Below are 55,203 nucleotides of genomic sequence, written 5' to 3'. Positions count from 1 at the left end.
TCATCGCGGCCGTCGTCGCCGTCGTGCTGCTCGTCGGCGTCGGCCTCTGGTACGCGAACTCCGGCGGTGACGAGGGACCGGGCAAGGACGCCAAGGGCACCACCGCGGGCGGCACCGCGTCCGGCGGCGGCTCCGGCGGCACGGGCGGCGGCGGCGCGGACGGGCCGGGCAAGGAGAAGGCCCCGGCGAACACCGCGGCCAAGCTGACCGTCCAGCTCCCGCAGCCGAAGGTCGAGGACGTCACCGACGTCGCCGGTTCCTGGATCACCGCCAAGGCGTACGTGAAGACCGGGGTGAACTCGGTCGTCGGCTACGACCTGGACAAGGGCACCGCGCTGTGGACGCTGCCGCTGACCGGCCAGGTCTGCGGCACCTCCCGGCACGTCACCGCGGACGGGAAGACGCCGATCCTCTTCGAGGCGGGCAAGCGGATGCCGCCGAAGAACTACCAGCCGTGCACCGAGGTCGGCCTGGTCGACCTGAACACGGGCAAGCTGGTCTGGTCGACCTCCGTCACCGGCGGCGCGGCGGGCGACGGCAAGGCCAAGTTCAACGAGGTCACGCTGTCCGGCGCGACCGTCGCCGCGGGCGGCACCGACGGCGGCGCGGCCTTCGACGTCGCCAACGGCAACCCGCGCTGGAAGCCGCAGGCCAACGCGCAGAACTGCTACGACATGGGGTACGGCGGCGGCGCCGGCCTGGTCGCGGCCCGCAAGTGCGGCCCGTACGGCAGCCAGTACGTGCTGATCCAGAACCTCAACCCGACGACGGGCGCCCCGCTCTCGCAGTACCGGATGCCCGCGGGGGTCGACTACGCCTCGGTCGTCTCGACCAGCCCGCTGGTGGTGGCCGCCGACGTCGGCGACACCGCGACCGACGGCTCCGGCATCTCGGACTTCTTCTCGATCGACGAGAAGACCGGCAAGCTGAAGGCGAAGATCTCGGCGGACTCCGACCGCTACGCGGCCCGTTGCCGCTCCACCGAGGTGGAGAACTGCAGCAAGGTCCTGGTCGGCAACGGGCGGCTCTACCTGCCGACCGAGAAGCACGAGGGCAGCACCGGGGAGTACGGCGACGAGACCAACGAGATCGTCGCCTTCGACCTGGCCAGCGGGCAGCCGGTGCCGGAGAAGGCGGACGCGGGCGACCGCTACACGATGGTGCCGCTGCGCATGGACGGCGGCAACCTCGTCGCGTACAAGCTGCCGCCCTACGACAAGGGCGGGCAGGTCGTCGCCATCGACGGCGCCACCATGAAGCAGACCACGCTGCTGGAGACCCCGGCGGTCAAGGGCCTCGACAACCCCGAGCGGACCTTCTCCTCGGACTACTCGGAGGCGCTCTACGCCGACGGCCGGTTCTTCCTGTCCGAGGTCATGATCTCCAAGCAGCGCACGTCCTCCTCCGCCAAGGAGTACCTGGCGGTGGGGTACAGCACGCACTGACACAGGCCCAGGGCGGGTTCGCGGCAGCCCGGCGCACCGATGCACATCGGCGCGCCGGGCTGTTTGCGCGGCGGCCGCCCGGCGAAGAATTCGACAGTCCGGGGGGATGGGGGAGAGATGGGGGCCAGATCGATGGGCGTTCGGCTCGTGGTGGTCGACGACCACCGCCTGCACGCGGAGGCGCTGGCCTCGGCGCTGAAGCTGCGCGGGCACCGGGTGCTGGCGTCGGCGGCGCCGGTGGCGGGCGCGGCGGAGCTGGTGGTGAGCCGGGCGCCGGAGGTCTGTCTGCTGGGCACCTCGGCGCCGGCCGAGCCGGGCGCCTTCGACCCGGTGGCGCGGATCAAGCGGGAGCGCCCGCAGGTGGCGGTGGTGGTGCTCGGGCCGGTGCCCTCGCCGCGCGGGATCGCGGCGGCGTTCGCGGCGGGCGCCTCCGGGTACGTGCGCCACGACGAGCGGATCGAGGGGGTGGAACGGGCGCTGGTGAAGGCCCGCGCGGGGGAGGCGGCGGTGGCGCCGCAGCTCCTCCAGAGCGCCTTCGCGGAGCTGCTGAACCCGGCGGCGCAGCCCGACGACGAGGGGCAGCGGCTGCTGCGGATGCTCACGCCGCGCGAGGTGGAGGTGCTGGTCAGGGTGGCGGAGGGCGAGGACACGCGGGTGATCGCGGCGGGGATGGCGATCGCGCCGAGCACCGCGCGGACCCATGTGCAGCGGGTGCTGATGAAGCTGGGCGTGGGCTCGCGCCTGGAGGCGGCGGCGCTGGCGGCGCGGACGGGGCTGCTGGACCGGGTGCCCGCGCAGCGGCTCGGCTGAACCCCGGCCCCTCGGCGCTTCGTTGACCCTTCCGAGTGGTCGGGTGTGGTGGAGTGTTGACCATCGATGTTCGATTATGGTTTTTTATGGGTGGTTCTGTTGGATGGAGGCTGTGGAGGCCGCCCGCCGTGAAGAAGACCGTCACCCTGCTCGCCGACGGGCGTCAGCTCATCTACTTCGACCTCGACGAGGACGCCGCCCGCGACGCGGCCGACCCGCGCCCCCTCGACCCCGTCGCCTCCGCCTCCGAGCTGCGCCACGACCCGCTGCTCGGCGAGGACGTCGCCATCGCCTCGCACCGGCAGGGCCGGATCTACCACCCGCCCGCCGACAGCTGCCCGCTGTGCCCCTCCACCGGGGAGCGGCACAGCGAGATCCCGGCCCCGGCGTACGAGGTGGCGGTCTTCGAGAACCGTTTCCCCTCCCTGTCGGGCGCCCACGGCCGCTGCGAGGTCGTCTGCTTCACCTCCGAGCACGCCGCCTCCTTCGCGGACCTGACCGAGGAGCGGGCCGCCCTGGTGCTGGCCGCCTGGACCGACCGCACCGCCGAGCTCTCCGCCCGGCCCGGCGTCCGGCAGGTCTACTGCTTCGAGAACCGGGGCGCCGAGATCGGCGTCACCCTCGCCCACCCGCACGGCCAGATCTACGCCTTCCCGTACACCGCCCCGCGCACCGCCACCATGCTCCGCAACGCCGTCGCGCACCGCGCCGCCACCGGGCGCAACCTCTTCGACGAGGTCCTGGAGCGGGAGCGGGCCGGGGAGCGGGTGGTGCTGGCCGGGGAGCACTGGACCGCCTTCGTGCCGTACGCGGCCCGCTGGCCGTACGAGGTGCACCTCTACCCGCACCGGCGGACCGGCGACCTCACCGGGCTCGACGCGGCGGCCCGCGCCGAGTTCCCCGGGATCTATCTGGAGCTGCTGCGCCGCTTCGACCGGATCTTCGGGGCGGGCGAGCCGCCGACCCCGTACATCGCCGCCTGGCACCAGGCCCCGACGGCGGGCGCCGGGCGCGAGGAGTTCGCGCTGCACCTGGAGCTTTTCACCGTCCGCCGGGCCTCTGGCAAGCTGAAGTACCTCGCGGGCACCGAGTCCGGCATGGGCGCGTTCATGAACGACGTGTCGCCGGAGTCCGCGGCCGACAGACTCCGAGAGGTGGCAAGCAGTTGAGCAAGGCAGCGTCGTCGAAGTACCTGGTGACCGGTGGGGCCGGCTACGTGGGCGGCACGGTCGCCGCCCACCTCCTTGAGGCGGGGCACGAGGTCACCGTCCTCGACGACCTCTCCACCGGCTTCCGGGAAGGCGTCCCGGCCGGCGCCGAGTTCATCGAGGGGCGCATCCAGGACGCCGCGAAGTGGCTCGACTCCAGCTATGACGGCGTGCTGCACTTCGCCGCGTACTCCCAGGTCGGCGAGTCCGTCGCCAAGCCCGAGAAGTACTGGGACAACAACGTCGGCGGCACCATGGCGCTGATCGCCGCCATGCGCGAGGCGGGCGTGCGCCGCCTGGTGTTCTCCTCGACCGCCGCCACCTACGGCGAGCCCGAGTCCGTGCCGATCACCGAGTCCGCGCCGACCGCGCCGACCAACCCGTACGGCGCGACCAAGCTGGCCGTCGACCACATGATCTCCGGCGAGTGCGCCGCGCACGGCCTGGCCGCCGTCTCGCTGCGGTACTTCAACGTGGCCGGCGCCTACAAGGAGTGCGGCGAGCGGCACGACCCCGAGTCGCACCTGATCCCGCTGGTCCTCCAGGTCGCCCTCGGGCAGCGCGCCGCGATCAACGTCTACGGCGACGACTACCCGACACCCGACGGCACCTGCGTGCGCGACTACATCCACGTCGCCGACCTCGCCGAGGCCCACCTGCTGGCCCTGGACGCGATGACCGCGGGCGAGCACCTGATCTGCAACCTCGGCAACGGCAACGGCTTCTCCGTGCGGGAGGTCGTCGAGACCGTCCGCGAGGTCACCGGCCACCCGGTGCCCGAGGTCATGGCCGAGCGCCGCGCCGGGGACCCGGCCGTGCTCGTCGCCGCGGCCGACGCGGCGCGCGAGCGCCTCGGCTGGACCCCGTCCCGCCCGGATCTGGCGGCCATCGTCGAGGACGCGTGGGCGTTCGCGCGGAAGAAGGAGCAGGGACAGGCATGAGCACGGTGGCGGCGGAGTTCGCGGCGTTGTACGGGGCGGCCCCCGAGGGGGTCTGGGAGGCCCCCGGGCGGGTCAACCTGATCGGCGAGTACACCGACTTCAACGAGGGCTTCGTCCTGCCGCTGGCCCTGCCGCACACCGCCGCGGCCGCCGTCTCCCGCCGGGACGACGGCGTGCTGCGGCTGCACTCCGCCGACATCGGCGGCGGGGTCGTCCGGCTCGACGTCGAGACCCTGGAGCCGCTGTCCGGGGCCTCGGGGTACGGCTGGGCCGCGTACCCCGCCGGGGTGGTGTGGGCGCTGCGGGCCGCCGGGCACCCGGTGACCGGCGCGGACGTCCACCTGACGTCGACGGTGCCGACCGGCGCGGGACTGTCCTCCTCCGCGGCCCTGGAGGTCGTCACCGCCCTCGCCCTGAACGACCTGTTCGGCCTCGGGCTGTCCCGCCCCGAACTGGCCGTGCTCGCCCAGCGCGCGGAGAACGACTTCGTGGGCGTGCCGTGCGGGGTGATGGACCAGATGGCCTCCGCCTGCGCCACCGAGGGCCACGCGCTGTACCTGGACACCCGTGACCTCTCGTACCGGCAGGTGCCCTTCGACCTCGCGGCCCGGGGGCTCGGCCTGCTGGTGGTGGACACCCGGGTGAAGCACGCGCTCGGGGACGGCGCGTACGCCGAGCGGCGCGCCGGGTGCGAAGCGGGTGCGCGGGCGCTCGGCGTGCGCGCGCTGCGCGACGTGCCCGCCGCGCAACTGTCCGATTCCCTCGCACGGTTGGACGACGAAACGGTCCGCCGCTATGTGCGGCACGTCGTCACCGACGACGACCGCGTCGAGCGGGTGATCGCCCTCCTCGACGCGGGCGACCCGGCCGCCGTGGGGCCCCTGCTCACCGAGGGCCACGCCTCGCTCCGCGACGACCTGCGGGTCTCCTGCCCCGAACTGGACCTCGCGGTCGGGGCGGCGAACGCGGCGGGCGCGCTGGGCGCCCGGATGACCGGCGGCGGCTTCGGCGGCTCGGCCGTCGTGCTGGTCGCGGCGGACCGGGCGGACGCGGTCGCCGCCGCCGTCGGGCGGGCCTTCGCCGAGGCGGGCCACGGCGCCCCCGGGATCTTCCCGGCGGTCCCGTCGGCGGGCGCCCGCCGGGTGCTCTGAATCCCCCAAGAACCCACAGGCGGCGCACAGTTCCGCGAATCGGCCTCCACCGGAGCCGCGCACCTCTACCCTGGTGCGCAGCGCCGGTGGGGGCCGGTGCTGTTTCAGGGGTATCGAGACCCGCCGGGTACGGCGCCCGGGGCGGGGTAACTGTCAGGGCACGGCGGCGGCCGTGCGACCGGCGGACCCGCCCCCGGCGCCGTGCCCGCGCCGGGCCGTTCCTCGACACTTGGGAGTGTCCGTGGCCCGTATCCGGGTTCTCGTGGTGGACGATCACCGCATCTTCGCCGAGTCGCTCGCCGCCGCCCTCGCGGCGGAGCCCGACGTGGACGTCACCGCCGCCGGCAGCGGCCCGGCGGCGCTGCGCTGCCTGGACCGGGCGGCGGGGGAGGGGCGCCGCTTCGACGTGATGCTGGTCGACTCCGACCTCGGCGGCGGCGACGGGGTCGCGCTGGTCGCGGGGGTGCGCGAGGGGCGGCCGGGGCTGCGCTGCGTGGTCCTCGCGGAGAAGGACGACGCCCCCCGGGCGGCCCTGGCGCTCCAGGCGGGCGCCTGGGGGTGGGTGGCCAAGGACTGCTCGCTGCAGCGGCTGCTGGCCGTGGTGCGCGGGGTGCTGCGGGACGAGACCCATCTGCCGCCCGCGCTGCTCACGGGGGTGCTGCGGGAGCTGACGGAGGCCCGCAAGCACCGGACGGAGAGCGAGCGGCTGGTGGAGTCGCTGACCCCGCGCGAGCGGGAGGTGCTGCGCTGCATGGTGGCCGGGCTGGGGCGCAAGGCGGTGGCGGAGCGCCTGTTCCTGTCGCCGCACACGGTCCGTACGCACATGCAGAACGTGCTGGGCAAGCTGGGCGTGCACTCGACGCTGGCGGCGGTGGCGCTGGCCCGGCGGGCCGGGGTGGGCCCGGCGGAGGAGCCGCCGGGGGCCGCGCTAGCCGGGGATGTTGTCGAACGGGGCGGTCAGCTGGCGTAGCAGCGCGGCCAGTTCGGCGCGCTCGGTGCGCGAGAGGCGGGCCAGGATGGCCCGCTCCTGGGCCAGCAGCCCGGCGAGGGCCTGGTCGGCGCGGTCGCGGCCCTCGGGGGTGAGGCGGACGAGGACGCCGCGCCGGTCGCTGGGGTCGGGCAGCCGCTCGACGAGGCCCTTCTTGGTGAGCCGGTCGATGCGGTTGGTCATGGTGCCCGAGGTGACCAGGGTCTGGGTGAGGAGCTGGCCGGGGGAGAGCTGGTAGGGCGCGCCGGCCCGGCGGAGCGAGGTGAGGACGTCGAACTCCCAGGGCTCCAGCTGGTGCTCGGAGAAGGCGAGCCGACGGGCGCGGTCGAGGTGCCGGGCCAGGCGTGAGACACGGCTGAGCACCTCGAGCGGTTCCACGTCGAGGTCCGGGCGCTCTCGGCGCCATGCAGCGACCAGCCGGTCGACCTCGTCCTCCATGACGATCAGTGTAGAGGGTCTGTTGACATAAAGTCTCTTGGTATTAAGTCTCTCGTTTTCGAGCATCTCGATAACAAGAATCTTGACGTCGAGATATAGTCTCCTGGACTATGGGGAAGGGACCGGGCCGGAACTCCGTTCCGCTTCGGCAACTCGTTCCAGCAAGGGGGCTTCGAACATGCATTCCGTGGAATCCGCCGCACCGACATGGGACCCACAGCAGTACCTCCGCCACGCGGGCCACCGCACCCGTCCCTTCCTCGACCTGCTCGCCCGAATACCTCAGCTCCCCGCCGCCGACGGCCGGCCCGCCCGGATCGCCGACCTCGGCTGCGGCCCCGGCAACGTCACCGCCCTCCTCGCCGACCGCTGGCCCGACGCCCACATCACCGGCCTCGACCTCTCGCCCGAGATGCTGGAACGCGCCGAGAAGGACTGGGCGGGCACCACGGCGGGCGGAGGCTGGCTCGACTTCCGCGCGGCCGACGCGGCCCACTGGACCCCCGACGAGCCCTACGACCTGATCGTCTCCAACGCGGCCCTGCAATGGGTGCCGAACCACCCCGAGTCCTTCGCCCCCTGGATCGCCGGACTGCGCCCCGGCGGCACCTTCGCCTTCCAGGTCCCCGGCAACTTCACCTCGCCCAGCCACGCCCTGCTCGGCGAACTCTGCGAGACCCCCGAGTGGCGCGGGCGCGTCGGCGACCAGGGACGGCGCTACGTCCACATCCTGGAACCCGCCGACTACCTCCAGCGGCTCGCCGACCTCGGCTGCGAGACGGACGTCTGGGAGACCACGTACATCCAGCTCCTCCCCGGCGAGGACCCCGTCCTCGACTGGGTCAAGGGCACCGCCCTGCGGCCCGTCCTCACCGCCCTGCGGGACGACCGGGCCGCCACCGAGGCGTTCCTCGCCCAGTACCGCGAGCGGCTCCGCGCGGCCTACCCCCCGGGCCCGCACGGCACCGCGTTCCCGTTCCGCCGGATCTTCGCCGTCGCCACCAGAACACCGGCGTGACACGGGGGCGGGGGCGCCGCACGCCACCGCGCGCGACGCCCCCGCCCCCGGGCGCCCGAGAAGGCCGTCAGTTCTTGCGGTGCCCTATCAACCGAGGCTTCTGCTCCAGCCCGTCCAGGCCGTGCCAGGCCAGGTTCACCAGGTGCGCCGCGACCTCCGCCTTCTTCGGCCGGCGCACGTCCAGCCACCACTGCCCCGTCAGCGCCACACTGCCCACCAGGGCCTGCGCGTACAGCGGCGCCAGCTTCGGGTCGAAGCCGCGGGCCTTGAACTCCAGGCCCAGGATGTCCTCCACCTGCGTGGCGATGTCGCTGATCAGCGAGGCGAAGGTGCCCGTCGACTGCGCCACCGGCGAATCCCGGACCAGGATCCGGAAGCCGTCCGTGTACCGCTCGATGTAGTCCAGCAGCGCGAAGGCCGCCTGCTCCAGGAGCTCCCTCGGATGCCCGGCGGTCAGGGCCCCCGTCACCATGTCCAGGAGCTGGCGCATCTCCCGGTCCACCACCACCGCGTACAGGCCCTCCTTGCCGCCGAAGTGCTCGTACACCACCGGCTTCGACACCCCGGCCTTCGCCGCGATCTCCTCCACCGACGTGCCCTCGAAGCCCTTCTCCGCGAAGAGGGTGCGGCCGATGTCCAGGAGCTGCTCCCGGCGCTCCGCACCCGTCATCCGCACCCGTCGGCCCCGCCGGGCCTTGGGTTCGCTCGTACTGCCGGTGCCGCCGGTACCGCCTGTGCTGCCTGTGATCGCCACGTCTTCCATCATGCCGCGTCGGCGGGGGTGCGCCGGCGCCGGGCTTCGATGCGGGCCGCCGCCGGCCAGCGCACGTCCGAGGCCCAGCCGAGCTGCTCGAACCAGCGGATCAGCCGCGCGCTGGAGTCCACCTGGCCCTTCAGGACGCCGTGCCGCGCCGAGGTCGGGTCCGCGTGGTGCAGGTTGTGCCAGGACTCGCCGCAGGACAGCACCGCCAGCCACCACACGTTGCCCGAGCGGTCCCGCGACCTGAACGGGCGCTTGCCCACCGCGTGGCAGATCGAGTTGATCGACCAGGTCACGTGGTGCAGCAGCGCCACCCGCACCAGCGAGCCCCAGAAGAACGCCGTGAACGCGCCCCACCACGACATCGTCACCAGGCCGCCCACCAGCGGCGGGATCGCCAGCGACACCAGCGTCCACAGCACGAACTGCCGCGAGATGCGGCGGATCGCCGGGTCCTTGATCAGATCGGGCGCGTACGTGTGCTGCGGCGTCTGCTCCTCGTCGAACATCCAGCCGATGTGCGCCCACCACAGGCCCTTCATCAGCGCCGGCACCGTCTCGCCGAACCGCCACGGCGAATGCGGGTCGCCCTCTGCGTCGGAGAACTTGTGGTGCTTGCGGTGATCCGCCACCCAGCGCACCAGCGGCCCCTCCACCGCCAGCGAACCCATGATCGCCAGCGCGATCCGCAGCGGGCGCTTCGCCTTGAACGAGCCGTGCGTGAAGTACCGGTGGAAGCCGATCGTGATGCCGTGACAGCCGATGAAGTACATCGCCGTCAGCAGGCCCAGATCCAGCCAGCTCACCCCCCAGCCCCAGGCCAGCGGCACCGCCGCCACCAGGGCCACGAACGGCACCGCGATGAACAGCAGCAGCGTGATCTGCTCGATCGACCGCTTGCTGTCACCCCCCAGCGTCGCGGAGGGCGGATCCGGTGCCGTCCCGCGCGCCCCGGTGGCGGATTCCGAGGTCACCTCGGTGCTGATGGTCATGGCTGTCCCCTGGGGGGTGAGAGTGAGGGCGGGTACGAGAAGAAGCCGAGGCTACGGTCCCGTAACCTACGGCGACGTAAGTATGTCAGCGCGTCGGCGCCCGGCAAGAGCGCCTAAGCCGGGGCGTTGCCCGTGCCGCCGGATCGGACACCTATCCTGGGTGCGTCGGACAGCGCGGTCCGCAGCCTCCAGTACCCCTCCAGACGTGCTCAAACACTGCAAGGAGCCGCACCTGTGAGCAGTGCCGACCAGACCTCCACAGCCAGCGCCGAGCTGCGCTCCGACATCCGCCGACTGGGCGACCTGCTGGGCGAGACGCTCGTCCGCCAGGAGGGCCCGGAGCTCCTGGACCTCGTCGAGAAGGTCCGCCGCCTCACGCGCGAGGACGGCGAAGCCGCGGCCGAGCTGCTGCGCGGCGTCGAGCTGGAGACCGCCGCCCGCCTCGTACGGGCCTTCTCCACCTACTTCCACCTCGCCAACGTGACCGAGCAGGTGCACCGCGGACGTGAGATGCGCGACAGGCGCGCCGCGGAGGGCGGGCTGCTCGCCCGCACCGCCGACATGCTCAAGGACGGCGACCCCGAGCACGTACGCGAGACGATCAAGAATCTCAACGTGCGGCCGGTGTTCACCGCGCACCCCACCGAGGCCGCCCGCCGCTCGGTCCTCAACAAGCTGCGGCGCATCGCCGTGCTCCTGGAGACCCCGGTCATCCAGGCCGACCGGCGCCGCCACGACCTGCGGCTCGCCGAGAACATCGACCTCATCTGGCAGACCGACGAGCTCCGCGTCGTCCGGCCCGAACCCGCCGACGAGGCCCGCAACGCGATCTACTACCTCGACGAGCTGCACGGCAACGCCGTCGGCGACGTCCTGGAGGACCTCGCCGCCGAGCTGGAGCGCGTCGGCTTCGAACTGCCCGCCGGCACCCGCCCGCTCACCTTCGGCACCTGGATCGGCGGCGACCGCGACGGCAACCCCAACGTGACCCCGCAGGTCACCTGGGACGTGCTGATCCTCCAGCACGAGCACGGCATCACCGACGCCCTCGAACTCGTCGACTACCTCCGCGGCCTGCTCTCCAACTCCATCCGCTACGCGGGCGCCACCCAGGAGCTGCTCGACTCCCTCCAGGCCGACCTGGAGCGCCTCCCGGAGATCAGCCCCCGCTACAAGCGCCTCAACGCCGAGGAGCCCTACCGGCTCAAGGCCACCTGCGTGCGCCAGAAGCTCGTCAACACCCGCGAGCGGCTCGCCACCGGCACCCCGCACGTCGAGGGCCGCGACTACCTCGGCACCGCCGAACTCCTCCGCGACCTCACCCTGATCCAGACCTCGCTGCGCGAGCACCGCGGCGGGCTCTTCGCCGACGGCCGGATGGACCGCACCATCCGCACCCTGTCCGCGTTCGGCCTCCAGCTCGCCACCATGGACGTCCGCGAGCACGCCGACGCCCACCACCACGCCCTCGGGCAGCTCTTCGACCGGCTCGGCGAGGAGTCCTGGCGCTACGCCGACATGCCGCGCGACTACCGGCAGAAGCTGCTCGCCAAGGAGCTCAGGTCGCGCCGCCCGCTGGCGCCCACCCCCGCCCCGCTCGACCCGGCCGGCCAGAAGACCCTCGGCGTCTTCCACACCGTCAAGGAGGCGTTCGAGCGCTTCGGCCCCGAGGTCATCGAGTCCTACATCATCTCGATGTGCCAGGGCGCCGACGACGTCTTCGCCGCCACCGTCCTCGCCCGCGAGGCCGGCCTGATCGACCTGCACGCCGGCTGGGCCGAGATCGGCATCGTGCCGCTCCTGGAGACCACCGACGAGCTCCGCGCCGCCGACGTCATCCTCAACGACATGCTGGCCGACCCCTCCTACCGGCGCCTCGTCTCGCTCCGCGGCGACGTCCAGGAGGTCATGCTCGGCTACTCGGACTCCTCCAAGTTCGGCGGCATCACCACCTCCCAGTGGGAGATCCACCGCGCCCAGCGCCGGCTCCGCGACGTCGCCCACCGCTACGGCGTGCGGCTGCGCCTCTTCCACGGCCGCGGCGGCACCGTCGGCCGAGGCGGCGGCCCCTCGCACGACGCGATCCTCGCCCAGCCCTGGGGCACCCTGGAGGGCGAGATCAAGGTGACCGAGCAGGGCGAGGTCATCTCCGACAAGTACCTGATCCCGTCGCTGGCCCGGGAGAACCTGGAGCTCACGGTCGCCGCCACGCTCCAGGCGTCCGCCCTGCACACGGCGCCCCGCCAGTCCGGCGAGTCGCTGGCCCGCTGGGACGCCGCCATGGACACCGTCTCGGACGCCGCCCACGCGGCGTACCGCCGGCTGGTCGAGGACCCGGACCTGCCGACGTACTTCCTCGCCTCGACCCCCGTCGACCAGCTCGCCGACCTCCACCTGGGCTCGCGGCCGTCCCGCCGCCCCGGCTCGGGCGTCTCCCTCGACGGACTGCGGGCCATCCCGTGGGTGTTCGGCTGGACCCAGTCCCGCCAGATCGTCCCCGGCTGGTTCGGCGTCGGCTCCGGCCTCAAGGCGCTGCGCGAGGCCGGACTCGAAGAGGTCCTCGGCGAGATGCACGAGCACTGGCACTTCTTCCGCAACTTCCTCTCCAACGTGGAGATGACGCTCGCGAAGACGGACCTGCGGATCGCCCGGCACTACGTCGACACCCTCGTCCCCGAGGAGCTCCGGCACGTCTTCGACGCCATCCAGGCCGAGCACGACCTGACCGTCGCCGAGGTCCTGAGGGTGACGGGCGGCGAGAAGCTGCTCGACTCCAACCCGGTGCTCCAGCAGACCTTCGCCATCCGCGACGCCTACCTGGACCCGATCTCCTACCTCCAGGTCGCCCTGCTGGCCCGCCAGCGGGCCGCCGCCCAGCGCGGCGAGGACCCGGACCCGCTGCTCTCCCGGGCGCTGCTGCTCACGGTGAACGGCGTGGCGGCGGGCCTGCGCAACACCGGCTGACGGCCGTCCGGTCCCGGACATGACGGTGCCCCCGCGGGATCTCCCGCGGGGGCACCGTCATGACGGGGGTCCGGCTCAGTGCTGCTGCTGGGCCTTGCGGCGGCGGCTCACCAGGAAGGCGCCGGCGCCCGCGAGGACGGCGGCGACGGCGGCCAGGACGCCGATCGGGGCGCTCGAACCGGTCTGGGCCAGGTCACCGCCGGTGGAACCGCCGGTGCCCGCGGTGCCGTCGCCCGCGGTGGCGCCGGGGGTGGTGGCGGAGGCGGAGCCGGACGGCGACTCGGAGGAGCCCGGTGTCTCGGTGCCGGTGCTCGGGGTACCGCCGGTCGGCGTGTCCGAGGGGCTGGGAGTGCCGCCGGTCGGCGTGTCCGACGGGCTCGGCGTGGAGCCGGTCGGCGTGTCCGACGGGCTCGGGGTGGAGCCGGTCGGCGTGTCCGAGGGGCTGGGGGTGCCGGGCTGCTCGGGCTCGCCGGGCTCGCAGTCCGTCTTGAAGACCTTCTGCTTGGCGCGGCCGTTCTCGCCCTCGAAGTTCCAGAACAGCTTGTACTGGCCGTTCGGCAGGGTCATGTCCGCGGTGCGCTCGTGCCCGTCGGCGTCGAGGACGAGGGTGCCGTCCTTGACGGTGGTGCCCTTGTCCTTCGGGTTGTTGGCCCACGCCTCGATGTGCCACCGGACCTTCTGGCCGGCGTCGAAGCCGAAGGCGTCCAGGTAGAACGAGCAGACCTTCGGCTCGTTCTGCTTGAACTCCTCGCCGGTCTTGGAGTCGTGGATCTTGACGGTGCCGTTGTCGCCGTGGGGCTTGCCGCTGGCGAGCGCGCTCGGCGCCAGGACCAGGGAACCGGCCGTGGCCGCGACGAGCGCGGCGGGTATGAGGGATCGTCGCATGTGCTGTCGTCCAGGTGGGATGGGGAGCCGTGGGGGGCGGCGCGGAGGCAGCCTATCCGTCGCTTTAAGTCACCCTTAACCCAAAGGCGATAACGATTCGCCTGCAATCAGGCCATGATGGCCGAAAGTCGTCAGAGCGGGGGAGGGGAGGGGAGGGGAGGGGAGGGGAGAGGACAGGCGGGCACGCGTGCCCGCCCCCGTCAGAGCGCGAAGAACGTGCCGACCAGCACCGCCGCCCCCGCGCCCGCCACCGACCACGCCGTCCTCGGCAGCCGCATCCCGCCGCCGATCAGCGGCGCCGCCAGCAGCAGCGCCCCGCCCAGCGGCAGCCACGCGTGCAGCCCGCCGCCCCAGCCCGTACGGACCGCCTCCTGCGTCCCCGGCTTCACCACCACCGGCAGCGTCTCGCCCTTCCGGGCCGCCACCGAGTGCGCGATCGTCACCGCCCGCAGCCCCGAACCCGGGTCCTCGGACACGTAACGCCCGCTGCACGTCTCGTCGTTGCAGCCGGTCACCGTCAGCGTCCCGTGCTCACGCCCCTTCGGGAGCAGCACGTGCTGGGCCGTGTTCCAGGACGACCAGGCGCCCGCGACGAGCAGGAGCAGCACGACGAGGGCCATGGCGGCGTTACGGGCGAGCGTCATGACCCGCGATCGTACCGTCGTACCGCGCGGGCGACAGGACCTAGGAGTTGTACGCGGACTGGGCCCGCTCCAGGCCCTCCGTCACCAGGCACTCCACCGCGTCCGCCGCCCGGTCCACGAAGTGGTCCAGCTCCTTGCGCTCGGTCGACGAGAAGTCCTTCAGGACGAAGTCCGCGACCTGCATCCGGCCCGGCGGCCGGCCGATCCCGAACCGCAGCCGGTGGTACTCCGGGCCCATCGACTTCGTCATCGACTTCAGGCCGTTGTGCCCGTTGTCCCCGCCGCCGATCTTCAGCCGCAGCACCCCGTAGTCGATGTCCAGCTCGTCGTGGACCGCCACGATGTGCGCCGTCGGCACCTTGTAGAAGTCGCGCAGCGCCGTCACCGGGCCGCCCGACAGGTTCATGTACGACATCGGCTTCGCCAGCACCACCCGCCGGTTCGCCGGTCCGGGCGGGCCCATCCGGCCCTCCACCACCTGCGCCTGCGCCTTCTGCGCCCGCTTGAACTTGCCGCGGATCCGCTCGGCCAGCAGGTCCGCCACCATGAAGCCCACGTTGTGCCGGTTGCCCGCGTACTCGGGGCCGGGGTTGCCGAGGCCGACGATCAGCCAGGGGGCGTTCGCGTCGTCGTCCGTCATCTGCGCCAGGTCTCCTCGAATGCGTACAGGTCGAATGCGTACAGGTCGATTGCGTACAGACAGAAAGAAACGGGGTGCCGGGCCGTTCCCGGCCCGTCACCCCGTCACGTCAGGAAGAGCCTACGGCTCAGCCCTCGGCGCCCTCGGCGGCCTCGGTCTCCTCGGCGGCCGGCTCCTCGGCCTGCGCGGCCAGGACCTGCAGGACGACGGCGTCGGCGTCGGTCACCAGGGAGGCGCCGGCGGGGAGGACGATGTCCTTGGCGAGGATGGAGGCACCGGCCTCCAGGCCCTCGACGGAGACCGTGACGGCCTCGGGGAGGTGCGTGGCCTCGGCCTCGACGGAGAGGGTGCCGAGCACGTGCTCCAGCAGGTTGCCGCCGGCGGCGAGGTCGCCCTCGGCCTGGACGGGGATCTCGACGGTGACCTTCTCGCCGCGCTTCACGAGGAGCAGGTCGACGTGGATGAGGAAGCCCTTGATGGCGTCGCGCTGGACGGCCTTCGGGAGCGCCAGCTCGTTCTTGCCGTCGATGTCCAGGGAGAGCAGGACGTTCGGCGTACGCAGCGCCATGCCCAGCTCGTGCGCCGGAAGGGTGATGTGGGCCGGCTCCGAGCCGTGGCCGTAGACGACGGCGGGGACCTGGCTGGCGCGGCGGATGGCGCGGGCGGCGCCCTTGCCGAACTCGGTACGGACGGCAGCGGCGAGCTTGACCTCGGACATGTGCACTCCTCGTATGGGTGGTGACGTCTGTGACTGTCACCCGGCCACGACTGGCGATGGCCTGCTACGAAGAGCGCGTCGATAACGGACCGCCGGGATCCACAAGGATCCGGCCTCCCTCGCCGAGCAACCACGACAGTCTAGCGGCAGGCCACCAGGCGCCCAAATGGATCACGTGGGGGCACGCGTAAGGGCCGCTCCCCAGGGGGAGCGGCCCTTACGCGTGTGTCCTGTGGACTACGAGGCTCAGTGCTCCTCGAAGAGGCTCGTGACCGAGCCGTCCTCGAAGACCTCGCGCACCGCGGCGGCGATCGTCGGGGCGATCGACAGCACCGTGATCTTGTCGAGCTCCAGGGAGCCCGGGTCGGGCAGCGTGTCCGTGAACACGAACTCGCTGACCTTGGAGTTCTTCAGGCGGTCGGCGGCCGGGCCCGACAGGATGCCGTGCGTGGCCGTCACGATGACGTCCTCGGCGCCGTGCGCGAACAGGGCGTCCGCCGCCGCGCAGATGGTGCCCGCGGTGTCGACCATGTCGTCCACCAGGACACAGACACGGCCCTTCACGTCACCGACGACCTCGTGGACGGTCACCTGGTTGGCGACGTCCTTGTCACGGCGCTTGTGGACGATCGCCAGCGGCGCGTCCAGACGGTCGCACCAGCGGTCCGCCACCCGCACGCGGCCGGCGTCCGGGGACACGATCGTCAGCTTCGAGCGGTCCACCTTCGCGCCCACGTAGTCCGCGAGGACCGGCAGCGCCGACAGGTGGTCCACCGGGCCGTCGAAGAAGCCCTGGATCTGGTCGGTGTGCAGGTCGACCGTGAGAATCCGGTCCGCACCCGCCGTCTTCAGCAGATCGGCGACCAGACGGGCCGAGATCGGCTCGCGGCCGCGGTGCTTCTTGTCCTGACGGGCGTAGCCGTAGGACGGGATGATCACGGTGATGCTCCGGGCCGAGGCCCGCTTCAGAGCATCGAGCATGATCAGCTGCTCCATGATCCACTTGTTGATCGGAGCCGTGTGGCTCTGGATCAGGAAGCAGTCCGCGCCGCGCGCCGACTCCTGGAAGCGGACGTAGATCTCACCGTTGGCGAAGTCGAAAGCCTTGGTCGGCACGATGCCGACGCCCAGCTGGTGCGCGACCTCCTCGGCCAGCTCGGGGTGGGCGCGGCCGGAGAAGAGCATCAGCTTCTTCTCGCCGGTCGTCTTGATCCCGGTCACAGCACTGTCTCCTCGACGGTTTCTCTGGCCACGGATACCCGCGCTCCCGTGCGCGTGTGCGAGCCAGCCGAATTTGTGTGCACGTATCACGGTACGCCGAGTTCGACGTACTCGTTTCCGGTCAGCTTTCGCCGACGGAGTCCTCGGACGCGGCCTGAGCGGCCTGCGCGGCGGCACTGCCCGGCCGCTTGCGGGCCACCCAGCCCTCGATATTCCGCTGCTGGCCACGGGCGACGGCCAGCGAACCCGGCGGCACGTCCTTCGTGATCACGGACCCGGCGGCGGTGTACGCCCCGTCCCCGATCGTGATGGGTGCCACAAACATGTTGTCCGAACCCGTACGGCAGTGGGAACCGATCGTCGTGTGGTGCTTGGCCTCGCCGTCGTAGTTCACGAAGACGCTCGCCGCACCGATGTTCGTGTAGTCGCCGATCGTCGCGTCACCCACGTACGACAGGTGCGGGACCTTCGTCCCCTCGCCCACCACGGCGTTCTTCATCTCGACGTACGTGCCGGCCTTCGCCTTCGCGCCCAGCTTCGTCCCCGGACGCAGATACGCGAACGGGCCCACGGAGGCACCCTCGCCCACCACGGCGGAGTCGGCGACCGTGTTGTCCACCCGCGCCCCGCGCGCCACGGTCGTGTCCGTCAGGCGCGTGTTCGGGCCCACCACGGCGTCCTCGCCGACGTGCGTCGCGCCCAGCAGCAGCGTGTTCGGCAGCACCACCGCGTCCGGCTCGAACGTCACCGTCACGTCCACGAACGTCGAACCCGGGTCCACCACCGTCACGCCGGCGAGCATCGCCCGCTCCAGCAGCCTCTGGTTCAGCAGCGCGCGCGCCTCGGAGAGCTGCACCCGGTTGTTGATGCCCAGGATCTCCCGGTGGTCCGCCGCCACGGACGCGCCCACCCGGTGCCCGGCCTCGCGCAGGATCGACAGCACGTCGGTGAGGTACTCCTCGCCCTGGCTGTTGTCCGTCCGCACCTTGCCCAGCGCGTCCGCCAGCAGCGGGCCGTCGAAGGCGAACACCCCGGAGTTGATCTCCCGGATCGCGCGCTGCGCGTCGGACGCGTCCTTGTGCTCGACGATCGCGGTGACGGCGCCGGTGGCCTCGTCCCGCACGATCCGCCCGTAGCCGGTCGAGTCCGGCACCTCGGCCGTCAGCACCGTCACGGCGTTCTTGTCGGCCGCGTGCGTCTCGGCGAGCGCCCGCAGCGTCTCGCCCGACAGCAGCGGGGTGTCGCCGCAGACCACGACCACGGTCCCCTCGGGCGCCCGCCCGAGCTCCCCGAGCGCGGTGCGCACCGCGTGCCCGGTCCCGTTCTGCTGCTCCTGCACCGCGGTTCGCGTCCCCGCGTACCGCTCGTCCAGATGCCCCGTGACCTGCTCCCGCGCGTGCCCGACGACCACGACGAGGTCCTCGGGCTCCAGCTCGCGAGCGGCGGAGACGACGTGGCCGACGAGCGAACGCCCGGCGATCTCGTGCAGAACCTTGGGGGTCTTCGACTTCATGCGGGTGCCCTCACCCGCTGCGAGGACGACGACGGCGGCCGGGCGATTGGCGCTCACGGATGTGCCCTTCGGCTTCGGGGGGTGGACCTCCGAAGGATACCGGGGGGTACTGGGCGGGCCATGAGTAAGGGTCCCGACCGGAACGGTCGGGACCCGAAAGATGTGGCTCCCGGGGCAGGAGTCGAACCTGCGTCTTACCTGGATTCAAAGTCCAGTCGCCCCTGCCGACAGAGCAACCCGGGATAGCTCCGCCAGCCTACGCGTTCAGGCGCTGGGCCTCCACCACCAAGGCGGACCACCATCCTTCGATGCGACGGTAGAGCTCGGCACCTTGTGCGACGCGGACGACGAGGCAGCCGCGGTAGTCGGCCCCGGTGTTCTTCCGGACGGTCTTCGGGTTGTGCTTCTTGACCGTCGTCTTCTGGAACGCGGCCGGGGGGACCCCGACGAGCTCGGCCCAGTAGCGCTGGGCGCCCTCGATGTCCGCCGTCATGTGGATCATGACCCGAAACGCCAGCCGCTCCGGTTCGATCTTCAGAAGCCTCAACCAGGCGAGGTAGAGCAGGATGACACCGGGGTCGCTGTTGACGAACACGACGTTCTCCCGGCGTGCGTACGACTTGTCCTTCGTGCCCTCTGCCCAGTACAGGGCCGTTCCGGCCAGGAGCAGCTCCCGCTCGGTCATGGAGCCGATCTCCAGGGCCGCCGTCTGCTTGGTCTCCCTGCGCACGGCGTCGCGCACCGCGAGCTCGTGCTCCCAGCGCTTTCGGGCGGCGAGCTTGGCCTGCTCGGACGGATCGCGCCGCTCCGGCTTCGGCAGGTCCCTCACCCACAGGGAGATCGAGCTCTTCGAGCAGCCCAGCTCCAGCTGGATCTGGTCGTACGTCCTGCCCTCCAGGCGCAGCTCGCGGGCGCGGGCGCGGAGGTCGTCCTTGGCGTTGGGGCGGCGGGTCCAGGCCGGCGGGGGTTCTCCTTCGAGCAGGCGGTTGAGGAGGTCGTTGTTGTCGACGTGGAGGCGATCGCGGATCTGGCGGCGGCTGAGGCCCTCGCGGCGTAAGGCGACGGCCTGCTCGCGCAGGCTCTCGAAGTCCGTGTACTTGCTCGTGCTGGAAGTCATGACATTCAGGGTCGTCCGGAATGTCGACGTCCGGGTCGAAAGTCCTGTCGATTCAGTAGTTCGAGCGACTGATGTGCGCACACGTTGACGCGCGCCGCTCCGGGCGGGCCCGGAGGCGGGAAAATCGCTGGCTCTCGCCCGTAGGGTGGAAGGCATGACCACAACGGGGGCAGACCAGGACGCTCAGGGCGCGCGCGCCCCGCGTACATGGTGGTGGTGGGGGAGACGGCGCAGCGTCGTGCTCGACGTGCTGCTGGCCGTCGTGTCCGCGCTGGAGTGCGGGCTCGAAGGGGTCGGCTTCGCCGGCAAGGCGTCGCTGCCGGTGCCCGTCGGCGTGCTGTTCGGGCTCGTCGTCGGCTCCGTGCTGCTCGTGCGCCGCCGCTGGCCCATCACCGTCGTGCTCGTCTCGATCGCGGTCACGCCCGCCGAGATGGGCTATCTGATGGGCGTCGTCGGCCTGTACACGCTGGCCGCCTCCGAGGTGCCCCGCCGCCTGACCGCCGCGCTCGCCGGCATGTCCACCGTCGCCGCCTACCTGGTGACGATGGTCCAGCTCCGCCAGGACGTCGCCCACGCCGACGTGAACCAGCAGGACTTCGACCCCAGCGGCTGGTACGTCCCCGTCGTCTCGCTCCTGATGACCCTGGGCCTCAACGCCCCGCCGGTCCTCTTCGGCCTGTACATAGGCGCCCGGCGCCGCCTCATGGAGTCGCTGCGCGAGCGCGCCGACAGCCTGGAGCAGGAGCTCTCGCTGCTCGCCGACCGCGCGGAGCAGCGGGCCCAGTGGGCGCGCCAGGAGGAGCGGACGCGCATCGCGCGCGAGATGCACGACGTCGTCGCGCACCGGGTCTCCCTGATGGTGGTGCACGCGGCGGCCCTCCAGGCGGTCGCGTTGAAGGACCCGCAGAAGGCCGTGAAGAACGCGGCGCTGGTCGGCGACATGGGGCGCCAGGCGCTCACGGAGCTCCGCGAGATGCTGGGGGTGCTCCGCGAGGAGGTCCCCACGTCCTCCCCGGCCCTCCCGCTGGCCGCCGTGGGCCGTGCCGCCGCCGCGGCGGCGGAGGCCGCGGCGGGCGACGGCGGCCCCTGCCTGGACGCCCTGGAGGCGCTGGTCGAGCAGTCGCGGCAGGCGGGCGCCGTGGTGGAGCTGGTCGTGCTGGGCGAGCCCCGCGCGTACGGCGCCGAGGTGGAGCAGACGGCCTACCGGGTCGTCCAGGAGGCGCTGACCAACGTGCACAAGCACGCGGCGGGCGCCGAGGTCGTGGTCCGGCTGGCGCACCGCGCGGCGGAGGTCGCGATGCAGGTGGAGAACGGCCCCTCGGACGCGACCGTCGCCGACGCCGATCTGCCGAGCGGCGGCAACGGGCTGGTCGGGATGCGGGAGCGGGTGTCCGGGCTCGGCGGCGTCTTCGTGTCGGGCCCGACGGACGCGGGCGGCTTCCGGGTCAGCGCGGTGCTGCCGGTGGCGGAGGCGGAGACGGTGGCGGTGGCGGAAGCGAAGGTCGAGGCGGCCGAAGCGGTGCCGCAGGCCGCCACGGAGGCCGCCGGTACGGCTGGGGCCGCCTGAGCCGGGTGCCAACCGGCCCGACGCCCGACGCGCCCCCCGCTACGGCCCCGCCACCAGCCGCGTCGGCTGGGTCCCCGTGATGAGGGTGGACAGGGCGGTGTCGATGTCGCGGCCCAGATACCAGTCGCCGGTGTGGTCGATGCTGTAGACGCGCCCCTCGACGTCCATCGCGAGGACCGCGCGGCTGTCGCCCTCCTCGCCCAGCGGCGCCAGCTCGGTGTCGAGCGCGCGGCCGAGGTCGCCGAGGGTGCGGGCGAGGTGGATGCCCGCGAGGGGGTCGAAGCGCAGGGCGGCGGGCGCTATCTGGCGCCCGTGCCCGGGGGCCGTGACGCGCAGCCCGCCGAATTCGGCCCATGCCTCGACGGCGGCGGGGAAGACGCTGTGCCGGTGCCCGGCTGGTGTGACGTGGGCGCGCAGGGTGTCGGCCCACTCCTCGGCGAGCTTGATGTCCCAGCGGCCCGGCTGCCAGCCGGCCTCGCGGAGGGCGGCGTCGACGTTGACCGGGAATCGGGTGCTGTTCAGGTCGGGCATGGGTGCGGTTCTGCCGTTCTGGGCGGGGCGTCCCCGGTGCGGGACGCCCTGGTGCGGGGCGCGGCTCAGGCGTCGGCGGGGTCGACGGCGCGGACGCCGAAGTGCGCGAGCATCGCCGTACAGGAGCGGCAGGGGGTGGCGTAGCTGCCGTGCAGCGGGTCGCCGTCCTCGCGGATGCGCCGGGCGGTGAGCTTCGCGTGTTTGAGGGACCGGCGCGCCTCGCTCTGGGTGAGCGGTTTGCGTTGGGCCCGTTTCGAGCGGGTGCCCTCGGCGGCGGTGAGGTGCCGGGAGAGCAGGATCGCCTCGGGGCAGCGTCCGGTGAAGCGTTCGCGCTGCCCGCTGGTGAGCGTGTCGAGGAAGTCCTGGACGAGCGGGTGCAGTGCGGGCGCCTGCTCGCCGCGGGCGGCGGTGCAGGTGAGGGTCGTGCCGCGGACGGACAGGGCCGCGCCGACGGCGGGCAGGATTCCGTCGCGGCGGTGACGCAGTAACGGGGCGCGTTGGTGGTCGGTGTCGCTGCCCCAACTGAGGCGTGGGTCACCCTGAGTGGGCGGTGGTGCCGGTGTGGTGCTTGCGTGCATGGTGCTGTTCTTCCCCTCCCGCAATCCCCCGAGTTGCTTGAACAGCCTGCCAAACGCGGTGCCGGATGGGGAAGCTGGGGCGCGGAAACGTGCTTTCGGTGTGTCGGAATCATGGCGGTCCTGTCATGCCGTCGTGACACCCGGTCACCAAGGGCGGGGCGGTGCGGGGACGTCGGGCCGGGCCGGGTCGGGTGCGGGCGGCACCGCTTAGGCTGTGCGGACCAACCAGCAGCAGGCGGCGGCAGCCGCCGCCGGCAGTCACAGGGGGCATCCGCCATGACGACAGGTCGGCTCGGCCAGGACACCGTGCCGCCGAACGCGGCGTACGCCGGGCAGGTCGTGCACTTCCCGGACCCGGTCCGGGCCTCCCGGCATCCCCGTGGGGTGCGGGTGGACGAGCGCGGCTACCCGGACTTCTCGCCGTACGCGCGGGCGGCGGCGGAGATCGCCGACCCGCCGGAGGGCTTCGGCGTCGACGAACTGCGCCTGACGGACTACGTGTCGGCGAACGCGGCGCTGGCCGCGACGGGCCACGAGCTGTGGGAGGTGATCCCGGCGGTCGCGACGCCGCACGGCTGGACCTGGCACCACGTGGCGCACACGCGCAGGCTGGAGCTCGTACCGGTCGAGGTGAAGGCGCTGCTGCGGCACCACGGCGGGGTGACGACGGCCGCCGTCGACCACGCGAAGCGCGGCACCCGCCCGCTCCAGGAGACCCGGCCGGCGCACTTCGGGCTGCCGAAGCGGGCGATGCCGGTGTCGGAGCAGCAGCTCCAGGGTGTCGAGGAGGACCTCGGCTACCGGCTGCCGGGCGCGTACCGCTCGTTCCTGAAGGCGGCGGGCGGCTGCGCCCCGGTGGGCGCGGCGCTCGACGCGGAGCTGGGCGTGCTGGTGGACCAGCCCTTCTTCACGGTGCGGGAGGAGGCGGGGGTCAGCGACCTGGTGTACGTGAACAAGTGCCTCCGCGACCATCTGACGAAGGACTACCTGGGCGTGGCCTTCGTGCAGGGCGGGCTGCTCGCCGTGAAGGTGAAGGGCGAGGCGGTCGGCTCGGTGTGGTTCTGCGCCTATGACGATGCCCGGGACGCGGGCGAGCTCGCGGCCGGCTGGTCGGTCGCGGAGCGCGTGGAGCGGCTGCTGCTGCCCTGTGGCGCGGACTTCGACGAGTTCCTCCGGCGGCTGGCGGGCAATCCGCCGGAGCTGGAGACGGTGGCGAACCTGATGGTGGACGGCGGCTTCGCGCGCGCCGTTCCGGTGGTTCCGGTGGGGGAGTGAGCTGGCTGTGGTGACGTTCGCGCAGGCGCAGGAGCGCGCCGAGGAGTGGATCAACGGCGATGTGCCGGCGTATCTGCACCGTGAGGTGCGGGTGCGGGAGTTCGGTCTCGGCTTCGTCGTGTGGGCCGAGGACCGCGAGGAGGCGCCGACCCCGGACGCGGGCCGGCAGCGGCTGGTCATCGCGCGCGACAGCGGCGAGGCGACGCTGTGGCCGGGGCTGCCGGTGGGCGAGGTGATCCGGCGGTACGAGGAGGAGTACGGCGCCGTCGAGGAGCCGGCCGCCTCGGTGCCGGCGCAGGCGTCGGCCCGGATCGACCTGAACCAGACGTCCTTCCTGCTGAGTCCGCCGGAGTGGCTTCAGGAGGCCGCGGACAAGATCGGCCTGCCGCCGGTGGCGTCCAACGCCTCGCAGGCGAGCGCCGACGCGTCGACGGAGGACGGGTCGGCGGAGCCGGGGGGCGCGGCCGACGTGGCCGACTCGGCCGCGGTGGCGCCTGTTGCGCCGTCCGTGCCTGGGCCCGTGGCGCCGCCGGTGGCCGCGCCTGTTGCGCCGCCCGCGCCCTTCGCTCCGTCCGCGCCTGCGGCCGTGGCGCCGCCCATGGCCGCGCCCGTTGCGCCGCCCGTACCCGTCGCTCCGTCCGCGCCCGTGTCGGACGCGCACGCCGTGCCGTCGGGGCCTCCCGCGCCGCCGACGCCCGCGCCCGCCGCCGTCGGGCCCCCGCAGGCCCCGCCCGCCCCGCCCGCCCCGCCCAGCCCGTGGGCGGACGCGAACGCGAGCGCGGGGGGTGCCGACGGGGCCGTGCCGCTGCCCGCGACGGTGTTCGCGCCGCCGCTCTCCGGCGCGGACGACGACGACACCCCGCCGCCGGTGGTGGGCGCCGACGCTCCCACCGCGCTGATGAAGGGCGGCAGCGCGCTGCCCCCCACCGCCATCGCGCCGCGCCTGGAGACGGGCACCCCGGCCGCCCCGGCGACCCCGCCTGCCTCGGCCGCCCCCGCGACCCCGCCCGGTCCGCCTGCCCCGGCGACCCCCGCGACCCCGCCCGGTCCGCCCGGCGCGCCCGGTGCCGCCGACATCGCGGAGGCGGCGACGAGCAAGGCGGCGCCGCCGCCCGGCGGTCACGTACGGACGCAGCTGGTGTCGCAGCTCGGGCCCGAGGGCCCGCAGCCGCCCGCGCCGCCCGGCCCGCCTGGTGTGCCCGGCCGGCCGGGTGCCCCGGCGACCCCGCCCGGTCCGCCCGGCCCGCCCCCCGTGCACCACGCGGCCACGATGCTGGCGCACCCGAACCAGGGTGGTCCCGGCGAGCCCCCGCCGCCGCCCCCGCCGCCGGGTGTGCCCGGGACGCCGCCGGGCGGGGTCGCGCACGCCGCGACGATGCTGGCGCACCCGAACCAGGGCGGTCCCGGCGCCCCGCCGCCCCCGCCCCCGCCGCCGGGTGTGCCCGGTGTGCCCGGGACGCCGCCGCCCGGCGGGATCGCGCAGGCCGCGACGATGCTGGCGCAGCCCGGCCCGTCGGGCCCGTCGGGCCCGGCGGGTCCGCCCCCGCCGCCCGGTCCGGTGCCCGCGCCGATGAACGCCCCGGCCCCGGGGCCCGGTGGCGCGCCCGCGTACGGCTATCCGCAGCAGCCGCCCGCCGGGCCGCCGACCGTGGGCCCCGGCTACCAGGCCGTGCTGCGCTACCGCGCGCCCGACGGCTCGGAGCAGCAGCTCATCCGCCGCTCCGCGCCCGGCACCCCGCACCCGGAGTGGCAGATCCTGCACGAGCTGCGCGCGATGAACGTGCCGCCGCAGCAGGTCCTGGAGCTGCACACGGAGCTGGAGTCCTGCGAGCTGCCGGGCGGCTACTGCGCGCGCATGATCCGGGAGACCTGGCCGCAGGCCCGGATCACCAACATCGCGCCGTACGGGCGTGATCACGCGGGCCGCCAGCAGGGGATGCGGCAACTGATCACCCACCAGGGCGAGTTGCACCAGGTCGCGGACGGTCCGGCGCGCCCGGCGCCGGTGCGGGCCCCGCTGCCGCAGGTGCAGCCCGCGCCGCCGGTCCCGCCGGACGCGGTGGCGCAGGAACTGGCCGGGGCGTTCGGCCCGGGCATCCTGCGCTTCGACCAGCGCGCGGTGTCCCGGCAGGGCGTGCCGGAGCTGGTGGCGGTGACGCTCGTGTGGGCGGGGCTGCCGGCCGACTTCGGGCCGTTCTTCTGGGCGCAGCCCGCGATGCCGGTGGTGCCTACGCTCGGCGAGCTGGCGGCGCAGCGGCAGGTGCAGGCGGCGCCGGACGCCGGTTCGTACCTGGTGCTGGGTTCGGACTTCGGGCGGGCGGTCTGCGTCCAGTACGGGACGGCGCACATCGTGGCCGTACCGGTGGAGGCGGGTCCGGGCGGGCAGTCGGTGCCGCCGCAGTTCGTGAACACCGGGCTGCCGGAGTTCGTACGCTCCCTGGCGCTGCTGGGGCGGATGTGGCGGCTGCGGTACGGGCTGAACCCGGAGCAGGCGGGTCGCTGGACGACCGACTTCCAGGCCCAGCTGGCGATGCTGGACCCGGCGGCGCTGTCCTCGCCGGAGAACTGGTGGGCGGTGCTGCTGGAGCAGATGTGGGACGGCCTGCTGTAGCCGACCCCTGCCCTGCCGTACGGGTTCGCTCGTGAGCGGGATGTGACGAAAGGCGCTCGACGTGTGTTCACGTCGGGCGCCTTTTGTCCGTTCGGATGAAGCATCCTTGTTTTTTGTCGGACATAAGGGAGACGAAGGGGCGTCAGGGATGAGTTTCGCCGTCGGACGCGGGCGCGGCTACCGCCCGGAGCAGGTCGAGCGCTATCTCGCCGCGCTGTCCGAGGAACGCGACGGCGCGTGGGAGCGCGCGGCGCGGCTGACCGTCCTCGCCAAGGAGATGGAGGCGGAGGCGGCCCGGCTGCGCGAGGCCGTCGCCACGCACGCCCCGCAGCGCTACGACTCCCTGAGCGAGCGGGCCCGCCGGATCCTGGAGCTCGCCGAGGCCGAGGACGAGACGCTGGTACGGGACGCCGAGTCCGAGGCGCAGGAGCTGGCCGAGGCGGCGGAGGCGGCGGCCCGGGAGGCGGCCGAGGCGGCGAAGGCGTACGCGGCGGGGGTCCGCGCGGCGGCCGAGTCGGCGGCCCGCGCGACGGACAAGGAGGCCGCCCTCCAGGCCGACGCGATACAGACCGCCGCGCTGCGCGACGCCGAGCAGACGCGGTCCGAGGCCCGGACCGCCTTCGACGGGGTCCGGCGCGAGGCCGAGGCCCTGCGGGCGGCGCAGCGCGAGGAGCACCAGACGCTCCGCGAGGAGGCCGACCGGGCGGCGGCCCGCCGGGTGACCGAGCTGGAGGCCCGGCACGACGAGCTCGTCGCGTACGGGGAGGCGAAGCTGGACGAGGCCCGGCGCGCCCTCGCCGAGTCGAAGGAGGCCGCCCGGCACGGCCAGGAGGACGCGGAGGCACGGGCCGCGGAGATCCTCGCCGAGGCCCGCCTCGCGCAGGAGCGGACCGAGCGCGAGACGGACCGGATCCGGCGCGAGCACGACGAGGCCCGGGAGGAGATCCACTCCCACATGGAGCACATCCGCGGGTCCCTGGCCGCCCTGACGGGCCGGGCGGGGCCGGCGGCGACGGACGCCGACTAGGCGGACGGTCTATCCAGGACTATCTGGATCCATCCAGATTCATCCAGGTCTATCCGGGTCCATCCAGGTCCATCCAGGTCCATCTAGAGGAGGTCCCCCGGCGCGACCGGGCGCAGGACCGTCAGGGCGTCCTCCCGGCGGGCCCGCATCGCGAAGGGGAAGCGGTCCACCTCCAGGCACAGGGCGACGTCGTCCGGGTGGGCGCCCGCGCGCAGCCCGGCGGCGAGTTCGGCGGCGGCGCGGGAGGCGCGGGCGCGCTCGACGTACGGGGCCGGGTCGGGCTCCTCGCCCGTGCCGTCGAGGGCGCGGGCGAGGTACTCGGCGCAGGCCCGGTCCTCCTCCGCCCGCCCGTCCTCGCCGGTGACGACGAACGTGACCGGGCCGCCGCCCGCCGCCCGCAGGAACCGGGCGGTGGGACCCGCCACCGGGAAGCTCGCGCAGAGCACCACCGGGGCGTCCGCGACGGCCAGCGCGCCGACCGTGCCCGCCGTCGTCTTCTGCACCACCGTGCGGCCGGTGAGGTCCAGGGAGCGGAGCAGCGCGGGGGAGTTCACCGCGTCGAAGCCGGGCGCCGGGGCCCCGTCCTTCAGGGCCAGCCAGTGCGGCTCGCGCTCCTTGAGGGCGAGCGCCTCGCGCTCCGACCCGGCCAGGACGATCCGCTCGGCGCCGCGCGCGAAGGCCCAGGCGGCGACGGTGAAGGCGCGCATGACGTCGATGACGACGGCGACGCGGGGGACTCCGGTCAACTCCGGTATGCCGACGAGGTGATGGCTCATCGGGGCATTCTCCCCGTCGGGTGCCCGGCGGGCCGGGAATTACCGCGCGGCCCCGCCCGCCTCCGCCGTCCCGCCCGCCTCCGCCGCCCCGTCGGCCCCAGCGGCCGCGTCGGCCCCGGCGGGCTCGTCCTCGTGTTCCTTCAGTACGGGGAAGCGGCGCGGCGCCAGGGTGAGCAGGACCAGCAGGGCGAGCGCGGCGGCGCCGGCCGCGCCCAGGTAGACGTAGTCGACGGCCGCGTCGACCGCCCGCCGCAGGTGGTCGGCGGTCTGCCCGGTGAGCGAGCCCGGGCTCTCCAGCGCGCGCACCAGCCCGTCCAGGTCCCCGCTCGCGCCGCCGAGCCGCGCGGCCAGCACCCCGTTGGCGACGGCGCCGAACAGGGCGGCGCCCACGCTCTGCCCGACCTGGCGCACGAAGAGGACGGACGCGGTGGTCGTGCCGCGCTCCTCGTACGGGACGGTCGACTGGACGCCGACGATCAGCGGGAGCTGGAAGAAGCCGAGGGCCCCGCCGAGCAGCAGCATCAGGAGCGCGGGCTGCCAGGGCTCGCCGGGGAACGGCAGCAGCGGGAAGGCGAGCAGGACCAGCAGCGCGCCGGTCATGCCGAGGACGGCGGTCAGCCGGAAGCCGATCCGGCCGTAGACCCGGTTGGAGAGCGCGGCGGTGACGGGCCAGCTGAGGGTCATCGCGGACAGCACGAAACCGGCGGCGATCGGGCCGAGGCCGAGGACCGCCTGCGCGTAGGTGGGCAGGAAGACGGTCGGGGCGACCATCAGCAGGCCGAGGGCGCCGAGCGCCAGGTTGACGGCGGCGATGGTGCGGCGGCGCCACACCCAGCCCGGGATGATCGGCGAGGCGGCCCGGCGCTCGATGAGCACGGTGAGCGCGCCCAGCGCCGCCGCCCCGCCGAACAGGCCCAGCGACGGGGCCGAGAGCCACGGCCAGGCGACGCCGCCTTGGACGAGCGCGGTCAGCAGCAGGGCGCCGGTGGCGAAGATGGCGAGGGCGCCGGCCCAGTCGACGGAGGGGCGGGAGCCGGAGCGGGAGCGGGAGCCGAAGCCGAAGCGGGCGCGGGCGCGGCCGTCCGGCGCGTCGGGGGAGCCGCCGCCGGTACCGCTTCCCGTACCGCTTCCGGCTCCGTCCCCTAGGGGGCGCCCCGGCTCCACCAGGTAGCGGGCGACGAGCCACAGGGCCGCCGCGCCGACCGGCAGGTTGATGAGGAAGATCCAGCGCCAGTCCGCGTACCCGGCGAGCAGCCCGCCCGCCGTAGGGCCCGCCACCGCGGCGGTCGCCCACACGGAGGAGAGCCGGGCCTGGATGCGAGGGCGCTCCTTCAGCGGGTAGAGGTCGGCGGCGATCGTCTGGACCGTGCCCTGGAGGGCCCCGCCGCCCAGCCCCTGGACGACGCGGAACGCGATCAGCGCGTACATGTTCCAGGCGGCGGCGCACAGGACGGAGCCGATGAGGAAGAGGACGATGCCCGAGATCAGGACGGGTTTGCGGCCGAAGGTGTCGCTGAGCTTCCCGTACACGGGCAGGGTGACGGTGACGGCGAGCAGATAGCCGGAGAACAGCCAGGAGAAGACGGAGAGTCCGCCGAGGTCGCCGACGATCTGCGGGACGGCGGTGGCGACGATGGTGCCGTCGAGCGCGGCGAGCGCCATGCCGAGCATGAGCGCGGCGACGACGGGCCCGCGCCGGGTGGTGTCCGCCGCGGGCGGCGCCGTCTGCCTCGTGGTCGCCTCGGACACGCCGTCCCCTCTCCCCCACCCGACGGATGCTTCGTACATCTAAGTGCGCCGGGTCAGCCTCTCACTCGATCGTTCGATGGAGAACCCCTAAGGGCTCCTCCCCCATCCGGCCCAGGGGCCGTTCGTCCCGGCGGAGGAGGAGCGAAGGTCCCACCCGTCCTTAGCTTGTTCTTACGGAATCCCGCACGAGATCGCATACGGGTCCGAGTGCGAGACCGGTACGCGTCCGAGTACGAACACCCCACCCATCAAGGAGACTTACCGTGACTTCGGCTGTGACCACCCTCAGGCACGGGGGTACGGGAGGGCGGACGGCCGTCGCCGCGCGGGCGCGACAGGTCCTCAAGGCGTACGGGTCGGGGGAGACCCGGGTCGTCGCGCTCGACCACGTCGACGTGGACATCGCCCGGGGCGAGTTCACCGCGATCATGGGGCCCTCGGGCTCCGGCAAGTCGACGCTCATGCACTGCCTCGCGGGCCTCGACACCGTCACGAGCGGCGAGATCTTCCTGGACGAGACCGAGATCACCGGCCTCAAGGACAAGAAGCTCACCCGACTGCGGCGCGACCGCGTCGGGTTCATCTTCCAGGCGTTCAACCTGCTCCCCACGCTGAACGCCCTGGAGAACATCACGCTGCCCATGGACATCGCCGGCCGCAAGCCGGACCAGGAGTGGCTGCGCCGGGTCGTCGGGACCGTCGGCCTCGCCGAGCGGCTCACGCACCGGCCCGCCCAGCTCTCCGGCGGGCAGCAGCAGCGCGTCGCCGTGGCCCGCGCGCTCGCCGCCCGGCCCGAGATCATCTTCGGTGACGAGCCGACCGGAAACCTCGACTCGCGGGCGGGCGCCGAAGTCCTCGGCTTCCTGCGCCAGTCGGTGGACGAGCTCGGCCAGACCATCGTCATGGTCACCCACGACCCGGTCGCCGCCTCCTACGCGGACCGGGTGCTGTACCTCGCCGACGGCAGGATCGTCGACGAGATGCGGCGGCCCACCGCCGACGCCGTCCTCGACCGGATGAAGGACTTCGACGCGCGCGGGCGGACGTCATGACCGTGCTCAAGACCTCCCTGCGCAGCTTCCTCGCGCACAAGGGCCGCATGGCGCTCTCCGCCGTCGCCGTCCTCCTCTCCGTCGCCTTCGTCTGCGGCACCCTGGTGTTCAGCGACACCACCACCGCCACCTTCGACAAGCTCTTCGCCTCCACCGCCTCCGACGTCAGCGTCAGCCCCGCCGGCGCGGCCGGGGACGACGAGATCCCGCAGAACGGGCGCCCCGCCACGCTGCCCGCCGCGCTCGTCGCCACCGTCGAGCGTGTCGAGGGTGTCGCGGCGGCGAGGGGGCAGGTCGTCTCCACCAGCGTCACCGTCGTCGACTCCCGGAACGAGAACGTCGGCCCCACCACCGGCGCCCCGACCATCGCCGCCAACTGGTCCGCCGACGAGCTGCGTTCGATGGAGATCGCCTCCGGCCACGAGCCGCGCGGCCCCACCGAGGTCGTGGTCGACGGCGGCACCGCCGAGAAGCACCACCTGAAGATCGGCGACGAGCTGCGCACCATCGCCGTCACCGGCGACTTCACCGCGCGGATCAGCGGGATCGTCGACTTCAAGGTCACCAACCCGGGCGCCACCCTCGTCTACTTCGACACCGCCACCGCCCAGCGCGAACTCCTCGGCGAGGAGGGCCTGTTCACGCAGGTCACCGTCGACGCGGCGGACGGCGTCGAGGACGCGGCCCTCAAGGCGGACATCGCGGCGGCCGTCGGCTCCGGCTACACGCTGCGGACCGCCGCCGAGGCCGCCGACGCCGGGCGCGAGGACGTCGCGGGCTTCCTCGACGTCATGAAGTACGCGATGCTCGGCTTCGCCGGGATCGCCTTCCTCGTCGGCGTCTTCCTCATCGTCAACACCTTCTCCATGCTGGTCGCCCAGCGCACCCGCGAGATCGGCCTGCTGCGGGCCATCGGCTCCTCCCGGCGCCAGATCAACCGCTCCGTCCTCGTCGAGGCGCTGCTCCTCGGCGTCGTCGGCTCGGTCGCGGGGGTCGCGGCCGGTGTGGGACTCGCCGTCGGCCTGATGTCGCTCATGTCGTCGATGGGCATGGAGCTGTCCACCGAGGACCTCACCGTCCGCTGGACCACGCCCGCCGTCGGGATCGCGCTCGGCGTCGTCGTCACCGTCCTCGCCGCCTTCGTGCCCGCCCGCCGGGCCTCGAAGGTCTCCCCGATGGCCGCCCTGCGCGACGCGGGGACCCCCGCCGACGGCAGGGCGGGTGCGGTACGGGCCGCCCTCGGGCTGCTCCTGACCGCGGCGGGCGGCGCCGCGCTCTGGGCCGCCACGCGGGCCGAGCAGGCCGGCGCGGGCTCGCTCTGGCTCGGCCTCGGCGTCGTCCTGTCCCTGCTCGGCTTCGTGGTGATCGGCCCGCTGCTGTCCGGCGGTGTCGTCCGCGGCCTCGGCGTCGTCGTGCTGCGGGTCTTCGGCCCGGTCGGGCGGATGGCCGAGCGCAACGCGCTGCGCAACCCGCGGCGCACCGGCGCCACCGGCGCGGCCCTGATGATCGGGCTGGCGCTCGTCGCCTGCCTGTCGGTCGTCGGCTCCTCGATGGTCGCCTCCGCCACGGAGGAGCTCGACCGGTCCGTCGGCGCCGACTTCATCGTGCAGTCCACCAACCGGCAGCCGGTGGTGCCGCAGGCGCGGGACGCCGTCGAGAAGACGCCGGGGCTCGCCCACGTCACCGAGTACAAGTGGATCGAGGCCGTCGTCACCGACCCGCACGGGAAGGCGGACGAGCTGGGCGTGGTCGCCGCCGACCCGACGTACGCGCGGGACGTGCGGCGCGAGACGACCGGGGGCGAGCTGTCCGCCGCGTACGGTCCGGGCGCGATGTCCGTCGGCAGCGACTACGCGGCCGAGCACGGGGTGAAGGTCGGCGACACGCTCACGGTCGCGTTCAAGGGCGGCGGGAAGGCGCGGCTGCGGGTCGCGGCGGTCACCTCCGACGACGCCAACATCGACAAGGGCGTGATGTACACGAACATCACGACCGCCGCCAGGTACCTCCCGGCCGACCGGATGCCGCAGAGCATGATCGTCTTCGCCACGGCGAAGGACGGGCAGGAGGCCGCCGCGTACGAGGGCCTGAAGAAGGCGCTCGCGCCCTACCCGCAGTACCAGGTCGCGGACCAGGCCGACTACAAGAAGCAGCTCCAGGACCAGGTCGGGCAGCTCCTCAACATGGTCTACGGGCTGCTCGCCCTCGCGATCATCGTGGCCGTCCTCGGCGTGGTGAACACCCTCGCCCTGTCGGTCGTCGAGCGGACCCGGGAGATCGGCCTGATGCGCGCCATCGGCCTCTCCCGCCGCCAGCTGCGCCGCATGATCCGCCTGGAGTCGGTGGTCATCGCCCTCTTCGGCGCCCTCCTCGGCCTGGGCCTCGGCCTCGGCTGGGGCACCGCCGCCCAGCGGCTCCTGGCCCTGGAGGGCCTGGGCGTCCTGGAGATCCCCTGGCCGACGATCGCGACGGTCTTCGTCGCCTCGGCCTTCGTCGGCCTCTTCGCCGCCCTGGTCCCGGCCTTCCGCGCGGGCCGCATGAACGTCCTGAACGCGATCGCGACGGACTGAGGGGGGCGGGGGCCCGAACGGGGGAACGGCCCGCGGCCCGCGGGGCGGGGTAACGGTCCCCGGCCCGGAGGGGACGGGGGAACGGAAAGCGGCCGGAAACCGGCCAAGGGCCCGGTCCCGGCGGAAACCTCCGCCGGGACCGGGGCCCTGGCCGTACCCAAGGCGTGCCCGCGGGCGCCCTTCAGATGATCTGGAAGGTCACTCGCGCTCCAGACCGAGCATGGCGCGGGCCTCGTCCTGAGGGATGCCGACGACGGTGCCCTCGGCCTGCCGGGCGCGGTAGCGTGCGAGGGCCAGCTCGTCCTCCAGGTCGGCCAGGCGCTCCTCCAGCTCGCTCAGCTCCGTGGGGTTTATGAAGACGGCCGCGGCCTGCCCGTGGTCCGTGATGGTGATGCGCTCTCGGGCATGGGCCGTGCGGCGGATGAGGGTGCCGAACTGGGCGCGCGCCTCGGTGATGGGGAACGTGGCACTCATGTACTCGACTGTACAGACGCGTACAGAGCCCCGCGATCCCACGAACGAGTGACTGTCGCCGCGTCGTCGTAGGCTGGAGGCCCCGGCCCGTGAGACGTGTCGGGCCGTTCGCGTTGCCCACCTCCGCCGGGATGGACCCTCCATGAGCCTGCACGGTCTGCTGGACGCCGTCGTCAAGGACGCCGCACTCACCGAAGCGGTGACGGCCGCCCGCGACGGCAACCGTCACCACGTCGACCTGGTCGGCCCGCCCGCCGCCCGCCCCTTCGCCATCGCCGCGCTCGCGCGCGAGGCCCGGCGGACCGTGCTCGCGGTCACCGCCACCGGCCGCGAGGCCGAGGACCTGGCCGCGGCGCTGCGCTCGCTCCTCGACCCCGACACGGTCGTCGACTACCCGTCCTGGGAGACGCTCCCGCACGAGCGGCTGAGCCCCCGCTCCGACACGGTCGGCCGCCGCCTCGCGGTGCTGCGCCGGCTCGCCCACCCCCGCGACGACGACCCGGCCGCCGGCCCCGTCAGCGTCGTCGTCGCCCCCATCCGCTCCGTACTCCAGCCGCAGGTCAAGGGCCTGGGCGACCTGGAGCCCGTCGCGCTCAGGAGCGGCCAGAGCGCCGACCTGAACGAGATCGTCGAGGGCCTGGCCGCCGCCGCGTACTCCCGCGTGGAGCTCGTCGAGAAGCGCGGCGAGTTCGCCGTCCGCGGCGGCATCCTGGACGTCTTCCCGCCCACCGAGGAGCACCCGCTCCGCATCGAGTTCTGGGGCGACGACGTCGAGGAGATCCGCTACTTCAAGGTCGCCGACCAGCGGTCCCTGGAGGTCGCCGAGCACGGCCTGTGGGCCCCGCCCTGCCGCGAGCTGCTCCTCACCGCCGAGGTCCGCGGCCGGGCCGCCGCCCTGGCCGAGGCCCACCCCGAGCTGGGCGAGCTCCTCAACAAGATCGCCGAGGGCATCGCGGTCGAGGGCATGGAGTCCCTCGCCCCCGTCCTCGTCGACGACATGGAGCTGCTGGTCGACGTCCTCCCGAAGGGCTCCATGGCCGTGGTCTGCGACCCGGAGCGGGTCCGGACGCGGGCGGCCGACCTGGTGGCGACCAGCCAGGAGTTCCTCCAGGCGTCCTGGGCGGCCACCGCCGGCGGCGGCGAGGCCCCGATCGACGTCGGCGCGGCCTCCCTGTGGGGGATCGCGGACGTCCGCGACCGGGCCCGCGAGCTGGGCGTGATGTGGTGGTCGGTGTCCCCGTTCGCCGCCGACGAGACCGTCGGCGCCGACACCCTCAAGCTGGGGATGCGCGCCCCCGAGACGTACCGGGGCGACACCGCCCGCGCGCTCGCCGACACCAAGGGCTGGCTGGCCGACGGCTGGCGCGCGGTGTACGTGACGGAGGCCCACGGCCCCGCCTCCCGCACCGTCGAGGTCCTCGGCGGCGAGGGCATCGCCGCCCGCCTGGACGCCGACCTCGCGGACATCTCCCCGTCCGTCGTGCACGTGGCCTGCGGCTCCATCGACTACGGCTTCGTGGACGAGGCCCTGCGGCTGGCCGTCCTCACCGAGACCGACCTGTCCGGGCAGAAGGCCGCCGGCAAGGACGGGCAGCGGATGCCCGCCAAGCGCCGCAAGACGATCGACCCGCTGACCCTGGAGGTCGGCGACTACATCGTCCACGAGCAGCACGGCGTCGGCCGCTACCTGGAGATGGTCCAGCGGACCGTGCAGGGCGCCACCCGCGAGTACCTCCTCGTCGAGTACGCGCCCGCCAAGCGCGGCCAGCCCGGCGACCGCCTCTACATCCCCACCGACCAGCTGGAGCAGGTCACCAAGTACGTGGGCGGCGAGGCCCCGACCCTGCACCGCCTCGGCGGCGCCGACTGGACCAAGACGAAGGCGCGCGCCAAGAAGGCGGTCAAGGAGATCGCCGCCGACCTCATCAAGCTGTACTCGGCCCGGATGGCCGCCCCCGGCCACGCCTTCGCCCCCGACACGCCCTGGCAGCGCGAGCTGGAGGACGCCTTCCCGTACGCGGAGACGCCCGACCAGCTCTCCACCATCGCCGAGGTGAAGGAGGACATGGAGAAGACGGTCCCCATGGACCGCCTGATCTGCGGCGACGTCGGCTACGGCAAGACGGAGATCGCCGTCCGCGCCGCCTTCAAGGCCGTCCAGGACGGCAAGCAGGTCGCCGTCCTCGTCCCCACCACGCTGCTCGTGCAGCAGCACTTCGGCACGTTCTCCGAGCGCTATTCGCAGTTTCCCGTCAACGTCCGCGCGCTCTCCCGCTTCCAGACGGACACCGAATCCAAGGCGACGATGGAGGGCCTGCGGGACGGCTCCGTCGACGTCGTCATCGGCACCCACCGCCTGTTCTCGTCCGAGACGAAGTTCAAGGACCTCGGCCTGGTCATCGTCGACGAGGAGCAGCGCTTCGGCGTCGAGCACAAGGAGCAGCTGAAGAAGCTCCGCGCCAACGTCGACGTCCTCACCATGTCCGCCACCCCCATCCCCCGCACCCTGGAGATGGCGGTGACCGGCATCCGCGAGATGTCGACGATCACCACCCCGCCCGAGGAGCGGCACCCGGTCCTCACCTTCGTCGGCCCGTACGAGGAGAAGCAGATCGGCGCCGCCGTCCGCCGCGAACTGCTGCGCGAGGGCCAGGTCTTCTACATCCACAACCGCGTCGAGTCCATCGACCGCGCGGCGGCCCGGCTGCGCGAGATCGTCCCCGAGGCGCGGATCGCGACGGCGCACGGCCAGATGTCCGAACAGGCCCTGGAGCAGGTCGTGGTGGACTTCTGGGAGAAGAAGTTCGACGTCCTCGTCTCGACCACGATCGTCGAGTCCGGCATCGACATCTCCAACGCCAACACCCTGATCGTCGAGCGCGGCGACAACTTCGGCCTGAGCCAGCTCCACCAGCTCCGCGGCCGGGTCGGCCGAGGCCGCGAGCGCGGCTACGCCTACTTCCTGTACCCGCCGGAGAAGCCCCTCACGGAGACCGCCCACGAGCGCCTCGCGACGATCGCCCAGCACACCGAGATGGGCGCGGGCATGTACGTGGCGATGAAGGACCTGGAGATCCGCGGCGCGGGCAACCTGCTCGGCGGCGAGCAGTCCGGCCACATCGCGGGCGTCGGCTTCGACCTGTACGTACGGATGGTCGGCGAGGCCGTCGCGGACTACCGGGCGCAGATGGAGGGCGGCGCTGAGGAGGAGCCGCCGCTGGAGGTCAAGATCGAGCTCCCGGTCGACGCCCACGTCCCGCACGACTACGCCCCCGGCGAGCGGCTGCGCCTCCAGGCGTACCGGGCGATCGCCTCGGCGAACTCGGAGGCGGACATCAAGGCCGTACGCGAGGAGCTCACCGACCGCTACGGCAAGCTGCCCGAGCCGGTCGAGAACCTCCTCCTGGTGGCGGGCCTGCGGATGCTGGCCCGCGCCTGCGGCGTCGGGGAGATCGTCCTCCAGGGCTCCAACATCCGCTTCGCCCCGGTGGAACTGCGCGAGTCGCAGGAACTCCGCCTGAAGCGCCTCCACCCCCGCACGGTCATCAAGCCGGCCGTCCACCAGATCCTGGTGCCCCGCCCCACCGCCGGCAAGATCGGCGGCAAGCCGGTCGTGGGCCGCGAACTGCTGGCGTGGACGGGGGAGTTCCTGGCGGAGATCCTGGGTTCCTGACCCCGGCCCCCGGCCCCGCCCTCGTTATCCCGGTTCCCCGGTTCCCCGGTTCCCCGGTTCCCCGGTTCCCCGGTTCCCGGCCCCGCCCCCCGTTCGGACAGGGGGGCGGGGCCGGGTCCGTGGCGGCTACAGCGCGTCGAGGTCCAGGGCCTCGGCCATCGCGCGGTATCCCGCGTCGCCCGGGTGGAGGTGGTCGCCGGAGTCGTACGCCGGGAGGATGCGGTCCGGGTCGGCGGGGTCGGCGACCGCGCGGTCGAAGTCGACGATCCCGTCGTACGCGCCGGAGGTGCGCACCCACGTGTTGAACGCCTCGCGCTTGGCCTCGTTCTCGGGCGTGAAGTACGAGGAGCCCTTGATGGGCGTCAGCGTCGCGCCGATCACCTTGATGCCCCGCGCGTGCGCCTGGCGGATGAGGTTCCGGTGGCCCTCGACGAGGCGGTTCACGGAGACCTCGGGGGTCGGGCCGCCCGGGTAGGAGGGGCCGCTGCCGCCGATGTCGTTGATGCCTTCGAGGAGGATGACCGTGCCGACGCCCCGCTCGGAAAGCACGTCCTTCTTGAAGCGCGCGATTCCCTTCTCGCCCGCCCAGGACACGTCGTTGGTGACCTGGTTGCCGCTGATGCCGTGGTTGAGGACGGCGCGCGGGGTGCCGGCCGCCGCGAGGCGCTCGGCGAGCTCGTCGGGGTAGCGGTCGTCCGCGTCCTGGGTGGCGCCGGCGCCGTCGGTGATGGAGTCGCCGAAGGTGACGACGCCGTCGCGGCGGGCCGTGCCGGGGCCGCCGGTGACCTCGACGCCGGAGAGGTAGTACCAGGACGAGGACGTCTCGGTGAACGCCGTGCCGGCCGTGTCCGCGCGGTGGTCGCCCGCCGCCCGGTAGCTGGTGGCGCCCGCGACCTGGTGGAAGGTGGCGGGGCCGGTCGGGCCCGCCAGGTACAGCGTCACGGTGAGCGTGTCGAGCGCGGAGGTACGGAACGGCACGCCGTCGCTGACGAGGGTGCCGCCCGCCGGGACGGTGACGGAGCCGCGCCCGCCGAAGGTGAGCGCCCGCAGCGAACCGGGCTCCACCGCGCCGCCCCCGGCCGCGCGGGCGACGGTCGCGCCGGTGATCCGCAGCGGGCCGGTGCCGTAACGGTTGGTCAGTTCGATACGGGCCCGGGTGCCGCCGGTCGTGACGCGGACCGTCTGCCGTACGGTCTGGTCCGCGAAGCCCTGCTGGGACCAGTTGGGCCCGAAGGGCGCGGCGGCGGCCTGCGGGGACGCGGCCCAGGCCCCGTGCCAGCCGGCGGCGCCCGCGGCGCCCGTCGTGCCCGTCGCGCTCGCGGGGAGCGCGGGCAGTACGGCGAGGGTCAGGGTGGCGAGCAGGGCCGTGCCCGCGCGCCGGACGGTGTTGCCGGTCTTCATGTGTTCTCCCCGTGGTCGTGAGCCGTGGTCTTTCCTGTGCGCACGACGAGGGACAAGCCGTGACCGGCCCGGGCTATTCCCCGTCCCCGCCGCCCAGTTGAGCGGAACCGAGGAGTCCGGTGAGCGCGCGGAACGCCTCCCCCGGGTCCCGCCCGCCCAGCGGCTCGTCGAGGTTTCCGGTGAGCAGCAGGGTCGCGAAGCCGTGCGCCAGCGACCAGGCGGCGACGCCGGTGTCGCGGGGCGCGTCGACGGTGGCGGGGAGCCCGGCGACACCAGCCCGCAGCCCGGCGGCGGCCCGCTCCTTGGCGGCGAGCAGCTCCGGGTCGTCCGCGCGGTGCAGGGCGGGCTGGAACATCACCTGGAAGTGCGCCGGGTGCGCGGCGGCGAAGCGGACGTAACGCACCCCGCGCTCGCGCAGGTCGGGCGCGCCTGCGAGGGCGTCGGCGAGGAGCCCGTAGCCCTGTGCGGCGATCGCGGTGAGCAGGCCGACGCGGTCCTTGAAGTGGTGCGCGGGCGCGGCGTGCGAGACGCCCGCGCGGCGCGCGAGGTCGCGCAGGCTGAGCGCGCCGGGCCCCTCGGCGGCGATGACGTCGAGGGCGGCGGCGAGCACGGCCTGCCGCAGATCGCCGTGGTGGTAGGTGCGCCGACTGGTCATGGCAGCAGCGTACGCGGAATCGGGGCGGTATCTAGTCATTGACAAGTTCGTGGGGTGGGAGGAATCTAGTCAGTGACAAGATGATGTGTGTGGACGGGAGAGACGCCGTGAACGTGCAGCCCCAGCCCCAGCCCCAGCCCCAGACGGAGAAGCCCATCCAGGAAGGTCGGCCCCCCGTCGAACCCGCCCGCGTCCGCCAGCTCTGGCACCTGCTGGAGCCCCTGCACGCCGTGCTCTACTACGCGCCCGAGGCGTTCGACGAGGCCGCCGCCCTCGGCTACGGCGTCGACGAGCGCTGGCCCTCCTACTTCGCCTGGCGCGCCGCGCCCCTCGGGCCCGCCGGGAGCGTCCGGGTCGCCGCCGCCTTCTACAGCTTCGCGCCCGCCATGGTCGCCCGGTACGTGCCCGCAGCCTGGGCGGTCGCCGACCCGGCCGAGGTGCTCGCCGCCCGGCTCCGCGCCGTCGACCGGACCTGGCGGGCGCTGCTCGACCCCGAGGAGGTCGAGGGCCCGGGCATCGCCGAGGCCGCCGCGCTCGCCCGGCGCGCAGCGGAGGCGGCCACGCCCGCCGGGCGCCCGCTCGCCGCCGCCAACGCCGAGCTGCCCTGGCCCGACGCCCCGCACCTGGTCCTGTGGCAGGCCGCCACGATCCTGCGCGAGCACCGGGGCGACGGCCACCTCGCGGCCCTGCTGGCCGCCGGCCTCGACCCGGCCGAGGCCCTGGTCTCCTTCGCCGCCGTCGGCGCCGCCCCCGAGGCCGTCTTCGCGAGCCGGGGCTGGAGCGGCGCGGAGTGGGACGCCGCCCGCGCGCGCCTCGCCGCGCGCGGGCTCGTCGGCCCCGACGGCGCCGCCACCGAGGCGGGCCGCGCCCTGCGCGCCGAGGTCGAGCGCCGTACGGACGAACTGGCCGCCGCCCCCTGGACCGCCCTCGGCCCCGAGGCCACGGCCCGGCTCGCGGAGCTCCTGGGCGGGCCCTGGCTCGCGGTCATCGGCTCGGGACTGCTGCCGGCCGAGAACACGCTGGGCATCGGCAAGATCTGAGGGGACCTGAGGGGACCTGAGGAGGTCTGAGGAGCGGGCAGGGCCCGGCGGCGCCCTCCGAGACCGCCTGATCACACATCAAATAGGATCTTTCGGTGCTGACGTATCAAAAGACCCTCATCGCCTCGGCCTTCGCGCTCTTCGCCCTGTTCGTCAACGCCGCCTGCTCGCCCCTCACCGGCGGCGGGAGCAGTACGGGAAGCAGTACGGGAAACGGCCCGGCCGCCGGCACCGCCCTCGCCGCCGTGGACGCGCTCACCGTGAAGGGCCGCGCGCCCAGGACCGGCTACGAGCGGGAGAAGTTCGGGCGCGCCTGGGCCGACGTCGACCGCAACGGCTGCGGCACCCGCGACGACATACTCCGCCGCGACCTGACCGGCGTCCGCTTCACCGACGGCCGGTGCAAGGTCGCCTCCGGGAGGCTGGCCAAGGACCCGTACACCGGCGGCTCCATCGACTACGTCCGGGGCCGCAGCAAGGTGGACATCGACCACGTCGTGGCCCTGTCGGACGCCTGGCAGAAGGGCGCGCAGAAGTGGGACTCCGGCACCCGGCTGCGCTTCGCGAACGACCCGCTCAACCTGCTCGCCGTCGACTCCGCGACCAACCGCCGCAAGTCGGACGGCGACGCGGCGACCTGGCTGCCGCCCTACAAGGCGTACCGCTGTCCGTACGTGGCCCGGCAGGTCGCCGTGAAGAAGAAGTACGGGGTGTGGATCACGTCCGGGGAACGGGACGCGATGCGGCGGGTCCTGGAAACCTGCCCTGAGCAGCGGCTTCCCTAGGTAAATCGTTTCCGCGCGGGCGGTGCTGCCGACTAGCGTCCCCGGCATGGACCCGCACATCACGACCCTCGCCGAACGCCCCGAACTGGAAGGGGCGCTCTGGCGGATGAAGGACCTCTGGCCGGAGTTCATGATGTACGACCCGGTCGGCTGGGCGAACATGGGACAGATCGTCACCGCGTTCCCCGAGTACGTCCTCGTCGCCACCGACTCCGACGGCGAGGTCGTGGCCCGTGCCTTCAGCGTGCCGTTCCGGCTCGGCGCGCCGGGCCGTGGCGAACTGCCCGGCACCGGCTGGGACCAGGTCCTGCTCTGGGCGTTCTCCGACCGCCGGCACGGGCACGCGCCCGACACGGTCAGCGCGATCGAGGTCACCGTGGCCACCAGCGCGCTCGGCAACGGCCTCTCGCACCGGATGCTGGCCGCCATGCGCGACAACGCCCGCCGCCTGGGCTTCGCCGAACTGGTCGCCCCGGTCCGCCCCAACGGCAAGCACCTGGAGGCGGAGTCGTCGATGCACGAGTACGCCTTCCGCACCCGCGAGGACGGGCTGCCGGTCGACCCCTGGCTGCGGGTCCACGTCCGCGCGGGCGGCACGGTGGCGAAGGTCGCCCCCGCGTCGATGACGATCGGCGCCGCCGTGGAGGAGTGGCGGCGGTGGACGGGCCTGCCCTTCGACACCGACGGCCCGGTCGAGGTCGAGGGCGCCCTGGTGCCGGTGCACTGCGAGGCGTCCCGGGGCTACGCGGTGTACGTCGAGCCCAACGTATGGGTCCGGCACGGGCTCTGAGCCCCCCTCGGGGCCCTGAAGTCCCCGGAAACACCGGAGTCCCCTGGGTCCCCGGAAACACCGGAAAGGGCGTGAAGGCCGCTCCCCTCGCGGCGGCCTTCACGCCCTTTCCGTCCCCCCCCCCGGGGTGTGGTCATTCGGTCAGCCGAAGCTCTTCATGTCCACGATGTCCTTGGCGGGCGGGACCTTCGCGTCGACCGGCTTGTCGTAGTCGGTGAAGGACATGGTGCCGGGCTCCTTGCCGCCGGTCCCGACCAGCTTGAGGAGGTACGGCTTGCCCTCCGTGGCCACGTAGACCGTGGTCCGCTCGGAGCCTTCGGCCTGGGTGAGCATCAGCGCCTTCTTGCCGTCGACGACGGTCTCCTGGCCCCGGACCGCCGTGTTGACGCCCTGCTCGAACTCCGCCAGCAGCGACTTCAGGTCGCACAGCGCGAGGCTGTCCTTGGTGTCGGGGTCCTTGGCGTCGGTCTTCACCCAGCGGCCCTTGAGCTGCCGGACGACCTCCTTCTGCACGGCGGCGGACTCGCCCGTCACCTGCTCCTTGATGAGCGCGTCGTCGAAGCGCATGTAGACCGTGTCGGCGCCCGGCTTGCGCAGCTCGGCGGTGCCCCCGGCGGTGCCCATCGACAGCGTGCCGGCGCAGCGGCCCCGGACGTCGGTCGACAGAGCGGCCTTGATCGGGCCGTCGGTCGTCTTGAGCGCGAGGTCGAGGGTGAGGGAGTCCGCCGTCTTGGTCGCGGCGATCGCCTTGTTCACGATCTGGGGTCCGCTCAGGTCCTCGAAGGGGCCGGCGGGCTTCGGGGGCTGCGTCGGCTGGGCCGGCTTCGCGGCCGGGGCGGCGTCGTTCGGGCCGCAGGCGGAGGCGCCGAGCGCGACGGCGGCGCAGAGGCTCGCGGCGAGCGCGGCGCGGCGGAGACGGACGGTGGCGGGCATGGGGCTCTCCGAGGGGATCGGGTGGTGCGTCGTGCGTCGTGCGGTGTGTGTCGTACGTCGTGCGGTGTGTGTCGCACGAGGTGGGGGCGGGCGTCAGCCGATCTTCAGGTCCCACTGCGAGGCGTTGTAGTCCAGGCCGGGGCTGACCTCGACGGTGAGGTCCTTCGCGGCGGCGGGGGCGTCGAAGGCGAAGGTGGCGGTGGCCTTCTTGCCGGGCAGGACCGAGCCGCTGAAGCCGCTGCCGACCTTCTCGTCGAAGATCTGCTCGGCCGTGGCGCCGTCCTTGCCCGCGCGGGCCTGGAGGGTCGTCAGGGTGGTGTCGATCTTCTGCTTGGCGCCGTTCTCGATGGTGACGGTCACCTGGTACGCCTTGTTGCCCTTGGTGTGGCCGACCGCGAACTCGGAGGGCGCGTACGTCTTCGCCTCCGACACGGTGATCTTCAGGTTGTCGTCGTAGACCACGGTGTCACCGGCCGCGAGGGGCTTGTCCTTGTCGGCCTTGCCGGGCTTGGCGCCCGCGTCGCCCTGGCCCGCCGGGCTCTTCGCCGCCGGGTCCTTCGGGGCGGAGTCCTTGATCGCCTTGTCTATCTCGTCCACCGCGTCGCTGACGGCGGAGAAGGTGATGACCGCGCCGACCACCGAGAGGATCAGGGCCGCGAGGCCCAGGATCGCGCCGGTCAGGGTCACACCCTTGTTGCTCGCCTCGCCGCGCTTCACCCGGCCCCGGCCGACCAGGCCGAGGATCAGCGCGATCAGGCCGAGGATGCCGGCCAGCCAGAAGAACAAGGGGATGAGGCCGGACAGGGTGCCGATGATGCCGAGGATCAGGGCCGCGGTGCCCAGCCCGTTGCGCATGGCCACCGGGGACGGGGCGTGCGGGAGCTGCGTGTCGTACGACATGGGTGTGTCCTCCCGGACAGTGATTTCTTCTGGCGCGATGGATCAATGACAACAGAAGCTGTGAACCGAGTCAACACGGTTCACGAAAAACGGATCGGATCACGCTGTGAAGTGCTGTCGGAGGGGTTCGTCAGTAAGATCGGGTGTTCACACGCACGCCGATCAGGGGAGTTGGGGCAGGTGCCGGACAGCGCAGCAGAGGTGACCGCCGCGGGCATCGCCCGCCTCGCGGGAGTCGGCCGGGCGGCCGTCAGCAACTGGCGCCGCCGCCACACCGACTTCCCCAAGCCCGTCGGCGGCACCGAGACCAGCCCCTCCTTCGCCCTCGCCGACGTCGAGGAGTGGCTGCGCGCCCAGGGCAAGCTGGCCGAGGTCCCGCTGCGCGAGCGCGTCTGGCAGCTCGTCGCGAGCCATCCCGCCGGCGCCGTCACCGCCCTCGTCCACGCGGGCTGCGCGCTGCTCCTCGTCCGCGACCGCCGGGCCGCCTGGCCCGCGCTGGCCGCCGTGCCCGACGAGCGCCTCGCGGAGGTGCTGCCCGGCCCGCTGGAGGAGGCGCTGACCGAGCGCCTCGGCCCGGAGCGGGCCGTCCACACCCCCTCCGCCCTCGAACTCGCCCCGTCCGTCACCCTCCTGCGCGGCGTCGCGGAACTGGCCGCCCAGGCCCAGGGGCAGGCCCCGTCCCCGGCACAGGCCGGGATCTCCGCCGCCGCCCAAGGCGCCCAAGCCACCCAAGGTGCCCAAGCCACCCAAGGCGCCCGCGACGCCTACGAGTTCCTCCTCGGCCGGCACCTGGACGCCAACCCCCGCCAGTTCACGCTCACCCCGCCCGGCCCCGCCGCCCTCATGGCCGCCCTCGCCGGGCCCGCCGCCGAGGTCCTCGACCCCGCCTGCGGCACCGGTGCCCTGCTCGCCGCCGCACTGGCGGCGCCCACCGCCGGAGCCCCCGCCGCCGGAGCCCCCACCCCCACGGATCCCACCCCCACGGATCCCACCCCCACGGATTCCGCCCCCGCCCCCCGCGCGCTGCACGGCCAGGACGTCGACCCCGACCTGGCCGCCCTGACCGCCCTGCGGCTCGCGCTCTCCGGCGACGCGGACGTGCGCGTCCTCGCGGGCGACACCCTGCGCGCCGACGCCTTCCCCGCGCTCACCGCCGACGCCGTCCTCTGCCACCCGCCGTTCAACGAGCGCAACTGGGGCCACGACGAGCTGGCCTACGACTCCCGCTGGGAGTACGGCTTCCCGGCCCGTACGGAGTCCGAGCTGGCCTGGGTCCAGCACGCCCTCGCGCGCCTGCGCCCCGGCGGCACCGCCGTCCTCCTCATGCCGCCCGCCGCCGCCTCCCGCCGCTCCGGCCGCCGCGTCCGCGCCGACCTGCTGCGCCGGGGCGCCCTGCGGGCCGTCATCGCCCTCCCGGCCGGCGCGGCGCCCCCGTACGGCATCCCGCTCCACCTGTGGGTGCTGCGCAAGCCCGCGCCCGGCGAGCGGCCCCCCGCCGAACTGCTCCTCGTCGACACCGCCCCCGACCACACCCCGGGCGCCGCCCCCGCGGGCCGCGACCGGCTCGACTGGCCGGCGGTAGAGGCCCGCGTCCTCGACGCCTGGCGCCCCTTCGACCGCGATGGCACCCTGGCCGAGACCCCCGGCGAGAGCCGGGGCGTCCCCGTCGTCGCCCTCCTCGACGACGACGTCGACCTCACCCCCGCCCGCCACCTCCCGCCGCCCGCCGCCGCCGAGGGCGCCGCGCAGCTCGCCGGAGTGCGCGAGCGGCTGGCCGAGACGCTGGTCCGCACCCGCGAACTGACCCCGCCGCCCGCCGCGAGCCCCGCCCCCGGGGGACCCGGCCGCCCCGCGACGACGATCGGCGAACTCGCCCGCGCGGGCGCGCTCACGCTCCGCGCGGGCGGCGCCGGGACGGCCGCCCCCGGCAGCCCCGTAGCCGTCCTCACCGACACCGACGTCCTCGCCGGCCAGGCGCCCTCCGGGACGCTGCCCGAGGCGCCGGCCGAGGGCCCGGGGGAGGAGCCCGTGCTCCTCGCCGCGGGCGACGTCGTCGTGCCCGTCCTCGGCGGCGGCTCCGTCACCCGGGTCGTCGACGAGGCCACCGCGGGCGCCGCCCTCGGGCGCAACGTGCACCTGCTGCGCCCCGACCCCGCCGCCCTCGACCCCTGGTTCCTGGCCGGCTTCCTGCGCGCCACCGCCAACAACCGCCAGGCCAGCTCGTACGCCTCGACCGCCACCCGGCTCGACGTCCGCCGCCTCCAGCTGCCCCGGCTGCCGCTGACGGAACAGCGGCGGTACGGGGACCGGTTCCGGGCCCTCGCGGAGTTCGAGGAGGCGCTGCGGCTCGCGGGCCGCCTCGGCGAGCAACTGGTCCAGGGGATGTACGACGGCCTGGCGGACGGCACCGTGGCCCCCTGAAAGCCCCTTGAGAGCCTCCTGGCAGTCTGCTGACAGTCCCTGAACACCCCCCGACGCCTCAGGGAAGTGCGCTGACGTGCGGGGCCGCGCTTGTATACGCTCGACCCCGTCAGCAACAGAGCCATTCAGGTGACCAGGAGCAGGAATGTACGGCCACGGCTATCCGCAGCCCGCGCCGCCGCAGCGCGGTGTTCCGGCTTCGGTCATCGTGCTGCGGGTGCTCTTCACGGCGCTTCCGCTGCTCAGCATGGGCTTCCTGACCTGGGTGACGGCCCTGCGGATCGCGCTGATGACCCGTCGGGTCCTGGACTGGATCCTGTTCGTGGTCTCGCTGGCCGTCCTGGTCGTCCTGATCGCGCTCGTGCCGGAGGACGAGAAGGCGAGCAGCCCCGCCGCCGACTGGGCCATCGGGATCTTCCTGCTCACGGCGGCGGCGTTCGCGGCGTACTTCCTCGTCGTGGACATCCTCCGCGACGGCGCCCGTCCGCCCCGGCAGCCCCAGCCGGACCCGTACAGCCCGTACGCGTCGACGGTCCCGCAGCACCACGGCTACGGCTACCCGCAGCAGCCCCAGGCGTACGGCTACCCGCCCCAGCAGCAACAGCAACAGCAACAGCAACAGCAACAGCAACAGCAACAGCAACCCCAGCCGCAGCAACTGCCCACGCCGCCCCAGCAACCTCACCAGCCCACCCCGCCCCACCAGCCCCACCCCACCTCCCGCATCGACCAGGTCCGCGCCGAGCTCGACGAGCTCAGCGACCTGCTCCGCAAGGAAAAGGACCCCCGGGAAGGCGGGCGGTGAACGGGCGGGTCGTCGGCGGGCGTTACGAGCTGTCCACCCTGATCGGCCAGGGCGGCATGGGCCAGGTCTGGACGGCGTACGACGGCCGCCTGGACCGCCGGGTCGCGGTGAAGCTGCTGAACCCGGTCGCCATCAGCGGCCCCGCCACCGCCGCCGAGGAGCTGCGCCGCCGCTTCGTGCGCGAGTGCCGGGTCACGGCACAGGTGGGCCACCCCGGGCTCGTCACGGTCCACGACGCGGGCAGCGACGGCGACGACCTGTACCTGGTCATGCAGTACGTGGAGGGCGCCGACCTCGCCGACCACCTGGCGGAGCAGGACCCGTACCCCTGGCCGTGGGCGGTGTCCGTCGCCGCGCAGCTCTGCGCGGTGCTCGCCGCCGTGCACGCGGTGCCGATCGTGCACCGCGACCTCAAGCCGCGGAACGTGATGGTCCGCCCCGACGGCACCGTCATCGTGCTCGACCTGGGCGTCGCCTCCGTCCTCGACTCCGACACCACCCGCCTCACCCACACCGGCTCGCCCATCGGCAGCCCCGCCTACATGGCGCCCGAGCAGGCGATGGGCGGCGCCGTCGGCCCGTACACGGATCTGTACGCGCTCGGCGTGCTGCTCCACGAACTCCTCAGCGGGAACGTCCCCTTCGCCGGCTCCACCGCCCTCGGCGTGCTGCACCGGCACCTGTACGAGGCGCCCGTCCCGGTCCGCAGGCTCCGCCCCGAGGTGCCCGAGCCCCTGGAGGCCCTGGTGCTGCGGCTCCTCGCGAAGGACCCGCTGGCCCGGCCCTCGGGCGCGCAGGAGGTCTACGAGCACCTGCTGCCGCTGCTGCCCCCGCGCGGGGCGCCGGGTCCGGGCGGCCCGCTCGACCCGACCCGCCCGTTCCGCCGCCCGCACGCCCCCTGGCCCGACCAGGCCGTACAGGCGACCGCACCGCCCCCGCCGCCCGCCGTGCCGCCCGCCCCGGCGAAGCCCGACGTGGCCGCCGCCGTGGACGAGGTGAAACGGCTCCTCGGCGAGGGTTCGCTGACCCGGGCGGTGGACATGCTGGGCGGCATCCTCCCGGCCGCCGCCGCCGAGCACGGCGAGCGCTCGCCGGTCGTCCGCATCCTGCGCAAGCAGTACGCGTCGACCCTGATGGACGACGGCCAGTACCGGCGCGCCCTGCCCGAGCTGCGCCGCCTCGCGGAGGACCGCGCGGCGGAGGCGGGCCCGGCGGACGGGCAGACCCTTCAATTCCGTTATGACGCGGCCCAGTGCCTGGAGCAGCTCGGGGACCCGGCGGGCGCGCTCGCCGAGTACCGCGCCCTCCTGCCGTACTTCGAGCACGCCACCGCCCCCGAGCAGCAGGCCCGCGCCTTCGACATCCGGCACCGCACCGGCCTGCTCCTGCTCGCCCTGGGCGACCGCGCGGGAGGCCGTTCCCAGCTCCAGAGCCTCCTCTTCGACGCGGAGCGGGCGTACGGGTCGTACCACCCGCTCACGGCCGAGCTGCGCCGCGCGCTGGAGCGGCAGCAGGCGGTGGACCCCCGACTGTGACCTGACGGGGCGGCAGGATCACGACTCCGTATCCGATTGGACAACGGATGGACCGGATCCCTTTCGTCCCTTTCGCGATGTGTAACGTGCGCGTTCGATCATGTCCACGTCCATGCTCACGTCGCCCAAGGATTCACGATGACCACGCCTCCGCCGTCCGACCCGTTCGCCGCCGCCCCCGCGCCGGAGGCGCCCGCCCCCGAGAAGAAGGGCGGCGCGCTGAAGAAGATCGGCGGCATCGTGCTCACCGCCGTGATCCTCCTCGCGGTGAAGCTGGGCTACCCGTACCTGACGGGCGACGCGCCGGTGCACGCGAAGGCGGGGGAGTGCGTGACCGTGACCGGCCCGGACAACAACCCGGAGGTGTCCACCGAGGGCTGCTCCTCCGGCAAGGCCGACCTGTACAAGGTCGTCAAGGCCATCGACGACACCATGGACCCGGAGAAGTGCGGCGAGCTGGGCGAGGTGCGCCTCGTGCAGCAATGGGACGCGGACAAGTTCGTGCTCTGCCTGGACCCGGTCAAGAAGTAACCACAACCGCAGGCGTACGACGCGAGAGGGGCCGGTCCTTGGTGGACCGGCCCCTCTCGCGTTCCGCGCGTGCGCTCAGGCGCCGAGCAGCGTCCCCAAGGGGGAGAGCTGGTTGCCCGACAGCGGGATCTCGCCGACGGCGGGCGCGCTCTGCGCCATCGTGCCGGGCGTGCTCGTGGTGGGCGCGGTCGCCGTGGGCGCGGTGGGAGCGGTCGCGGTGGGCGCCGTGGTCTGGGCGTCGGCGTCGACGGGGCCGTCAGCCGCCGCGACCCCGGCGGAACCGAGGGCCATGGCCCCCGCCAACAGCACGCCGCCGATGATCCTGGACTTCATGGGTCCGCCTTCCGTGAGGAGGGTGAGGAGACTGGTACGGCGTGCCCAACGACACCGCGCCGTGGACGGACACGAGGCGGTGGGCCGCCGGGTGGCGGCGCGCGGGACAAAAGAAAAAGAACCCGGGGAAAGAACCAACCCCACCCCTCCCACCTCCCCGTTTCGGGGCGCGTCAGCGCGAATCCGGACTCGTCACCCATAAGAGGGAACTGCGCCAACTGGGCTGGATTCGCGGCAGGTTGCCTGGCATATGCTCACGCCGACCGCACTGAAAAACAGTTCGGCCCCCGGCCGGGACTAGCGATCCCGATCGAGGGCCTGACCACCGAGGAAGCAGTACCTTCCCGATGGATGTGAAGAACCCTAGCGTTCCCGCGCGCCCGTTGCCCGTGAACGCCCCGACTGCCACTCGATCCGGTGTCGGACACGTCAAAACCCGCCTGTCGAGCGGCTTCACCGTCCTCGACAACGGCCTCCTCCAGCACAGCGGGATGAGCCTCACGGCCATCGCCCTGTCCTGCCACCTCCAGTCGCTGCCCGAAGGCGCCGGCGTCTCGATCCGCACGCTCGCCGCCCGCTTCCCGGAGGGCGAGGTCCGCATCGCCGCCGCCCTGCGCGAACTGGAGCGCCACGGCTACCTGGAGCGCCTGCGGGTGCGGCTGCCGAACGGGCGGGTGATCACGCGGACGATGGCGTACACGATCCCGAAGCGCTTACCGCTGCCGGAGCCGCCGACGGACGCGGACCCGGACCCGAGCCCGGAGCCTGACCCGCCGTCGGGCGGAGGCGGCGGTGGTACGCCGGTGCCGCTGCCCCCGCCCCCGTCCTCGACCCCGCCCCCGTCTCCCGTACGCGAAGCGGTGCCGCCGCCGTCGCAGCGCCAGCCGAGGCCCACACGGATCCCGACCCGGATCCCGGCCCCGGCGCCCGCCCCGCCCCCGGAGGGCCCGGCCGCCGACCTCCTTCGCGGCCTGCGGGCCGACGAACCCCGCCTCACCCTCTCGTCCCGCGACATCGAGCGCCTGGCGCCCGGGGTGGACAGCTGGTTCGCGCGGGGCGCCACCCCCGACGCCGTACGCCGCACCCTCACCGCGTGCCTGCCCGACGACCTGAAGCACCCGGCGGGCATCCTCGACTACCGCCTGAGCAGCCTGATCCCGCCGCCCCTGCCGACGGCGCCGGTCGGGCCCCCGCCGCCGGACCCGTTCCAGACGTGCGACGACTGCGACCGCGCCTTCAGAGCCCCGGAACCGGGGTTGTGCCGGGAGTGCCGCGAGGCCCGCGCGGCGGCCTGATGACTCAGGCCGGGTTGTCGGGGCCGAGGGTCCACGGGTGGTCGCAGTGCCCGGGCGGGCAGTCGGAGTCGGCGCGCAGCAGGGTGCCGCCCTGATCGCAGCAGCCGTAGAACGCCGCGAAGTCGCCCGCGCGAGGGACGCGGCCCTCGTCGGCGCGACCGCTGACGGCCCTCGCGATGGACGCGGCCACGGTGGCCTGCCCGATGGCGAGGACGACGAAGCTGGCCAGCAGCAGCGCGACGCACAACGCGAATCGGACGAACGGGGGGCTCACGGGACCTCCGAAGGGCCGGGGCGGAAAAGACCACCGTTCCAACGAGGTGTCCCGGCGCAGGACACGCGCGGCCTACTCCGCTTGCGGCCCGCTCGCTAGAGTCGGCGATCATGACGCAGAACGACACCGACACCTGGCCGGAACCGCCACTCGCCGGCACCGAGGCGGCGGCCGTCCTGGGCGCCCTCGAACGCCAACGGGCCACCCTTGCCTGGAAGTGCTCCGGCCTGGACGCGGCCGGTCTCCGGGCCACCCTCGGCACGTCCGCCATCACCCTGGGCGGTCTCCTCAAGCACCTGGCGCACGTGGAGGACAGCCACTTCGCGCGGCTGTGGCTCGGCGTCCCCGTGGGCGCTCCCTGGGACACCGTCGACTGGGACGGCGAGCCGGACTGGGACTACCGCTCCGCCGCCGAGGACAGCCCCGAGTACTTGCGCGCGCTCTGGCGGGAGTCGGTCGACCGCTCCCGTGCCGTCGTCGACACGGCGCTCGACGCGGGCGGGCTGGACCAGCTCGGCGCCTACACCACCCGGAGCGGCGAGCGCCCCAACCTCCGCCGCATCCTCCTCGACCTCATCGAGGAGTACGCCCGCCACGCCGGTCACGCGGACCTCATCCGCGAGTCGGTCGACGGACTCACGGGCGAGGACCCGCAGTAGACCCCGGCCCGCCGGACAGGTCCTAGTCGAGCAGCTTCTTGTAGGCGGCGGCGGAGAGCAGCTCGCCGGTCGTCGCGCCCTTGCCCAGCTTGATCTTGAAGAGCCAGGTTTCGTACGGGTCCATGTTGACCTCTTCGGGGGTGTCGACGGCGTCCCCGTTCACCGCGACGACCTCGCCGGTCAGCGGCGCGTACAGATCGGACGCGACCTTCACCGACTCCACGACGCCGATGGAGCGACCCGCCTCGACCTGCTTGCCGACCGGCGGCAGTTCGAGGAAGACGAGGTCACCGAGCGCCTTCTGCGCGTGATCGGTGATGCCGACGGCGTAGCTGCCGTCGGCCTCCTTGCGGATCCACTCGTGCTCGTCGGTGTAGAGCAGGTCGGTGGGGACGTTCGACATGCGGGCTCCGGCTCTGAGAGGGGCGGACGGTGGCACGACGGGGCCATCATCCCGGCCCGGCCCCGCTTTCCGGGCCCGGGCCGCCGGAGCGTCACCTCAATGGGTGGCGAAGAGGAGGGCAGGCGTCCGGGCCGCCGACCGCTTCCTCCCGCATCCGCTGGACGAACCTCCTTGTGTCGCCCGGGGAGAGGGCGAGATCGCGCACGGCCTACGCGACCCTGACCACGTACTTGCCCCGGACGCCGCCCGCCTCCAGCGCCCGGTGCGCCGCCCCCGTCTCCTCCAGGGGGAAGACCGTGTCCACCGCGGGGCGCAGCTTGCCCTCGGTCACGTGGCGGGCGAGGCCGTCGAGGTCCGCCCGGGTGGGGTTGCCGCTGAAGAAGCGCACCCGGCCGCGCCCGTGGAGCGTCCCGGCGGCGAGGTAGCCGAGCGACGCGGCGGGGCGGTCCGGGTCGAAGGTGATGGTGACCATCCGCCCGCCGGGGGCGAGGAGCCGCCGGAAGGTCCGCAGGTCGGTGCCCGCGGTGTCCAGGACCACGTCGAAGCGGCCCAGGTCCGCCGGTCGTACGCTCCGGTGGTCGAGGGCCCGGTGCGCGCCGAGCCCTCGGACGAAGTCGAGGTTGGCCGCGCGGGCGAGGGCCGTGACCTCGGCACCGTACGCCCGTCCGAGCTGGACGGCCGCGTTGCCGACGCCGCCCGCCGCGCCCCGGACGAGGAGCCGTTCGCCGGGGCGCAGCCCGGCCTTGTCGCGCAGCGCGGTGACGGCCGTGGTGGCGACGGGCAGCGCGGCGGCGGCCACCGGGTCGAGGCCGTCGGGGAGCCGGCCGACGCGCTCGGCGGGCACGGTCACGTACTCGGCGGCGCTGCCGAATCCGGAGGTCCGGCCCAGGACGCCCCACACGCGGTCGCCGGTCGCGAAGCCGGTGACTCCGGCGCCCGAGGCGGCGACCTCGCCGGTGAAGTCCAGGCCGACGCGTTTGGGGAACGTGCGGCCGCTCAGGAGGCGGAAACGGCCGGCGCGGACGATCACTTCGCCGCCGTTGACGCTGAACGCGCTCACCTTCACCAGCACCTCGCCTCGGGCCGGTTCGGGGCGTGGCACGCGGGCCGTGTAGAGCACGTCGGGGCCGCCGTGGCGGTCGTAGAGCACTGCTTTCATCGTGGGGTCGGTCATCGTTCCGCCTTGCCGCCGGGGGGTCGTACGGGGGTCTGAAGTCGACCGTAGGCTTTAAACGGACGCGATCGTCCGTTTGGAGCGGAAGCGGGAGACAGTGATGGCGGATTCCTCTCGGATCGGTGCTCGGACCGGTGCCCGGGGCGGGGTGCGGGCGGACGCCCGGCGCAACCGGGAGCGCGTGCTCGTCGCCGCCCGCGCGGTCTTCGCGGAGCACGGGATCGACGCCCCGATGGCGACGGTGGCCCGCCGGGCCGGGGTCGGCGTGGCGACGCTGTACCGGCATTTCCCGACCCGGGACTCCCTGGTGCGGGGCGCGTTCGCGCGGCAGACGGAGACCTGCGCGCGGGCGCTCGACGAGGCGCTGGCCGATCCCGACCCCTGGCGGGGTTTCACGCGGCTGATCGAGACGGTGTGCGCGCTGCAACGGGAGGAGCGCGGGTTTCCGGCCGCGTTCGTCGCGGCCTTCCCCGACGGCACGGCGGAACACGCGCGGGCCCGGCAGCGGGCCGAGCGGGGCGTCGCGACCCTGGTCCGCAGGGCGCAGGCGGCGGGCGCGCTGCGGGCCGACTTCCACCCGTCCGACCTCGCCGTGGTCCTGCTGGCGCACTGCGCCCTGGTGGCCGCCCTGCCGGACGACGGCGCGGCGTCCCGGCGGCTGGTGGCCTATCTGCTCCAGTCGTTCCGCGCCGACTCGGCCGGTGGGCCGCTGCCCCCGCCGGCCGCGCTGAGCCTGCGCGACCTGCCGGTGGCGACGGGCGGCTCCCGGGGGTAGCGGCCCCCGGCGACCGGCCCGACTCCCGTCAGGCGCGCGCCAGTTCCGCGTTCGCCCGCTCCGTGAGGAGGGTCAGGACGCGGCCCGCCGCCGCCAGGTCCTCGGCCGGGATGTCGGCGTAGAGGCGGGCGCTGACCTCGGCGGTCTCCTTGGTGGTGGTGTCGAAGAGGGCCTGGCCGGTGGCGCTGAGGCGGAGGCGGGCCGGGTCGGCGGGGGTCGGCTCCAGGAGGGCCGCCGTCACGAGGGCGTTCACGACCTCCCGTACGGCCGATTCCTCGGTCTTCAACGAGTTGATGACGTCGGCCACGAGTGCGTCCGGGGTCGTCGAGCCGCCCGCGAGGGTGACGGCTCTGAGCGTGACGCTCTGCTGGAACGTGAGGCCGTGCCTGGTCAGGACGTTTTCCAGCACCGCGCGGGCGGCGTGGTGGGCGAGGGCGATGACGCGGCCGTCGGTGGTGGGGGCGGTGGCAGGGGTGGTGGTCATGGCTGTTCCTTCTCGTTCTCGGCGATACGGGTCGGATCGAGCGGTACGTCGAGCAGCGTGACGAGCGTGCGGGTGAACTCCGTCGCGCGCGGGTCGCGCTGTCCGCCCAGCGGCTCCAGGAACTGCTCCAGGAGGCCCTGGATGACGCGGATCGCGCGGCGGGTCGCGTCCCGGCCCTGGTCCGTGAGTTCCAGGCGGATCGCGCGCGGGTCGGCGGGGTCGCGGGTGCGGGTGACGGAGCCGGCCGACTCCAGCGCGCGGACCAGCTTCGACACGTACAGGGCCTCCAGGCCCGTGTGGTCGGCCAGCTCGCGCTGGCTGGGGCGCCGCCCGGAGCGGCCCATGCCGTGCAGCGAGGCCATCACCGCGTACTGCGCGTGGGTCATCCCCAGCGGCGCGAGGGCCCGGTCGACGGCGACCCGCCACTTCATGGACAGGCGCCAGACGAGGAAGCCCGCGGTCGCGTTCTCTGAGGGTCCGAAGGGTGCTGCGTCGCTCATGACAGATAGAGTACATAGCTATTATGTACATGGCTAGGCCGGTGGAGGCGGGACTCCCCGTCGCGGGCGAGGTCGCGGGGACCCGGTCGAGGCCCCCGCGGCCGAGCTGGTCGTGCACCCCGCGCACCGCGGGCGCGGCCACGGCAGGGCGCTCGGCAGCGCCCTGCTGGACGC

General features: G+C 73.6%; 50 protein-coding genes, 1 tRNA gene and 1 pseudogene (1 of these 52 only partly in view). 26 read left to right on the top strand and 26 right to left on the bottom strand.

Annotated elements, in window-relative coordinates; translation table 11 throughout:
• The 6 genes from AB0C99_RS16530 to AB0C99_RS16505 all read left to right on the top strand — a co-directional run.
• Positions 1-1,445, top strand: the 3' portion of a protein-coding gene (locus tag AB0C99_RS16530) for a PQQ-binding-like beta-propeller repeat protein (protein WP_362475410.1). Its footprint begins 349 nt before the window's first position; only the last 1,445 of its 1,794 coding nucleotides appear in the window; its start codon lies beyond the left edge, outside the window; the stop codon is at positions 1,443-1,445.
• A 132-nt stretch (positions 1,446-1,577) separates the two neighbouring features.
• A complete protein-coding gene (locus AB0C99_RS16525; RefSeq protein ID WP_362475408.1) occupies positions 1,578-2,255 on the top strand; it encodes a response regulator transcription factor in 678 nt (225 codons plus the stop codon).
• Between the two features lie 128 nt (positions 2,256-2,383).
• Positions 2,384-3,424, top strand: coding sequence for a galactose-1-phosphate uridylyltransferase (galT, locus tag AB0C99_RS16520; protein WP_362475406.1), 1,041 nt, complete (start codon positions 2,384-2,386; stop codon positions 3,422-3,424).
• On the top strand, positions 3,421-4,404 hold the full coding sequence (galE, locus tag AB0C99_RS16515) for a UDP-glucose 4-epimerase GalE (protein WP_362475404.1): 984 nt from the start codon (positions 3,421-3,423) through the stop codon (positions 4,402-4,404). The genes galT and galE overlap by 4 nt, the downstream gene beginning before the upstream one ends.
• A complete protein-coding gene (gene galK, locus AB0C99_RS16510; protein ID WP_362475402.1) occupies positions 4,401-5,555 on the top strand; it encodes a galactokinase in 1,155 nt (384 codons plus the stop codon). The genes galE and galK overlap by 4 nt, the downstream gene beginning before the upstream one ends.
• A gap of 241 nt (positions 5,556-5,796) precedes the next feature.
• Positions 5,797-6,525, top strand: a complete 729-nt coding sequence (locus AB0C99_RS16505; RefSeq protein WP_362475400.1) for a response regulator transcription factor — start codon at positions 5,797-5,799, stop codon at positions 6,523-6,525.
• Here AB0C99_RS16505 and AB0C99_RS16500 read toward each other — a convergent pair.
• A complete protein-coding gene (locus AB0C99_RS16500; protein WP_362475398.1) occupies positions 6,484-6,981 on the bottom strand; it encodes a MarR family transcriptional regulator in 498 nt (165 codons plus the stop codon). The genes AB0C99_RS16505 and AB0C99_RS16500 overlap by 42 nt on opposite strands.
• Before the next feature lie 178 nt (positions 6,982-7,159).
• Between AB0C99_RS16500 and AB0C99_RS16495 the strand changes: the two genes are divergently transcribed.
• Entirely contained in the window at positions 7,160-7,999 is an 840-nt protein-coding gene (locus tag AB0C99_RS16495; RefSeq protein ID WP_362475397.1) for a trans-aconitate 2-methyltransferase, read from the top strand.
• Positions 8,000-8,066: 67 nt separating this feature from the next.
• Here the strand turns inward: AB0C99_RS16495 and AB0C99_RS16490 are convergent, their stop codons facing one another.
• Complete coding sequence (locus AB0C99_RS16490; protein ID WP_362475514.1) at positions 8,067-8,762, bottom strand: TetR/AcrR family transcriptional regulator; 696 nt, start codon at positions 8,760-8,762, stop codon at positions 8,067-8,069.
• Positions 8,762-9,751: a fatty acid desaturase gene (locus AB0C99_RS16485; protein WP_362475395.1), complete on the bottom strand. Its 990-nt coding sequence runs from the start codon at positions 9,749-9,751 to the stop codon at positions 8,762-8,764. Before AB0C99_RS16485 ends, AB0C99_RS16490 begins: the two co-directional genes overlap by 1 nt.
• Positions 9,752-9,985: 234 nt before the next feature.
• Between AB0C99_RS16485 and ppc the strand changes: the two genes are divergently transcribed.
• Entirely contained in the window at positions 9,986-12,715 is a 2,730-nt protein-coding gene (ppc, locus tag AB0C99_RS16480) for a phosphoenolpyruvate carboxylase (RefSeq protein ID WP_362475393.1), read from the top strand.
• 75 nt (positions 12,716-12,790) lie between these two features.
• On the opposite strand, the gene AB0C99_RS16475 is transcribed toward ppc, so the two are convergent.
• From AB0C99_RS16475 to AB0C99_RS16440, 8 genes are all read right to left on the bottom strand, one after another.
• On the bottom strand, positions 12,791-13,600 hold the full coding sequence (locus AB0C99_RS16475) for an LPXTG cell wall anchor domain-containing protein (protein ID WP_362475391.1): 810 nt from the start codon (positions 13,598-13,600) through the stop codon (positions 12,791-12,793).
• A gap of 200 nt (positions 13,601-13,800) precedes the next feature.
• A complete protein-coding gene (locus AB0C99_RS16470) occupies positions 13,801-14,244 on the bottom strand; it encodes a hypothetical protein (RefSeq protein ID WP_362475389.1) in 444 nt (147 codons plus the stop codon).
• Between the two features lie 40 nt (positions 14,245-14,284).
• Positions 14,285-14,884: an aminoacyl-tRNA hydrolase gene (gene pth / locus AB0C99_RS16465; protein WP_362475387.1), complete on the bottom strand. Its 600-nt coding sequence runs from the start codon at positions 14,882-14,884 to the stop codon at positions 14,285-14,287.
• 127 nt (positions 14,885-15,011) lie between these two features.
• Positions 15,012-15,602 carry a 50S ribosomal protein L25/general stress protein Ctc gene (locus AB0C99_RS16460; RefSeq protein ID WP_362475385.1) on the bottom strand — a complete coding sequence of 197 codons (591 nt, stop codon included), beginning with the start codon at positions 15,600-15,602 and terminating at the stop codon, positions 15,012-15,014.
• 246 nt (positions 15,603-15,848) lie between these two features.
• Positions 15,849-16,823 carry a ribose-phosphate diphosphokinase gene (locus tag AB0C99_RS16455; protein WP_362475383.1) on the bottom strand — a complete coding sequence of 325 codons (975 nt, stop codon included), beginning with the start codon at positions 16,821-16,823 and terminating at the stop codon, positions 15,849-15,851.
• 121 nt (positions 16,824-16,944) lie between these two features.
• Complete coding sequence (gene glmU, locus AB0C99_RS16450; RefSeq protein WP_362475381.1) at positions 16,945-18,393, bottom strand: bifunctional UDP-N-acetylglucosamine diphosphorylase/glucosamine-1-phosphate N-acetyltransferase GlmU; 1,449 nt, start codon at positions 18,391-18,393, stop codon at positions 16,945-16,947.
• Positions 18,394-18,499: 106 nt separating this feature from the next.
• Positions 18,500-18,579: transfer RNA gene (locus AB0C99_RS16445), tRNA-Gln, on the bottom strand.
• Positions 18,580-18,592: 13 nt separating this feature from the next.
• The gene (locus AB0C99_RS16440) at positions 18,593-19,453 is read right to left on the bottom strand and encodes a hypothetical protein (protein ID WP_362475379.1); all 861 of its coding nucleotides are present in this window, start codon (positions 19,451-19,453) and stop codon (positions 18,593-18,595) included.
• Positions 19,454-19,607: 154 nt separating this feature from the next.
• Between AB0C99_RS16440 and AB0C99_RS16435 the strand changes: the two genes are divergently transcribed.
• Positions 19,608-21,020: a histidine kinase gene (locus tag AB0C99_RS16435; protein ID WP_362475377.1), complete on the top strand. Its 1,413-nt coding sequence runs from the start codon at positions 19,608-19,610 to the stop codon at positions 21,018-21,020.
• Positions 21,021-21,059: 39 nt separating this feature from the next.
• Here AB0C99_RS16435 and AB0C99_RS16430 read toward each other — a convergent pair whose 3' ends face one another.
• On the bottom strand, positions 21,060-21,551 hold the full coding sequence (locus tag AB0C99_RS16430; protein ID WP_362475375.1) for an SUKH-3 domain-containing protein: 492 nt from the start codon (positions 21,549-21,551) through the stop codon (positions 21,060-21,062).
• Positions 21,552-21,616: 65 nt separating this feature from the next.
• Complete coding sequence (locus AB0C99_RS16425; protein ID WP_362475373.1) at positions 21,617-22,129, bottom strand: YwqJ-related putative deaminase; 513 nt, start codon at positions 22,127-22,129, stop codon at positions 21,617-21,619.
• Between the two features lie 276 nt (positions 22,130-22,405).
• Between AB0C99_RS16425 and AB0C99_RS16420 the strand changes: the two genes are divergently transcribed.
• From AB0C99_RS16420 to AB0C99_RS16410, 3 genes are all read left to right on the top strand, one after another.
• Complete coding sequence (locus tag AB0C99_RS16420; RefSeq protein WP_362475371.1) at positions 22,406-23,404, top strand: HNH endonuclease; 999 nt, start codon at positions 22,406-22,408, stop codon at positions 23,402-23,404.
• 7 nt (positions 23,405-23,411) lie between these two features.
• Positions 23,412-26,015 carry an SUKH-4 family immunity protein gene (locus AB0C99_RS16415; RefSeq protein WP_362475369.1) on the top strand — a complete coding sequence of 868 codons (2,604 nt, stop codon included), beginning with the start codon at positions 23,412-23,414 and terminating at the stop codon, positions 26,013-26,015.
• Positions 26,016-26,163: 148 nt separating this feature from the next.
• Positions 26,164-27,042 (top strand): cellulose-binding protein, encoded by an 879-nt coding sequence (locus AB0C99_RS16410; protein WP_362475367.1) that lies wholly within the window; start codon positions 26,164-26,166, stop codon positions 27,040-27,042.
• Positions 27,043-27,125: 83 nt separating this feature from the next.
• On the opposite strand, the gene AB0C99_RS16405 is transcribed toward AB0C99_RS16410, so the two are convergent.
• On the bottom strand, positions 27,126-27,818 hold the full coding sequence (locus AB0C99_RS16405; protein ID WP_362475365.1) for a 2-phosphosulfolactate phosphatase: 693 nt from the start codon (positions 27,816-27,818) through the stop codon (positions 27,126-27,128).
• 39 nt (positions 27,819-27,857) lie between these two features.
• Positions 27,858-29,489, bottom strand: a complete 1,632-nt coding sequence (locus AB0C99_RS16400; RefSeq protein ID WP_362475512.1) for an MFS transporter — start codon at positions 29,487-29,489, stop codon at positions 27,858-27,860.
• Positions 29,490-29,830: 341 nt separating this feature from the next.
• Here AB0C99_RS16400 and AB0C99_RS16395 point away from each other — a divergent pair, with 341 nt between their 5' ends.
• Together AB0C99_RS16395 and AB0C99_RS16390 are read left to right on the top strand one after the other, a co-directional pair.
• The gene (locus AB0C99_RS16395) at positions 29,831-30,619 is read left to right on the top strand and encodes an ABC transporter ATP-binding protein (protein ID WP_362475363.1); all 789 of its coding nucleotides are present in this window, start codon (positions 29,831-29,833) and stop codon (positions 30,617-30,619) included.
• Entirely contained in the window at positions 30,616-33,189 is a 2,574-nt protein-coding gene (locus tag AB0C99_RS16390; RefSeq protein ID WP_362475362.1) for an FtsX-like permease family protein, read from the top strand. Before AB0C99_RS16395 ends, AB0C99_RS16390 begins: the two co-directional genes overlap by 4 nt.
• A 198-nt stretch (positions 33,190-33,387) precedes the next feature.
• Here AB0C99_RS16390 and AB0C99_RS16385 read toward each other — a convergent pair whose 3' ends face one another.
• Positions 33,388-33,663, bottom strand: coding sequence for a type II toxin-antitoxin system Phd/YefM family antitoxin (locus AB0C99_RS16385; RefSeq protein WP_362475360.1), 276 nt, complete (start codon positions 33,661-33,663; stop codon positions 33,388-33,390).
• Positions 33,664-33,805: 142 nt separating this feature from the next.
• Here AB0C99_RS16385 and mfd point away from each other — a divergent pair, with 142 nt between their 5' ends.
• A complete protein-coding gene (mfd, locus tag AB0C99_RS16380) occupies positions 33,806-37,336 on the top strand; it encodes a transcription-repair coupling factor (RefSeq protein ID WP_362475358.1) in 3,531 nt (1,176 codons plus the stop codon).
• Positions 37,337-37,462: 126 nt separating this feature from the next.
• On the opposite strand, the gene AB0C99_RS16375 is transcribed toward mfd, so the two are convergent.
• Together AB0C99_RS16375 and AB0C99_RS16370 are read right to left on the bottom strand one after the other, a co-directional pair.
• The gene (locus AB0C99_RS16375) at positions 37,463-38,737 is read right to left on the bottom strand and encodes an SGNH/GDSL hydrolase family protein (protein ID WP_362475357.1); all 1,275 of its coding nucleotides are present in this window, start codon (positions 38,735-38,737) and stop codon (positions 37,463-37,465) included.
• Positions 38,738-38,810: 73 nt separating this feature from the next.
• Positions 38,811-39,392, bottom strand: coding sequence for a TetR/AcrR family transcriptional regulator (locus tag AB0C99_RS16370; protein ID WP_362475355.1), 582 nt, complete (start codon positions 39,390-39,392; stop codon positions 38,811-38,813).
• Between the two features lie 155 nt (positions 39,393-39,547).
• Here AB0C99_RS16370 and AB0C99_RS16365 point away from each other — a divergent pair, with 155 nt between their 5' ends.
• From AB0C99_RS16365 to AB0C99_RS16355, 3 genes are all read left to right on the top strand, one after another.
• Positions 39,548-40,432 (top strand): hypothetical protein, encoded by an 885-nt coding sequence (locus AB0C99_RS16365; protein ID WP_362475511.1) that lies wholly within the window; start codon positions 39,548-39,550, stop codon positions 40,430-40,432.
• 95 nt (positions 40,433-40,527) lie between these two features.
• The gene (locus tag AB0C99_RS16360) at positions 40,528-41,217 is read left to right on the top strand and encodes an HNH endonuclease family protein (RefSeq protein ID WP_362475353.1); all 690 of its coding nucleotides are present in this window, start codon (positions 40,528-40,530) and stop codon (positions 41,215-41,217) included.
• A gap of 46 nt (positions 41,218-41,263) precedes the next feature.
• Positions 41,264-42,007 (top strand): N-acetyltransferase, encoded by a 744-nt coding sequence (locus AB0C99_RS16355; RefSeq protein WP_362475351.1) that lies wholly within the window; start codon positions 41,264-41,266, stop codon positions 42,005-42,007.
• A gap of 141 nt (positions 42,008-42,148) precedes the next feature.
• Here the strand turns inward: AB0C99_RS16355 and AB0C99_RS16350 are convergent, their stop codons facing one another.
• Both AB0C99_RS16350 and AB0C99_RS16345 read right to left on the bottom strand, forming a co-directional pair.
• Positions 42,149-42,940, bottom strand: a complete 792-nt coding sequence (locus AB0C99_RS16350; RefSeq protein WP_362475350.1) for a hypothetical protein — start codon at positions 42,938-42,940, stop codon at positions 42,149-42,151.
• Positions 42,941-43,033: 93 nt separating this feature from the next.
• The gene (locus AB0C99_RS16345) at positions 43,034-43,840 is read right to left on the bottom strand and encodes a DUF4352 domain-containing protein (RefSeq protein WP_362475348.1); all 807 of its coding nucleotides are present in this window, start codon (positions 43,838-43,840) and stop codon (positions 43,034-43,036) included.
• A gap of 180 nt (positions 43,841-44,020) precedes the next feature.
• Here AB0C99_RS16345 and AB0C99_RS16340 point away from each other — a divergent pair, with 180 nt between their 5' ends.
• From AB0C99_RS16340 to AB0C99_RS16325, 4 genes are all read left to right on the top strand, one after another.
• Positions 44,021-46,261: an N-6 DNA methylase gene (locus AB0C99_RS16340; protein WP_362475346.1), complete on the top strand. Its 2,241-nt coding sequence runs from the start codon at positions 44,021-44,023 to the stop codon at positions 46,259-46,261.
• 145 nt (positions 46,262-46,406) lie between these two features.
• Positions 46,407-47,066, top strand: coding sequence for a hypothetical protein (locus AB0C99_RS16335; RefSeq protein WP_362475344.1), 660 nt, complete (start codon positions 46,407-46,409; stop codon positions 47,064-47,066).
• On the top strand, positions 47,063-48,601 hold the full coding sequence (locus AB0C99_RS16330; RefSeq protein ID WP_362475342.1) for a serine/threonine-protein kinase: 1,539 nt from the start codon (positions 47,063-47,065) through the stop codon (positions 48,599-48,601). The genes AB0C99_RS16335 and AB0C99_RS16330 overlap by 4 nt, the downstream gene beginning before the upstream one ends.
• Before the next feature lie 138 nt (positions 48,602-48,739).
• Positions 48,740-49,132: a hypothetical protein gene (locus tag AB0C99_RS16325; protein ID WP_362475341.1), complete on the top strand. Its 393-nt coding sequence runs from the start codon at positions 48,740-48,742 to the stop codon at positions 49,130-49,132.
• 75 nt (positions 49,133-49,207) lie between these two features.
• On the opposite strand, the gene AB0C99_RS16320 is transcribed toward AB0C99_RS16325, so the two are convergent.
• Positions 49,208-49,465, bottom strand: a complete 258-nt coding sequence (locus AB0C99_RS16320; RefSeq protein ID WP_362475339.1) for a hypothetical protein — start codon at positions 49,463-49,465, stop codon at positions 49,208-49,210.
• Positions 49,466-49,854: 389 nt separating this feature from the next.
• Between AB0C99_RS16320 and AB0C99_RS16315 the strand changes: the two genes are divergently transcribed.
• Positions 49,855-50,760, top strand: coding sequence for a helix-turn-helix domain-containing protein (locus AB0C99_RS16315; protein WP_362475337.1), 906 nt, complete (start codon positions 49,855-49,857; stop codon positions 50,758-50,760).
• Between the two features lie 4 nt (positions 50,761-50,764).
• On the opposite strand, the gene AB0C99_RS16310 is transcribed toward AB0C99_RS16315, so the two are convergent.
• Positions 50,765-51,034, bottom strand: a complete 270-nt coding sequence (locus tag AB0C99_RS16310; RefSeq protein ID WP_362475335.1) for a hypothetical protein — start codon at positions 51,032-51,034, stop codon at positions 50,765-50,767.
• Between the two features lie 110 nt (positions 51,035-51,144).
• Here AB0C99_RS16310 and AB0C99_RS16305 point away from each other — a divergent pair, with 110 nt between their 5' ends.
• On the top strand, positions 51,145-51,693 hold the full coding sequence (locus tag AB0C99_RS16305; RefSeq protein WP_362475333.1) for a DinB family protein: 549 nt from the start codon (positions 51,145-51,147) through the stop codon (positions 51,691-51,693).
• A 22-nt stretch (positions 51,694-51,715) separates the two neighbouring features.
• Here AB0C99_RS16305 and gcvH read toward each other — a convergent pair whose 3' ends face one another.
• Positions 51,716-52,096: a glycine cleavage system protein GcvH gene (gene gcvH / locus AB0C99_RS16300; RefSeq protein WP_362475331.1), complete on the bottom strand. Its 381-nt coding sequence runs from the start codon at positions 52,094-52,096 to the stop codon at positions 51,716-51,718.
• Positions 52,097-52,304: 208 nt separating this feature from the next.
• The gene (locus tag AB0C99_RS16295) at positions 52,305-53,270 is read right to left on the bottom strand and encodes an NAD(P)-dependent alcohol dehydrogenase (protein ID WP_362475330.1); all 966 of its coding nucleotides are present in this window, start codon (positions 53,268-53,270) and stop codon (positions 52,305-52,307) included.
• A 100-nt stretch (positions 53,271-53,370) separates the two neighbouring features.
• On the opposite strand from AB0C99_RS16295, the gene AB0C99_RS16290 reads away from it, so the two are divergent.
• Positions 53,371-54,045 (top strand): TetR/AcrR family transcriptional regulator, encoded by a 675-nt coding sequence (locus tag AB0C99_RS16290; protein WP_362475328.1) that lies wholly within the window; start codon positions 53,371-53,373, stop codon positions 54,043-54,045.
• Between the two features lie 28 nt (positions 54,046-54,073).
• Here the strand turns inward: AB0C99_RS16290 and AB0C99_RS16285 are convergent, their stop codons facing one another.
• Both AB0C99_RS16285 and AB0C99_RS16280 read right to left on the bottom strand, forming a co-directional pair.
• Positions 54,074-54,529, bottom strand: a complete 456-nt coding sequence (locus AB0C99_RS16285) for a MarR family transcriptional regulator (protein ID WP_362475326.1) — start codon at positions 54,527-54,529, stop codon at positions 54,074-54,076.
• Positions 54,526-55,029: a MarR family transcriptional regulator gene (locus AB0C99_RS16280; RefSeq protein WP_362475324.1), complete on the bottom strand. Its 504-nt coding sequence runs from the start codon at positions 55,027-55,029 to the stop codon at positions 54,526-54,528. The genes AB0C99_RS16285 and AB0C99_RS16280 overlap by 4 nt, the downstream gene beginning before the upstream one ends.
• Before the next feature lie 79 nt (positions 55,030-55,108).
• On the opposite strand from AB0C99_RS16280, the pseudogene AB0C99_RS16275 reads away from it, so the two are divergent.
• A pseudogene (locus AB0C99_RS16275) lies at positions 55,109-55,203 on the top strand (mycothiol synthase); the annotation flags it as partial.

This window comes from Streptomyces sp. NPDC048659, from assembly GCF_040650575.1.
Taxonomy (GTDB): domain Bacteria; phylum Actinomycetota; class Actinomycetes; order Streptomycetales; family Streptomycetaceae; genus Streptomyces.
Note: the sequence above shows the minus strand (reverse complement) of the source record. Positions and strands in the feature narration are given on the sequence as shown.

What these genes read in the sequence shown, in the direction of transcription:
- AB0C99_RS16525 (WP_362475408.1), top strand. Translation starts at nt 1,578, where the DNA reads ATGGGCGTTCGGCTCGTGGTGGTCGACGACCACCGCCTGCACGCGGAG.
- galK (WP_362475402.1), top strand. Translation starts at nt 4,401, where the DNA reads ATGAGCACGGTGGCGGCGGAGTTCGCGGCGTTGTACGGGGCGGCCCCC.
- AB0C99_RS16500 (WP_362475398.1), bottom strand. Translation starts at nt 6,981, where the DNA reads ATGGAGGACGAGGTCGACCGGCTGGTCGCTGCATGGCGCCGAGAGCGC.
- AB0C99_RS16495 (WP_362475397.1), top strand. Translation starts at nt 7,160, where the DNA reads ATGCATTCCGTGGAATCCGCCGCACCGACATGGGACCCACAGCAGTAC.
- AB0C99_RS16490 (WP_362475514.1), bottom strand. Translation starts at nt 8,762, where the DNA reads ATGGAAGACGTGGCGATCACAGGCAGCACAGGCGGTACCGGCGGCACC.
- AB0C99_RS16485 (WP_362475395.1), bottom strand. Translation starts at nt 9,751, where the DNA reads ATGACCATCAGCACCGAGGTGACCTCGGAATCCGCCACCGGGGCGCGC.
- AB0C99_RS16475 (WP_362475391.1), bottom strand. Translation starts at nt 13,600, where the DNA reads ATGCGACGATCCCTCATACCCGCCGCGCTCGTCGCGGCCACGGCCGGT.
- AB0C99_RS16470 (WP_362475389.1), bottom strand. Translation starts at nt 14,244, where the DNA reads ATGACGCTCGCCCGTAACGCCGCCATGGCCCTCGTCGTGCTGCTCCTG.
- pth (WP_362475387.1), bottom strand. Translation starts at nt 14,884, where the DNA reads ATGACGGACGACGACGCGAACGCCCCCTGGCTGATCGTCGGCCTCGGC.
- AB0C99_RS16460 (WP_362475385.1), bottom strand. Translation starts at nt 15,602, where the DNA reads ATGTCCGAGGTCAAGCTCGCCGCTGCCGTCCGTACCGAGTTCGGCAAG.
- AB0C99_RS16440 (WP_362475379.1), bottom strand. Translation starts at nt 19,453, where the DNA reads ATGACTTCCAGCACGAGCAAGTACACGGACTTCGAGAGCCTGCGCGAG.
- AB0C99_RS16435 (WP_362475377.1), top strand. Translation starts at nt 19,608, where the DNA reads ATGACCACAACGGGGGCAGACCAGGACGCTCAGGGCGCGCGCGCCCCG.
- AB0C99_RS16430 (WP_362475375.1), bottom strand. Translation starts at nt 21,551, where the DNA reads ATGCCCGACCTGAACAGCACCCGATTCCCGGTCAACGTCGACGCCGCC.
- AB0C99_RS16425 (WP_362475373.1), bottom strand. Translation starts at nt 22,129, where the DNA reads ATGCACGCAAGCACCACACCGGCACCACCGCCCACTCAGGGTGACCCA.
- AB0C99_RS16420 (WP_362475371.1), top strand. Translation starts at nt 22,406, where the DNA reads ATGACGACAGGTCGGCTCGGCCAGGACACCGTGCCGCCGAACGCGGCG.
- AB0C99_RS16410 (WP_362475367.1), top strand. Translation starts at nt 26,164, where the DNA reads ATGAGTTTCGCCGTCGGACGCGGGCGCGGCTACCGCCCGGAGCAGGTC.
- AB0C99_RS16405 (WP_362475365.1), bottom strand. Translation starts at nt 27,818, where the DNA reads ATGAGCCATCACCTCGTCGGCATACCGGAGTTGACCGGAGTCCCCCGC.
- AB0C99_RS16400 (WP_362475512.1), bottom strand. Translation starts at nt 29,489, where the DNA reads ATGCTCGGCATGGCGCTCGCCGCGCTCGACGGCACCATCGTCGCCACC.
- AB0C99_RS16390 (WP_362475362.1), top strand. Translation starts at nt 30,616, where the DNA reads ATGACCGTGCTCAAGACCTCCCTGCGCAGCTTCCTCGCGCACAAGGGC.
- AB0C99_RS16385 (WP_362475360.1), bottom strand. Translation starts at nt 33,663, where the DNA reads ATGAGTGCCACGTTCCCCATCACCGAGGCGCGCGCCCAGTTCGGCACC.
- mfd (WP_362475358.1), top strand. Translation starts at nt 33,806, where the DNA reads ATGAGCCTGCACGGTCTGCTGGACGCCGTCGTCAAGGACGCCGCACTC.
- AB0C99_RS16375 (WP_362475357.1), bottom strand. Translation starts at nt 38,737, where the DNA reads ATGAAGACCGGCAACACCGTCCGGCGCGCGGGCACGGCCCTGCTCGCC.
- AB0C99_RS16370 (WP_362475355.1), bottom strand. Translation starts at nt 39,392, where the DNA reads ATGACCAGTCGGCGCACCTACCACCACGGCGATCTGCGGCAGGCCGTG.
- AB0C99_RS16355 (WP_362475351.1), top strand. Translation starts at nt 41,264, where the DNA reads ATGGACCCGCACATCACGACCCTCGCCGAACGCCCCGAACTGGAAGGG.
- AB0C99_RS16350 (WP_362475350.1), bottom strand. Translation starts at nt 42,940, where the DNA reads ATGCCCGCCACCGTCCGTCTCCGCCGCGCCGCGCTCGCCGCGAGCCTC.
- AB0C99_RS16345 (WP_362475348.1), bottom strand. Translation starts at nt 43,840, where the DNA reads ATGTCGTACGACACGCAGCTCCCGCACGCCCCGTCCCCGGTGGCCATG.
- AB0C99_RS16335 (WP_362475344.1), top strand. Translation starts at nt 46,407, where the DNA reads ATGTACGGCCACGGCTATCCGCAGCCCGCGCCGCCGCAGCGCGGTGTT.
- AB0C99_RS16325 (WP_362475341.1), top strand. Translation starts at nt 48,740, where the DNA reads ATGACCACGCCTCCGCCGTCCGACCCGTTCGCCGCCGCCCCCGCGCCG.
- AB0C99_RS16320 (WP_362475339.1), bottom strand. Translation starts at nt 49,465, where the DNA reads ATGAAGTCCAGGATCATCGGCGGCGTGCTGTTGGCGGGGGCCATGGCC.
- AB0C99_RS16305 (WP_362475333.1), top strand. Translation starts at nt 51,145, where the DNA reads ATGACGCAGAACGACACCGACACCTGGCCGGAACCGCCACTCGCCGGC.
- gcvH (WP_362475331.1), bottom strand. Translation starts at nt 52,096, where the DNA reads ATGTCGAACGTCCCCACCGACCTGCTCTACACCGACGAGCACGAGTGG.
- AB0C99_RS16295 (WP_362475330.1), bottom strand. Translation starts at nt 53,270, where the DNA reads ATGACCGACCCCACGATGAAAGCAGTGCTCTACGACCGCCACGGCGGC.
- AB0C99_RS16290 (WP_362475328.1), top strand. Translation starts at nt 53,371, where the DNA reads ATGGCGGATTCCTCTCGGATCGGTGCTCGGACCGGTGCCCGGGGCGGG.
- AB0C99_RS16285 (WP_362475326.1), bottom strand. Translation starts at nt 54,529, where the DNA reads ATGACCACCACCCCTGCCACCGCCCCCACCACCGACGGCCGCGTCATC.
- AB0C99_RS16280 (WP_362475324.1), bottom strand. Translation starts at nt 55,029, where the DNA reads ATGAGCGACGCAGCACCCTTCGGACCCTCAGAGAACGCGACCGCGGGC.